Here is a 57671-nt window from a genome sequence, read left to right as displayed (position 1 = left end):
GGTGGTGGGTGGATGGCACTCCACTCAATATTAATAATATGCTCGACTTTATCGACTAAAAAGCCTTGGAGGCGTCGATTATATTCAGTCACAATCACATTATTCCCCTTCACACGTTGTGAAGGACGTGTGCCTATGGCGTTGAGCAAATCAAGAATGGGCAAAGGGCCATCCATGGTATTGGCAACACCAAGTGTGATGGGATGATGGTAAGGCATTTGGGTTAAATGTGGACAGGGCATAATCTTTTTGACCTTAAACACATTAATACCGTATAACTGGCGGTTTTCTAACCGGAAAAGCAAAAGCTCTAATCGGTTTTCACCCGCTAATTGAGTGCGTTGGTTGACGCTATTGAGCAGTTTACTCATGCGAACTCTCCAGTGATTCTATAAAGGGAGTCAGCATCCGGTAACCGCGCGTCCACTGCGGCAGCTGAATGTGTCCGGATGTGGTTAAACCTGTGACACCTAACATCAATCACAAGGCGTTAAATTGACAAATTATACCCTGTTTACCTGTTTTTGTATCCTGAATACATTAAGTGAGCAATGCAAACATAAAGCGACCATAAATGACGTAAGTAATGCGGAATGTTATTCTATGAAATTTGAAAAAAGTATGGATATAGTGTGATGTTTTTACTTGTATTTCAAGTATATAAATTAAATAAAACTAGGTTTTAGGGTAATAAAAGAGAATTTTGTATGGAATTAACTTGGATACTGGTGCTGGCGGCGACTTTGGTCATTAGTCCTATTTTTTGGTTGTTGCCATCAGGTCGCCAAAGAATGCAAATGGAACTAAGGCGACATGCCATGAGTTTAGGCGTGAAGGTCCGTTTAGAGAAATTAAATTTACAAGGACAAGAAATTCCTTTCATTGCCTATCGTTGGATGCGTACTGATGTACGCGAAGCCCGTATGATGCCTGTGTTATGGGTACGTCCACAAGCCTTCGAAGATCTATGTTGGGATGCAGATCAAGAGGGACCACAAAATCAGCAAGATTTTTATTTAATCCGTGGACGTGAACAGGATATCCCTGCAGCTTGGTTCCCACAGATACAAACTTGTTTACAACAATTGCCCGTACAAATTGATGCGGTGGAACTGGGCAGTGCGGCTTTAACACTCTGGTGGCGTGAGCGCGGGGATCTGGCTTTATTAGAAGCCCTAGACCAACAGGTGAGAAAGATAGGTATTGCTTTCGACGATCGTTAGTCAAGCGACTTAATTAAGGAAGCGTATCCATGGCTTATAAGCCTTTAGCACATATCCCCACACACCTTATTAGTGGCATCTTGGGCGTGGGTAAAAGTAGCGCACTGCTTGCTTTAATACAGCAACAACCACCTGAGGAAGTCTGGGCGGTGTTAATTAATGAGTTTGCACCTGCGGGTATGGATGCCCTTTTGTTGCAAGATCAAGTGCCCCAAGATGCCAAAGTAACCTTTGCAGAAGTGGCCGGTGGCTGTGCTTGTTGCTTGGCAAACTTACCTTTTAAAGTTGCCCTGAACCGCTTACTGCGGCAAACACGACCAGATCGTGTGTTGATTGAAGCCACAGGCTTAAGCCATACACGAGAGCTTAAACACCTGCTCACTGGGCCAGAGTATGCACAAGTCCTTGATCTTCAAAGTGTAATGACCTTGGTTGATGCGCGTCAGTTGACTCAATATGCACAGCATCCATTATGGATTGGGCAAGTACAAGCAGCCGATTGCTTAGTGGCTAATAAAACCGATGTATACCAAGCAGAAGATTACCAAAACTTACAAGCTTGGCAAATGCGTGCAGGTTTAGCCGATAAGCCATGTTATCTGGTAAGCCAAGGCCGTGTGCATCTCCAATGGCTGATGCAACCGGCAGTGCAGGAGGCAAACAAGGCACCTACACCTTTATTTTCTCCTATCATTTCAGCTTCATCATCTTCTGCGTATCAAGCAGCCTCGATAACAAGCACGGTGAGGCTGACGCTTTCAAGGGAGCAGCTGGCTGCGAGTTGGCAAACTTGGTATCAGCAACAGCAAAAAACATGGGGAACGCACATTCGTGTAAAAGCACGTTTGTCTAATATGCAGGCTTGTTATCATCTGCAGGCTGTCGGTGCAGAATATCAACTGGATGTGTTGCCGTTAGAAAAATCAAGTCCCCTATCGTCTATGCAGCGGATTGAGGTGATTGCGGTAGCGGCAAAAGAGGATATACAAAACGCCCTGACACTGTGGGCGCAGGAGTTAGGTATTTTGGATGAGGCGTGATTAGAATGAGTAAGTATTTAATTGTTGGGGCAGGGGCTTTGGGTTGTTTATATGCAGCTGAACTTGCACGTGCACAGCAGCAAGTGTACCTCTTGGTACGTGATACGCAAGCCAATATACAAACTCGTGAATTGGCCTATACCCGTATCGATGGCACCCAAGAATCGATACAGGTGCAAGCCTTAGATACGCCTGCTTGGCGGCAACAAGCCCCCACTTGGGCCGCAACATTTTGCGGGATTATCCTTGCTACTAAAGCGCAGGATGCGTTGGCAAGTGTGCAAGCATTAGCGCCACAATTACCGCCCCAAGTGCCTGTGCTTTTACTGCAAAATGGTATGGGGAGCCAGCAGGCCGTTGCCCAATATTTAGGGGGGCAACATCTTGTTTTGGCCGCAAGTGTGACTGAAGGCGCTTATCTAAAAGCACCTTTCAGCCCAGTTCATGCAGGACGTGGTGTATTGCGTTTAGGAGCTTTTGATCCAGAGCAAACTAAAGCCCAAGATGCTGCGCAAGCTTGGGTACGTACTTGGCCTACTGCCCATTTAAAATGCATTTATGCGCAAGATATTCATCCTTGGCTATGGCAAAAATTGGCCATTAATGCTGTGATTAATCCATTAACCCTCATTTATAACTGCCCCAATGGTGAACTGATGCAGCATCTGCCTCAGGTACGTCTTTTAGTTGAAGAGCTGCAAACTTTATTGCAAAGCTTAGCCATCCAGCTTCCTTGTACCGATCTGCAAACTTGTGTACAAGAGGTGATCCAAGCCACTGCGGGCAATATTTCTTCTATGTTGCAAGATCAGCGGGCGGGGCGTCCGACTGAATTAGCTTATATCAGTGCTTATGTACTCGCTTGTGCTAAACAAGTCGGCTTGACGCTACCGGCACACGTGCGCTTGTACCAGCAAGCACAGGCTTGTTTAGCGATTAAGGATTAAGCATCCCAAGTTTGTCTGTGCAAATGAGCATGTAGGTGCAACCAAGCTTGGACTTGGGCTTCTGCATATCTAAGGTCGAGTTGTTGTAGCTCAGCAAGATGTTGCAGTTCATCCAACAATTCGGCTTCTGTGTATTCTGGATATAATTGACTAGCCTCTTCTAAATGCCAAGGGCATTCGACTTGGCAACTCATATAAATCTGATGTAAACCGTGGGCTTGCATACTCAGTTCCGTACCCACCCAAAGTTGATCTGTATGCACATCGTAATCGAGTTCACGGATGACTTCGGCGCAAGGTACCCCATGAATCAGTAACTGGTCGCGACTGTAACCTAGATCTTGTGCCACGCTGGATGGCCAAGCTTGCCAAAGATCATCGGGCGCAATCAAGGTACTTTTAATCTGGCCATCGGTTAAAGACCAAGCAATACCGATAGGGTAGGTATCCTCATCTTGGGTGAGCATATCAAGCGCAATAAAATGTGGATATTCCATACAAAGCCTTACTTAAGAGATGGGAAAATAGCCAAGTGTGGGGCAAGTTCCGCTAATTGAAAGTGGTAATTTTGTTTTTGCCAAGGCAGCTTAAGGGCGATTGCCTGTAATTGTAAACCTTGTGGATGTGGGGCGGATCCATATCTAGGATCGCCGAGGACAGGATGGCCATAATGTGCAAGATGGCGGCGGATTTGGTGTTTGCGGCCGGTTTCGATCCGCACAGATAACCAAGTATTGCCTTCTGGGGTCGTTTGCAGGCCTTGTAGATGGGTGATCGCGGTTTTGCCATCTAAAGGGTGTTCTAAAGTGATAGGGGTTTGCAGCGCACAAAGACCCTGTACCTGTACATGATAAGTTTTAGCGAGTTGCCGTGTTTGTAACAAGCGATTAATCTGGGCGGCAGCTTGGGTTTGATGCGCCAGCAAAATTAAACCACTGGCTTCACGGTCAAGGCGTTGCGTGAGCCAAAGTGAATGGCCAAGTTGTAACTCTGCCTGACGTAATAAGGTACAGTGATCACCATAGAGGCTCGCTTGTGATAACAAACCCGCTGGTTTAAACCAGAGACTATACGCCTTGTGGCGATATAAACATTCTGGTTGTGGTGGCGTTAATGCAAGAATTTGTGCATCGTAAGCCAGTTTGAGTTGATCACCCGTATTTAACAAACGACTCGCACGCCGCAGTGGCTTCCATGTAGATTTGCCCGCTTTGGGCTGTAAATAGACACAAGCTCCCTTGGCAAGAGCATCTTTGAGTTTGACCTTGCTAATCTGCGTTTGCTGGTGGAGATAATCGACCGCCTTCATGCCTGCGTGTGTGGATTGGACTTGTCCTTGCCAATGCAGTTGTTGAATTTGTGGAGTGGAAGACATAGCAGATGATGCTCTCAGTTAGGCACGGAAATAAGCATCCAAACGTTCGATAAGATCGCGTGGCGGTTTGTCATAAATCAGGCCTTGATGCGGCGCATCAAGCGCACGAATAAACCAGTAATAAACACCACCAAAGTGCAGATCATAATCATAATGAGGATGGCGAGATTTTAACAGCCGATGCAAAGCAAGGGTATAAAAAAGGTATTGCAAATCATACCTGTGTTGCATTAATGCCTGAATGAGCGCCTCATGGGTGTACGCGCTGGCGTCTTGCCCCAACCAATTGGATTTGTAATCAATAATAAAATATTTACCCTGATGCTCGAAAACTAAATCAATGTACCCTTTGAACATACCTTGCAAAAAAACAGGTTGCACTCTGGGGCGTGGATGTCCTGGCCAAAGCGCTTGCGTAGCCCAAGCATCGATTTCTTGTATCCGCACTTGGTGGCAGGTTAACCAAAACTCCATCTCAGTTTGCCAATGTTGAATATGGGTTAAAGGGATATCCTGCAAATCCTGTAAACTCTGTTGGTGTTTTGGTGCAGGTAAGTAAGTTCGTGCAAATTGATAAAGATAAGCATCTAAGACAGGGACCCAAGCCTCTAGCCCCTTAGACTGGCAACGCCATTGCACTAGCTGGCGGCGCACTGGGCTTTGGCTAGCCATCTGTGCCCAGCCCTCCTTGGTTGCCGCTTCCAAAACTTCATGTAAAAAAGTGCCTTGACGTGGGCCGCGCGGAAACCAGTGTATATAGTGAATGAGCTGTGGGTTGATAGGTGTTTCTATCTCAGTATCGAGCTGAAAATCTTCGTCAGCAAATGCTAATCCATCTTGGGTCAACAACGGCAGGTTCGGATGTCGCAAGGCTTGTAAGGCTTCTTCATCTAAGGGATAGGCGGCTATTTCTGTTACCTCATCCGGTAAAGTATCTTTGTCTTTTACAGGGACCAAAGCACTATAACTAGCGATCCACCAAGGGGTACGCGCTTGATGATTGATTAACGGGGCCGGCTTAAGCTGCATATTGGGGTTTTCTGGCTGATATTTTCCTTCGAGAGGCACTTGCTCAGGTACCTGATAATGCGCAAACAAGTGGGGGTTTTGTGTGGTCAGCTGGTGCAAAGACTGGGTTAAATCAGCCTCTGTCATCGCTTTGTGAGGCGTTCCTGCAAGTAAATAACCAAAAGCGGTTTGGTGCAAAATACTAGATATTGAATTTTTTTTCTCGGCAATATTGGCCACCCCTAAAAAAAGACCATAAATAGCACGTGTCATCCCCACATAAAGTAAGCGAATTTGCTCTTGTAAATGTTCTTCAAAAGCGGCTTGTTTAGCTATTTCATTAGTTTTAGTGTTAAAATCACCAACCAGCTGGCCTTGCGTATTATGATAAAAATAAACTTCCTGATTTTTATCCTTGATTTTATGGCAAGCAAAAGGAATAAATACAAAAGGATACTCGAGACCCTTAGATTTATACAAGGTGACAATCTGCACTAAATTAGCATCGCTTTCTAAACGTAATAAATGTTCGCTATTGGCACGTGCTTGTTGTGCTTGATGAATTTGCATGTCTAAATATTGTAATAATCCCCAAGGGGTTTCAATTTCTAGAGAAGCTTCTTGTAAAAGTTCAGCAAGATGTAAAAAATTTGTTAGTGCACGTTCGCCTTGTTGTACTTTATGGAGATAACGTTCAGCGAGACGGTAATCTTGATATAAGGCCTGCAAGGTAGGCAAAATACCTTCTTTTAACCAAATTTTATGATAGCGGCGAAAAGCATATAAATGTTGTTCCCAAGCTAAATCATCAGTTTGTAATGCCTGTAGTGCATGCCAGTTAGATAATAGGCTGACTAAAGCAACTTTAATATAAGCTTCCTGATAAGGTTCGTGGATGGCTCTTAACCAGTACCTTAATTGATGCGCTTCTTGCGTATTATAAATTGATTGGCGCTCAGAAACATAGAGTGCCTTAATATGATACTGATACAGAGCTTGGCGGATTTTTTGCGCCTCTTTATAATCATGCACTAAAATAGCAATATCTTTAGCTTGAATCCTTTTTTTATCGCCATTTTGACTATTTTGTAAATAAGTTTTGCCATCCTGACTTTGGCTAAGTAACTGATAAATTTGATATGCGCAATACTCTGCAAGTACCTCTTGATAATGCTTGAGACTACAAGTAGCGCCTTGGCTGGGTAAATGCCAAAAATGGATGGGTGCTGGAGGTGCTTGGTCAAGGTATTGCCATTGGTACAAGGTATCGGCCGCTTGAACTGGATGAAAGTCTAGCCCTTGGCCTAGCTGCGAAGAGGCGATCTTAAAAGCACCTTGTGGATACTTCTGTGCTCGCGTAAAAATTTGGTTGATCCCTTCAACTAGGTTTTTAGCCGAACGAAAGTTAGTTCCCAGAGTATAAGCGTAATCAGCGACTGCATGACGTGCATTTAAATAAGTATAAATATCTGCATTGCGGAACGCATAAATTGCTTGTTTCGGGTCACCAATCAAAATACAGGTGGTGTTAGGGCGTTCGAAATAAATGGATTTAAAAATCTGATACTGTAATGCATCTGTATCTTGAAATTCATCAATTAGGGCAGCGGGATATTGCTGCGCTAGCTGATAAGCGAGCCCTTGGTTTTCCGGTTGTTGGATGAGGGAGGCCAGTTCTTGGATTAAATCTTGAAACGTTTTAACATTTAAATGCTTTTTAATTTTTACAAATTCTTGTTCAATCCCGTAAGCAGCGTGAAGTTGAAATAAGGCGTCCAACTGGGGATTTGCTTCTAAGACAGCCACGAGCCGATCCATGGCATCAAAAAAGGGATGTTGAGGTACTTTTTTATCTTTCTTTACTTGGATGCCAGAAGCGCTAAATTTTTTAAGAATTTTTAGGTGGGTGTCCTGACCTTTAAATAAATTTTTTTGCGCTAAAATACTTTGTAAATCTAAAAAGGGTTTTGGCCATTTTTGATAAAATTTTAGATTGAGATCAGGGAGTTTTTCTGTCAGTAACTGCTGAATTTCAGTATGTTGCTGTGAAAACAAGCGACATACAGAGGTCAATTCAGTTTCTAAGTTGTGCAGCCAGCAATTTTGTTGATTCACGATATCTTCAAAGTCAACTACTTGTGGCATAGCCTTGCCTTGGTAATGGATATGCACAAGATGACGCGAAATTAATGGTTTAGCTTGTTTTAATAATTTTTCTGGATCAGTAAATACTTGACTGATCCAGGCGGCTAACTCTGGGTTGAGGGGGTAATAATAACGCCGCCAATAATCACGACTGGCTTCTAGATATAAAATATCTTCTTCTTCAGTGATATTGAAGGCCTCTAATTGGCCACTGGTCAGTGCATATTCTTGTAATACCTGCTGGCACCAAGCATGAATGGTGGTGATGCGTGCTTGGTCCATCCAATCAGCGGCTAAAGATAGCGTTTGCGCGCATTGAGCATGTTGCTCGGTGGGGAAACTGGTTTTTAATGCCGATAAGAAAGCATCTGCAGGCGCTGTTGCTGTTTGAAAATAGGCAGCCGCTTCTAATAAACGCCGCCGAATACGCTCACGGACTTCTTGAGTTGCCGCACGGGTAAAAGTGACTACTAAAATTTCTGGGGGCAGCAAAGGTTGGTGACCGTCTTGTGCTTGTCCATGTGCCAAAATCAGGCGCACATATAAGGCGGCCAGCGTCCAAGTTTTACCCGTCCCTGCACTGGCTTCAATAAAACGTACCCCTTGTAGGGGAAGGCTCATAGGATCAAGCGTTTGCATGTTTTAGGCATCCTTATTGCAATGCAAAAGTTGGGTCAGAGGGAGAGACTTTTTTAAGTGTGCAAACAAAGGTTGATAAAGCTTTTGTGTCCAGTAGACAAATCCCTCATCCGCGGTTTGCAAGTCCTCAAAGTGTGGAAAAATTTCACTTAAAGCGCTTCCTGGAGCGCATTCAGGCCGTGACCAAATTTGGGTTTCAGCATGATATACCTGACGGGCTTGCGCAAGCGCCTCGTTTGTATCACCTTGCTTGTGATAGTAGGTATGCAACCAAGTCATACTGCTTCTGGGAGCCAAGGGCAAGGGGGTGTGTTGGCTATATTGCCAAGCACTGCAAATGTCATGGAGTAAGGCTTGTGCTTGTTGTGGAGGCATGGCTGGCCAACAAAGGGTTTGATCTAAAGCGAGTACAAGGTAATGGAAGCTTGGTTGGGGCTGTTGTACACAAAGTGCCAAATATTCGAGCCAAAAACTAGCAAGACTGTTGATTTTAAAGATCTTATCTTTATTAGTGGCGAGAGTATGTGGATAAAGGTGAATACGTGCCATTTTACCTTGGTGATCTTGATGTAAAGCATCCACCCAATCAAGAAGCTCAGGATAGGCTTGTGGCGCATCTTCTAAGCTAATTTCGGCTAAATCCGCTGCTTGATAGGTATGTGCGGCCATGCTGACTTGCACGGGGTGCTGATCTTGCTGGAACCAGAGGCGCCGAACCTCTTGATAGTTTTCTACTAACTGGGTGATTTGATAACCAAAAGCTTCACGTAAAGGCTGCGCAAAATGTAAACAAGGTAAGCGTCCTTGGCCTTGGAGTTGATCAAGGGCTTGTTGCAAACTGTGCTGGATCTGGTGTTGCTGGATAGGTGCATGTTCAGGTTCAGATAAGGTGTGCGGCTGATTTGTGTCAATCAGAGTGCTAAGTACCTGTTTTAATAAAAAGTCGCGTATCTGATAGTTCTGTAAAGGATCTAAGGTAAAAGGCTCTAGATCTTCATAAATTAACTCTTGGTAATAAAAAGGCGCGCCTAAGTGATGTCGACAAAAATAATCAACAGGGTGTGCAAAAAATCGGCTCAAGGTTTCTAGATCGAGTTTGGTCTCTGTGGATTCACCAGCAAGGCATCCAGCATGAGTGTGTGGAAGGGGCAGCCCTTGGGTGTGCATCTCACCTGTGTACAAAGCACGCCAGTGCGGATTATAGCTAAATAAGCTATGTTGATCACAAGTATGAGCTGCTTGTAGAAAGTATTGTGGGCTGAACGCTTGTAACGGATGTTCATAAGTGAGGTAATCGAGTAGGCTTTTGTTGTGTTTTGCTAACTCTGGCGGTAATTGCCAACCTTGTTGAATATAATCTCTTAATTGTCCCACCAAAACGGAAGGCATCCGCTCGCTGTTATCTTGAGCATCTCGCCCTAACCAGCTGATATGTAAATGACGACGCGCAGATAACAGGGCTTCTAAAAAAAGATATCTATCATCATCGCGGCGTGCTCTATCACCTGCTTGTGGATACAAGGCCATTAAATCAAAAGCTTGTACTGTGCGTTGCCTTGGATAATCCGCTTCGTTCATACCTAAAAGGCAGACCACTTGGAAAGGGATGGCACGCATGGGCATCAGGGTACAAAAGTTAATCGCACCCCCTAAAAAACGTTGTGCGACACCATCGGTTTGCAGGCTTTGTAACCAGACATGTGCCACTAGCTTAATTGGCAGAGGTTGAGAAAACTCAGCCCGTTGGCAAGTTTCTAACCAAGCATCTAGGGTTTGATGCAAATGTTCTAGTAAAAGAGCCTCGCTACTTTCTTGTGCAAGAAAGAAATCCTCTAACACCTGATGTAAAAAGCTGACCCAAGCTTGGGGTTCGCGTGCTTCTTGTACATGTTGTACATAGCTTAATAAGCGTCGAAACCAAGCATCGAGTAAACCAAGTACAGGGGCATCTAAGCCGCCAATATCTGCATAAGGGTACAAGCCTTGCCAAGGTTGGCTTTGGTCTCCTAAGGCATAACCTAGCCATAAACGTTCCAATGCAAAGGCCCAAGTATTTTGGTTGAATTCGGTTTGTAGACCTAAAGCCTTCCTGTGATGGGCATTGAGCCCCCAGCGTGCACCTGCTTGTTCTAGCCAAGTGCGAATTAAAGGAAGGTCTTTTTCTTGCAAACCGAAGCGGGCACGTATGGCAGGGACTTCTAGTAATTGGAAAAGCTGGCTAAATGTGCACTTATGCTCTTGCAAATTAAGAAGGCTTTCGAGCGCTAAAATAAGATTTTGGTGCTGGGCATGTTGGCGGTCAGCCAAAGCATAAGGTAAATATCTTGGATCTTGAGGATCAACTTGGCCGAAAACAGCCTGAATCGCGGCCACATAAGTGTCCACTTGCGGCATCATGACAATCACATCCTTGGGTTGTAAATCTGGATGTTGTTGAAATAAGGCCAAGAGTTGGTCTTGTAAAATTTCGACTTCTCTATGTTTGGTGTGGGCGCTATGAAAACGAATGGAATGGTCCGTCGCTGCTTGCCAATTTCTAGGTTGTGCTTGAATCTCTTGTAAGCTACGTAGTTCGAGAATGTCTTCTTGAATCACAGCGAGCATAGAATCAGCAGGTGGATAATCAAATAAGTCAATACGCTGGAATAAATGCGCGTAGGCTTCTTTGTGGTCGGCTTCTTCTAATAAGTGGATATAATCACGTCCTTGACGCCCCCAAGCGGCAAGCAGAGGGTGCGCGTGTTGGTGCAGGTCCGCTAAGTTGTGAAAAGAGAACTTACTCGGATGCCGAGGTGCTTTTGATAAAGGTGGTAAGCTTGGTGCTAACGCGACATGATGATGTTCTGCTTGCCGACGCGCTTGTTTATTGAGCTGCCAAACCAAATTTTGGTCACTGATTAAATCACCCCAATAAAAACGACAAGGATTATGTACACAAATAATCACTTGCAGATGTTTGGCCAAGGCTTGCAGAATTTGCACACTCTGCACTGGTAGGGAGGAGATCCCAAAGACCAAAACGCGTCTTGGTAATTTGTTAAGGGGCAGATGGCCTTTAGCTGCTGTTTGTAAAAAAGCTTGATGTAAATGAGCACGATTATTGGTACGTGCATACTTGGGCAAGCTGGCTTGGACTTCTTGCCACAAATAGGCTTGCCACTGGTGTTCTTCTGGCAAGGGGAAGGCTTGCGCCCGCATAGGGTGTTGTAAAATAAAGCGATTTTGTTGCCAATCTTGCAACCAATGGGCACGATATACCTGATATTGATCAAAAAGATCTGCTAAAGATTGCGCAAGTGCATAGCGTGCATTGGCATCTTGGTGGTTGAGCGCTTGTTGTGCTTCGAGTTCAGCAAAGCGAGGGTCTTGACTGAGTTGAGGGAGAAGCTGGAACAAGCGCCAAGTTAAAGGTGCTTTATCCATCGGTGAATGTTTAGGCACTTGACGGTCACCAAGGTAAGCACGATAAACCTGCCAAAAAAAGCGTGCGGGAAGCTGAATATCAACTGCAGCTGCAATCCCGCAAGCTTCATCTTGTGCTAATGCAAGTTTGAGCCACTGTGCAATCCCATTACTTTGAACTAGAAAAACCTCATTTTCTAAAGGTGCGAGCGGGTGTTGACTGATCCACTCAAGTACAAGGTCTCTAAGGGCTTCCATTCGATGGCTATGAAGTACCATAAAACCGGGAGTCAGTGGGGCTGTATTATGACAGGCTTGTGCATACATAAGCAGAAGTTACTCTTGTCCTTAAGGTATGATGATATTTATTACCTATTATTGAGAGAATGCAATTCATGATTTCCCGTAGGCAAAGTGCCAATCTAACGCAACAAGTACCCACTAAGCTAACATCTTTAGTGCAAGCGCCTAAGATGTATGCGCATACCGAGCACTCTTATGTTCCTGTGGTAGAAACTTATTTGCTGAGTTTAAGATCTTTAGCAAGTCGCCATACGATGGCCTCTATTTTAGCTTGGGTAGCGCGTGCTTTAGGCGTTAATCAAGGTCAAAAACCTGCATATGCTTATTTTGATTGGCGTACTCTGGATCGCGAGCATGTGCAGGCATTAGTTGCTTTAAAACGTCAGCAAGGCGCCTCACCCAGCACAATCAATACCTTGCTTGCAGGGATTCGAGGGGTGGCCAAAGAATTACATTTGCGAGGCGAGATAGATAGCCAGCATTGGAGCCGTATTCAAGCGGTGAAACGTGAAACTGGGCAACGTATCAGACCACCTGCTCCCCTAAATCATCAACAAATTCAGCATATTTTAGCAGATTGTCAGCAAGAAATTAGTAGCCGAGGGATTCGTGATGCAGCTATTTTTGCCGTGTTACTTGGGATGGGACTAAGGCGCAATGAACTTGTGCGCTTAACACGCCAAACTTGGGCACAACAGCAACATCAGCGTGCGTATGCGCTGGTTTATGGTAAGGGTGACAAAGAGCGTTGGTTGCCGATTCCTCAAGATGTGCTGTCTTGCGTACAAAGATGGATTGATCAGTGTCGTGGTGATCAGCCAGGCCCATTATTTTGTGCGATTCGTAAAGATGATCACTTATTGAGGGAACATGGGCTAACTGGAGCCGGTGTGCATTATATTTTACGTCAGCGGTTGGCGGCGCATGGGCTTGAGACCAGTGTACATCCGCATGGGCTGCGTAAGTTATATGCAACCCAATTAAGACGTCAAGGTGTTCCTTTAACGAGTATTCAAAAACTCTTGGGACATGCGTCAGTAACAACAACTCAAATGTACGTCTTTGAAGACGAGGAAAAGTTATTACAGGCAGTTGATACGGTAAACTTACCCTTATAGCTGATTCTCCTTATTATTTAGGTAATATAAATAGGTTGTGCATCGAGTTGTTCAATATCTTGTGGATCATGACTGACTAATAGCAAGGTTTTTTTGTGTGTATGGGCATAGGTAGCAACCCATTGACGTGCATTAGTACGTGTTTGTGGATCAAGTTCACTAAAAGGTTCATCAAGTAATACTAGGGGTTCGGGGCGCATTAAAGTACGCACTAAAGCAACACGTTGTTGTTGGCCACCAGATAATTGGCGTGGATAGGCGGTGAGCCAACGAGCATCACCTCCTAAATGTATCAAAGATGCAAGAATTTGTGTTGGGGGCAGCTTATGTCCAAGCTGAAGATTCTCTGCAATCGTTAAGTGCTCAAATAAATTATTCTGTTGAAACAATAAGCTTACAGGGCGTTTTTCTACTGGTAGTCTATGTAAGGCTTGTTGATGCCAGTAGATTTCTCCTTGAGATGCAGGAAGAAACCCCGCAATAAGATGCAAGAGTGTCGTTTTACCAATACCACTAATGCCTTGTAAAATAGCAATACTGCCCGTATTTATTGAAAAATGATAACTTAATAAGTTCGCCGATTTTTTATACTGAAACTTAAGTTGATTGATTCTTAGCATAGATGCTTACCTCATATTTAGCCTGTAGGTAATGCTCGAGTAAAAATACAAATAAAATACAGATAAACAAGAGAACCCAAGAAGTAATTGCTGCATCTGCTAATTTATAAGTGCTTGCATAGCGATAAATAAGCCAAGGGAGTGTTGGCGAATCACTTTGACCAAAAATTGCAAAAACAGAAACATCACCTAGTGCAAATAAGAAAGTCACTAAAGTACCAATAAACCAATAAGGTGATAGCCATTGAGTGGCGATAGTGAATTTCTTGAAAAAACTGAGTTTAAGCTGTCTTTGTAAATGATTGTAGTGTTGGTGGTATACAATATAGGGTGACCTTACTTGATTGACTAAATATGGTAGGGTTAATAAAGTGTTGATCAGTATAATCCACAGGCTCGGTGTAGTGAACCAGGAAACTTGCTTGCCTAAAAGATAAGCATAAACACCTACAGCAATTACCATTGCAGGAGTAAGGAGCCCAATGCAGGCTAAAAAATAACTAGTGTTTTGCCAAGTGCTAGTAAAAGTAGGTAGAAATAAAGAGGTCATTAAAAACGCTAGCAAGGCTGTGATTCCGGCTAATGTGATTGTATAAACCAGCGGTTCTAAAAGTGACAACCAAGCATAGTTAACTAAATCCGATAGCTCTATTTGCATCAATAAAGCTATTAGCGGAAGCAAAATGATTAAACATAAACCGATATAAAAAATATGTGAGCTAAAAAAAGTAAATCTAGAGACAGGAAAAATCGAAGGTGCCTGATGCTCGCCGGAAGATAACCAAACAAGCTTCCCTAGCTTTAAACTGATTAAAAAAGCAAGCGAAGCGATGCCAAACTGCAGCCAAGATAAGATAAGGGCCTCACCTAAGTTGAAATCATATTTAAGTGCTTGAAAAATAGCCACTTCTAAAGTGCTGCTTTTAGGTCCGCCACCTAAGGTCAACACGACAGCAAAGCTATTAAAACAAAGCAAAAAAATAAGTCCTAATAAGCCAAAAAAGCTGGCACGCATACGTGGCCATTCCAATAAACAAAATAATTGCCATCGGCTAAATTTTAATTGGCGAGCAAGTTGCCAGCTTGTATGATCAATGGCTTGAAAATTAATTGAAAAGATACGTAACGCAAAAGGAAAATTTAGCCAAAGGTGTGCAATTAAAATTCCGGATAAACCATACAATTGCCAATCGGCAGGGAGCCAAGGTTGTAAAATGCCTTGTGCACCAAATAAACTTAATATACCGCTAATAAGTATAAAGCTTGGCAAAATAAAGCTCAATAAGCAAAGGCTTAGAAAAATCTTCCTAAATTTTTTACATTGACCATAGAATAAAATTCTTGCACTTAAATAACCTAAAACAACTGAAGCTAGGCTACTTAAAATGGCTTGTTGGATGGAAAAAGATAAAATATTTATAATATAAGTATCTTGCAGCAAATGCCAGCTGATATCATGGTTAAAATGACTCAAGCCTAAAAATGCCATAAGTAAAATAATGCCTATCGGCAGATAGGCAAACCAAGAAAAATAGCGAGCTAGCATAAAAAACTGTATTCCATGGTAAAATTATTCGCTTGTCATACTACGCCATTGACGAATCCATTGACGCTTGTTATTCTCTACTGTATTTAATTCTGGAAGAAGCGCTTTGGGCATCACGAGTTGGTAAAAAGGCTCTGGTAAATCGATAGTATCCGCAATAACAGGGAACATCCAATTGCTGGTTGCTAGATGTACTTGTATTTGAGGGCGAAGAAGAAATTTTAAAAACATTTGTGCGAGAGTGAAATTCTGAGACTTATTGGTGATTGCAGCAACCTCTATTTGCATAGGATGGCCTTCATCAAAGATAGCTGCTTTATAATTAGATTTTTTTTCTTGTAAAATATGATATAAGGGAGAACTAGTGTAGCTTAATACATAATCAGCCTCACCTTTGAGGAACATAGAATAAGCTTCCCACCACCCAGGTGTAACTGTTACTGTGCGTTGCGCTAATTTTTTCCAAGCAGTACTGACATTTTGATGAAAGACTTGATTCATCCAAATCAAAAGGCCTTGGCCTGGCGTACTTGTCCGTGGATCTTGATAAATAATTTTCGAGTCACTCTCAAGTAATGCCTTCAATGAATGGGGAACTTGAGTCACTTTGGGATTATTCTCATCATAAATAAATGCAAAGTAACCATAATCATAAGGTAAAAAATAAGTATTTTGCCATTGAAGTGTAAGTTTTAACTGATTTTTAAGCTCAAGTTGGTGCTCTCGAATTAAGCCTGTAGCTAAAGCTGCTTGCATTAACCATTGGTCAAGGCCCAGAATGACATCTGCTTGTGTACTACCCGCTTCCATACGTAAGCGGTTGAGTAGAGAAACCCCATCAGAAGCTGTGGAAAACTTCACATCACAATGACAATAGGCTTCAAATTCAGCTTCAAGCTTAGGGCCAGGGCCCCATTCAGACATAAAAGAATCATAAGTATAAACATGTAGTTCTTTTTTTGCTAAAGTCTCGTTAGCACCAACCTGTTGGCTCCAACTCAATAAGGTAATTATTGCGATAAAAAAGGCGTACACAGATTAGGTTCCTCATAAATTAAAAAAGTTATGTTAGCATGTTCAATAATATAAATTTTAGTCAGCAGATTTGTACACAAGTTTACGAAAACTGTCAAAAATATATGCCGCAAATTGAGAAGATACCTGCTAATGCTTGGCAGCCGATGAGAAAAGGAAGCACTAACCAGTTATGGTGCTACCAAGACAAAGTGTTACGTATTAATGCAGATGATAAGTATTTGCTTGGTGTTAATCGCCAACTGGAAAGAGAGTATCTCAATCAATTAAAAAAATTCAAATGGGCACCAAGAATACTTGCTTATGCACCTAAAAGCACCTGTCTACCTGCAGGCGCTTATTTAATGCCTTTATATCAAAAGGCTCGGCAAAATAAAATAAAAACGAGTTTTTTTATTGCCTTGTTAAAAGCCTTGGCGTGTGTAAAGCCAATAGAACCTCAAGAAAAAAACTATTATCAATTATTCGCGGAATACAAAAAATATCTTCCAAGCTATGATTGGCATGAAGTTGATTACTTGATTAATGAATATCACAAACTACCAAAAGTCAATGCTGCAGTAACACACCATGATTTACATCAAGGTAATATTATGTATGATAGCGAGAAGAATTCGCTCATACTACTAGATTTTGAATATTTTAGCTATGCCAATCCTTGGTTTGATTGGGTTGCTGTACATTCTAAATTTAACATAAAAAAAGATGCTATTTTTTTTGCACTTAGATCGGATATCAGGCTTACGCAGAGAGAATTTAATCAAGGCTTAGCGCAAGCTACACTTGTACTAAGCCAATTAGAAAAAGTATGGTACAAAATTTATATGGAAAAAAGATGAATTTGACTAAGATGACTTGAATAAATAATCTTGCGCTGCTTTTTGCGCTGCTGCTAAAGAAGTTTGCGGGCGGCTTATATAGTAACCCTGACCTAAATTAACATGGCACTGATTTGCTTTATCACGGACCTGCGCACTTTCTATAAATTCTCCCACAGTTAAAGCACCTATGCTTTTTGCTAGAGCAACAATAGTGTTTACAAAAGCTTCATCTAAAGGATCTTGAACCATATTAGCAATAAATTCACCTTCAATTTTTACAAAATCTATAGGAAAACGCTTGAGATATTGAAAAGAAGAAAAACCAGAGCCAAAATCATCAATAGCCATTTGGAAGCCAAGTTCCTTCAAATTAGACATGAGTTTTTCCATCATATCTAAACTTTTAACTGTATCTCTTTCTGTAATCTCAAAAACAATTTGCTCAGCAGGAACTTTATATCTTTGTGTAAGCTCTTGTACATAGCGTAGAAAATCACCGCCCATAATTGCTTTTGGTGAGAGATTGATAAAAATAAGTCCTTGGAATTTTTCATTATGTGCAGCACTAAAAGCCTTATCCATAATAATGTAATCCAACATATGGATTTTTCCGATATTTTCAGCAATTTCGATAAACTCTTTTGCTGATAACAGTTGATCATCAGGGAGCTGAATTCTAGATAAAACCTCAACTGCTACGAGTGTACCTGTATTTAAATCAACAATAGGCTGATAAACAGGAACTAAAGTTCTCTGTTCAATAGCCTTGGTGACTAACATGGTTTTATCATTGATATCCTTGAATAAATCTAATAAATCCTCATCTGTCGGTATGCAGACTTGATTTTTTCCACAAGCTTTGGCTTTGTACATAAGGTTATCCACAAACATAAAAAGATCGCGTGAGCTTTGCGCATGTTCTGGATAGCTTCCTACACCAATCGAAGCATTAATCTTAATGATTTCATTGGTTTCATTAATTTTGAAATTAATTGAATGAATGACATCCTGCAAATTATGAGCAAGTGTGCTTGCATCGGCTAGTTCGGTTTCTGGCAATACAAGGACAAACTCATCTCCTCCATAGCGGGCAGCTAAATCACCTGGCCTAATATTGGATTGTACTTTACTTGAAAAGAGTTTGAGGACTTCATCTCCTACAGAGTGTCCAAAACTATCGTTAATGGTTTTAAAGTTATCAAGATCAATGAGAATTAAACTTGTTGGATATTGATGACGTTGTGCACGATCTAGATCGTAGTTAAGTAGCTCCCAAAAAATCCTTTGGTTATAAAGGTCAGTTAAAGGATCACGTGTAGCATAATACTCTAAATCTTTAGTATATTTATAGATGGCTTTTATCGAGCCAACAACGTTAAGTAAGGTTGATAAAGTACTTTCTAACACGAGTACTTTAGTTTGATCCTTAACGATATCTGCATGTACTCCAATACCAACAATACCGCCTATCTTTGGTGTATCCATCAGTAAAGATTTGCATTGCAATTCTAACTGGTCTCTTTCTAAAATAACTTTGAGAGGTTGGCGATCAGCAATGTTATGATGGATCTCTATGTTTATAACTTGAAATAAGGAGTCTTCTTTAAGTTTAGCTTTGATTACTTCTTCCATGGCAAGACGTGTTTTCTTGTCAGGGATATTAAGCCAGAAAACATCTAAAGAAAATTGTTCGTCATCAATTTTAAATAATGTAAACATGGTATACACATTAATTACTTGATTGATATCTCGCATCAAGGTATTAACATACTCTCGCCAGTCCCTAACAACGTCTGAAGTTATGACAAATTTTTCTAGCAGTTTAATCTCAAATTCTAATAGATTCTTATCAACAGCAATGGAGTTAAGTTTTTTCCCCAGTGACTGAACTTGGGTAAATATTTGAGTTAACTCGCTAAAGCCTAAAGATTTTTTTGTATGATTTTGATATAGATCTTGAATGTCATCCAGCTTTTCAATACTTTGAATTCCTTTTGTAAGTACGTTAATAGATGCATTGACTTTTTTCAGGATTTGCCGGATTGCAAATAAAGCAAGGATAATAGGTAAAGGAGAAATGATAATTAACCACTCAACTAAGTAACCATAAGCAGACTTTAGTTGATTTTGATTGTTCATTTTAACCTCAACTAACCCTAAAATGTCATTTAGGGTGGCATTGGTATGACACTGCAAGCAAGCTTCAGAAGCAATTAAAGGATAAGTATAACGACTAACGAAATCCTCATTAGTAAACTGTGGTATCTTTTGATTGAATGTATTCAGATGTTGTGCATCAAATGCAGGTTGGTTTAATGTACCAAAAAGCTCAGAAACAAGGTGGCCACGAAAAATATTAATATTTAGGGTTTCACCTGAAGAATCTTTTTCGATACCATGAATGAAGTCCTCAAGTTGTTGGCGTGTCCAGCCTTGACTCATGACTTGATACATAGCATTAAAAGTACTTTTAGCAATAATATCTGAGTTGATTTTTGCAGAATGTAGCACTGACGTTTGATAAGCGCGTTCTGCTGCCCACAGGATAGCAATGAAGCCTAAAAATGAGAAAAATAATGTTCTACTTAGTAGGAAAGATTTTAAGCTCTGGTTCAGCATGGCTTGTACCAAAATAAGATTTTAAGATATAATTATATAAAATATCATCATATCTTTTTAGATTGATTTCAGCAAGAAAAAGTTGTTTATTTTTGAATAAAATTTGCGATAAGTCAGGAGATAAAGAATGCGAACCATGTTCAAAATACTGATTACTTTAGTGTTAACATTTCACTTAAGCTCATGCGCGCTAGTGAGCTTAACTGCTACAGTAGCAGAAGCTGCAGTAGATATTGTGACATTACCTATAGATGCTGCAAAATGGGCGCTGAGTGATGATGAAGACGAAGAAGAAAAGGATTAATTAAAAATAAAAGGATAAAAAATTATCGCAAGGCTATTTATCAGAAAAAGTAAAATAATAAAAGGTAAATTTTTTCGTGGTAATGCAAGGATAGGAATCTGATATCTGGCTTGGAATACTAAATGAGCTCCTGAAAAGGGAGAGCTTAGTATTCCTAATACCCAACCCATTAAAAATGTATTTGCTAATAAATTCGCATCAAGAGGCAGCTCCAGTAGAAGAGAGCCAAAAATGGCGATACTTGTAACTGGGTGGATGCCTACAGCACCAAATATGAGAATGGCAGCCAAGATTAAAATGTAAGTAACTTCTTGTGGTCCTGAAAATAAAATAAAGCTAAACTCTAGAGATTTCAAATAAACTGAAACTCCCGCTGCGAAGGCGCCTGAACATAAAAATAAAGCAATTTCGCCTCTGCTATTGGTTAAATTTTGGCTCAAATGTTCACGATAACTCTTTTGAGCTGCAGCACTACTTTTTAATAAAGCTAAAAAAATGAAGGGTAAAACTAGTGAGGATAAAGAAATAATAGTTAAAATAGAGAGGTCTGGCAGAATGTAGGACAGAGTGAGTACTAAAACAGCAAGCGTCGTCGGAATGTACAATAAAGTAATCTGTAATGGATACCCTTCTGTATTTTGGTTAAGAGGATCTCTGACAATAAAAAAACTAGTAATTAAAAGCCCTAGGAAAGCAATTGGCAAGCCGAATATTATTACCGATAGCATATCTGCATGTGGTGCATATGTAAGTGCTACACCCATTGATGCAAATAAAGGTGACCAGTATGCAGCTAAGGTAAAACCTCGTGTTAAGGTAGCAGCTTGCAAAATATTTATTTTTCCATCTCGGTTTTTTAGATAGTCTCCCATGATAATTAAGGATGAAAAGTTAATCATGGCACCAATAAAGTGTATACCAAATAATGTGGAAATGAGCTTACTTTTAGGTCTTTTTGTTTGGTTTGCTTGGAAAATATTGGAGCTAAGCTTTAAGAAGCTGACACATATTAGCATACAAATGATCGCTTGGTTTTTTGTGATCTGTATAAGATCGATACTTTTTTCAGTGTAAAAGAAAAGCAAAATACCAATTGCAAGCATTGCAAGTGATTGATTTTTTTGAAGTGAAGTGAGTCGAGGTATGGAAAATAGAAAGCTAATCCAAAGAGCTAAATTACTAACAATATCTAAAAAATAGTAATAGTTAGCCCCTTGATGTTTCGTAAGCAATGTTGCCTTCACTAGAAAAGTCATTAGGAAAACTAAGATTCCAAATCTAGTGATTTTTTCAAAATAAATTAAGTAAACGTCTTTTGATAACATAAAATAATGAGATTAAGGTGTGATGATTAATAAATTTGATTTTCCCAATGCCACAATAGATCACTGGCCTGATACTTGGGAAGAAAACTGGCATATTCTACAGTATTCTCTAATGAAAACCCAAAAAAAAATGGGTAAGTCAGACTTGTTCTTTCAACGTGCTAACTTAATTAAAATAATCTTACAAAAGGGGGAGTTTTCACGTTTGCAGCCTTTGTTAAGAGATAGATTAACAGTGAGGGTTATGACCGAGCTCTGGTTGCATGATGATGCCTTTCGTAAGCTTACACTAAAAGTAAGAATATTGAAGCTTGTTTTTATGCGCCACGCCAAATTAACAAGAATTAGTTTGCTCAATTTAAGTGAGTTTTATTTTAAATTTTATAAAGATCAAAAATATTTAGCAGAAGCTAAAGAAATTAACTTTATGGTGCAAGAATTCTTGGTTGAGCAGTATCAAAAAATAAACCTAAATACACAAGATAAAGCAATAAAGTTCATTTGCGAACATCAAGAGTTATTTTTTTCAAAAGATGCAGTGGAAAATTTTGCTAATTTTTTAGTCAAGCATAAGATTAGTTTATCAGAAATTTGTCAAGTGCATGATTTGGAATGGGTAATACAAGGAAATTTTGGTGCTTTAATTCTAGCTAGATATTATCTGGAAAAATTTTTAGAAGTACCTGCGCATCAAGCACATCCAATACTAAATGAGTTATCCAAAAAGGAATGCTACCAGCTAGTATTAGATGAGAAAACGCATACCTTAGTGGGGCATGAAATTATAAAAAACATTTTGGATAGAGCAGATCCAACAATTTGGGGAGATGACCCTTGGTTAAGCACCTTACTTACTATTGCGGGTGATCCTAGAGCGAATGAAGAAGATAAGCATAGACGCACTTGGTGGAACCCTCTAGGAAATTATTACCTTAATAAAGCATATGCTTGGTTATGCTATGAAGACTTACAGATTTTTATTAAAGTTTTGGCTACTTATAGTGAACAACAGGGAGCAGATTTAGCACGCTTGTTTCCCGCAAGGAGCCAGTTTTTAATTGGGATTTTTGCAAGTGGCAAAGTAAGAAATACACGATTATTTTTAGGGAGGAAGCTTCAGGTTCAGTTAGAAAAAATGCTAGGTCACAAGCTAGAAATTGCTTTCACACCTTTAACTGAAGAGATGCAAGATCAAGCCGTCATTTATTTGAAATGTAATGAGTTTTGTTTAATTGAAGGTTCACATTCATTTAGAGTTTGGTTGTACTTGGATGAGCCTTATCCAGAATTGCTTGAGCGTCCATTAGAACAAGAGGTGAGTTATCAAGAATTAACACAAAGTATGCCCCATAATTATGAAGAAATATATAAGCGTCAACTACCTTATAAAGCTTTAACGCATCATCCTCATTTAGTTTGGCAAGCTAAAATTATCAGCTTTTTAGCAGAAAATGGTATTGAATTGCAGCCAGAGCTTTTATTTTGTGAACAAGATTATCAAGCATATTTGCAAAAATTCGTGGTGCCTAAAGTAGCAACTAAGAAACCAAGTTACCGTGCAAAGCGGCAAGTGAGTCCTGTACGTACCTTGCGTCCACGACGTTGAAAATCTTAACAGAAGAAGGATTTTAGGTGTATTCTTGACGAAATTAAGCATTTCATACGAAAGATTTTGTGATAAATTTTGTCGAGATAAGTCACAACATGTGACCTAAGCTGAGTTCAAGGGAGATAAGACCACTATGATGCAGCGTGATACCTTGGTAGCAATAGGTGGCAAGTATTGGAGAGACAACCAAGAGAGCTTGTATTTCGAAGGATTACATCAGCTTGAAAAACTAAATTTTCAAGTCGTGTATGACAGTGCAGGCAGTGTAAATGAGGCGATTTTAAATGGTGAGGTAATTCCAAAGCAGGAAGCACGGCGTTTGCTCAGCGAGCTCAGTCGCGCTTATATTTGGTATCATTTCGAAAATGATGAGTTTACTTATGAGGGACTGGATGAGGCAATTGCTCAGCAGATTATTAAGCGTCTAAGACAACAAGCAGCAGCAATGGAAGATGTGCTGAAAAAATTCAATTTTTGGCTGGAAAAAAGATTACAAATATTAACAGAAGGATCTAAAAAGAAAGGCGCTTCGCCAAAAGAGCTGGCAGATATTGAACGAATGCAAAACCGAATGCTGGCATTAGCGAAAGAAAAAAATGTGAAATGGTTAATGGAGTTTAGTAAAGAAAATCCTAAAGTAAGGCGTGAAAAAATGATGCAAGCCTTATATCAAGAAGCAAAACGCACACTCTGATGATGTAATGGAAAATTTTTTACCTCTGCATCCTCATTATTTTGGGGATGCCCGCCTGTGTAAGATTATACAAAAATTAAAACTATTTATTGATAAAAAAAAAGAAAAAAATACTAGAATACATCGATAATCTATCCGCATTTCTGTAGCTTTTCCGGTAGTATGGCCTCTTTGTTTTAAAGTGATTTGCAAAGAGGAGACACTTGTTTTATGTCTGAGATAAAGCAACATCCACAGTGGTCGTCGCGTTTTGCCTTTATTTTAGCTGCAACTGGTTCTGCCGTTGGTTTGGGTAATATATGGAAGTTTCCGTATATTACGGGTGAGAATGGTGGTGGCGCCTTTGTACTGGTTTATCTTGCATGTATCGCTTTGATAGGTTTACCAGTAATGATTGCAGAAGTCATGCTAGGTCGGCGTGGGCGCCAAAATCCCATGAGTAGTATGCAAACTTTGGCCCAACAAGAAGGCCGTTCTTCTGCTTGGTCTCTTATTGGGTCCGTTGGAATTGTAACTGCTTTTATTATTTTATCTTTTTATTCTGTAATAGGTGGATGGGCACTAAGTTATATTGTAGAAGGGGCTAGTAGCCAATTCGTTAATGCAGACACAGAGACAGTCGGTAACTTATTTTCAAACTTATTATCAAGCCCACTACAATTAATTCTATGGCATAGTGTCTTTATGTTGATTGTTGTAAGCATTGTGGGAAAAGGAATTAAATCGGGTATGGAAAAATCTATTAATTTACTTATGCCGTTACTTTTTATTTTGTTATTAATTCTAGTTGGTTATGCTTGGGCCCAAGGTGAGTTTTCTCAAGGAGTTAGCTTTTTATTTGCACCAGATTTTAGTAAGCTTACTACAGAAGGAGTTTTAGCAGCGATGGGACATGCCTTTTTCACGTTAAGTATTGGCATGGGGGTTATGATGGCATATGGATCTTATTTGCCTGATTCAGTCTCTATCGCTAAAACAGCAATGACCATTAGCATTTTAGATACCTTGGTTGCCTTATTAGCAGGTCTGGCTATTTTTCCACTGGTTTTTGCTAATGGACTAGAACCCAGTGCTGGGCCCGGATTAATTTTCCAGACACTACCTTTAGCCTTTGGACAAATGAGTGGTGGTGTATTGTTTGCAACCTTATTTTTTGCTTTGCTTTCTATTGCAGCAATTACTTCAGGTATTTCTGTACTTGAACCCGTTGTAGAACTTATGGAAGAGAAATTATCGATTCAAAGACAACTTGGGGCTTGGATTTCTGGAGGATTAATTTGGTTTTTAGGGCTAGCAACTGTATTTTCTTTTAATGCTTGGTCATCTTGGTATCCTTTAGATTTTATTCCTTGGTTCCAAGAAAAAACGCCTTTTGATATTTTTGATTTTCTGGTAACAAACTTGTTGATGCCTTTAGGTGGATTAGCGATTGTAATTTTTGCGGGTTGGAAAATGAATCAAGCTAAATTACAACAGGAGTTAGAGCTAGGTACACTGTGGCCTGCTTTTTATTCTGGGTTGCGTTATATTACACCTGTAGGGATCCTTATTGTATTTATTTACAATCTTTTGTAGCAATTGATCAGGGAGAGGTGATTGCCTCTCCCTTGAAATCATTTGGTTACAGGAAGTTTTAAAATGCACTGGGTACCTTGATGAATTGAACTGTAGACGTCAATAAATCCATCATGGCCTTTAATAAAATTTAAAACCGCCATCATACCTAATCCAGTACCTTTATCTGCTGGTTTAGTGGAAAAGAAAGGATCAAATAAACGTTGGCGAACCTCTTCTGGCATGCCGCATCCATTATCTTGGATAAGAATTTCCACATACTGTTCTAATTTTGTGTGTCCTCGTACTAGCTTGGTCTTAATCTTGCATTGAGGTTGCTCTGTATCGGCGAGAGCATCACGTGCATTCTTAAGTAAGTTGACTAGAGCTTGTAAGAAATATCCAGTATCGACTTGTACCCACAGAGGTGTAGAGGTTAATTCAATTTCAAGCTGAATATTACGACCCAAAATGCTATGAAAGATAGGAATTTCTTGCTTAATAAAAGCATTGATCTCTTTAGAAGTTTTTTGTAAGTCTAAAGTGCTTTGTCCTTTACGTAAATGATGCAATAAGGTTTCTGCACGTTGTGCCGCAACAAGTGTTTGTTCCAAGTTAGCATAAATAGGAGAATCTTCTGCAGTTAAAGCAAGGTTAACTTCTGTCAATCCGGTAACAGATCCTAATAAATTATTAAACTCATGGTTTAATCCGGCTATCAGTGTATAAGCTGCTTCTAAGCGTCCAACACGCTGAGCTTGCTCTTCTAAAGCAACTTGATCACTTAAATCCATGCCTAAGGAGACATAACCGCTAATATCTCCTTGGCGATTACGGAGTGCTTGCACTGTACGTAGTTCAGTCCACACACCTCCTTTTTTGCGTTGATTAATTAACTGTCCAATCCAGACATAGCCATGTTGTAAATGGAAATTTAATTCATCAAAAGTACCAGATAAGTTATGGTCAGAGCGCCATATACTAGGACGTAACCCTTGGACTTCATCAAGTGTATAGCCGGATACTTCTTCTAAAGCATGATTCAAATATAAGATATTGTGTTCCTTATCAGTAACTAAGACAAGGGCTTTAGAATGCTCAAAAGAAGACATATCAAAACCCATAACTTGGTCTAAATTTTGCTCTAAAACACTTTGTAATGTGTTTCGGATAAGGTTACGTTCTTGCTCAATGCTTAAGTCAACTAAGGTAATTAAAATATGTGTGTCTAAATGGTATTCAGTAGGTAATAAGCAGGTATTTGCTTGCACACGCACTTCTGTGTTATTGACTAGAGCCTGTAATTGTTGGCTGAGGACACTTTGTTGCTCATCTAGATGGTGTAAGCTTTCAGAAAGCCAAGGTTGGCTATCTGTGGCAAAAAGTCGATAGATAGAATATTGTACTAAATTTTTCGGATAACTAAGATTAAAAAAATGACAGGCTTGAGTGTTAGCCTGTTTGATTAAACCTTCTTGATTAACGACAAGTGCAGGTATAGGTAAATTTTCAAAAAGTGCTAAATATTTCCGGTGTTCAGTTTCTAAAGCGATTTGGGTTTTTCTTAACTCATGGTTTTGGATTTCAAGTTCAGCTTGATAAATTTGTAGCTCTTGAATTAATGACTCCATTTTCTCTTTGTCAGCTTGCTGAAAATCAGCAAGTTCAAGTTCCCCTTTAATCAAGGCTTCTTGTGCACGGCTGCGTAGTTCATCTAAACGTTTTTTAGGTAAGTCGTTCATATTATATCACTGAGAATTAATTAAAATCTTGATAACTGACTAAAAAACCATATTCGTGTTGACCTTCGATAGGAATAAGACGAATAATTGACTGAGAGATTTGTGATTGCTTATGGAAACTTGCTATTTTCCTACACATGATATCTTGAATGCCTTGATAAATTGCTTGGCTCTCTTCATTTAGATCTTGTTTATAGATCTCAAGAAAGTTGTAATCAAGAGGTGCATAAGGCATTTTTGTGTTCACTTGGGATGGTATGTTTTCTTGCCAAGCCTGATTCATTAAGCTAATACGACCATCATGCTCCAGTACTGCGATGCGTTCAGGTAGTGCATTAATAACAGATTGTAATTTTCTAGTATTTTGAAATGCTGTTATATCTACAAAAGTTGCAACAGCACCTTTAGTGTTACAAGCAGCAACCTTATAAGGGAGTAGTCTTAAAAGAAATAAATGACCATCTTCTGAAGAAACTTCTTTCTCAACCATGCGTTCTGTGCTTAAAGTAAATTTAAAATCATCAATAAGATTTTGGGTATTTAATCGGTGAGAAATATCATCAAGGGGTCGCCCAATATCCATTTCGCGTAACTTAAAGATATTTTTTGCATCTGGTGTAAATCGAGTGAGATACAAGCTTTCATCAACAAACAAAGTTGCAATACCACTTGCTCTTGCCATACTCTCAAGCTCTGCATTTAGCTGATTAAGTAATAAAACTTTTTCCTGGTATTCGGCATTGACTGTATTAAGTTCTTCATTAACAGACTGCAGTTCTTCATTGGCAGATTGTAATTCTTCATTAGAAGATAGAAGTTCTTCATTAGTTGCTTGCAGCTCTTCATTCGATGTCTCGAGATCTTCTATACTTGATTGCAGGTTTTTGCGTGTAATTGAAAGTTCTTGCTCTAACAATTCTATGTGTGTTTGTGCCTCTTGTTGAATACTGCTTAATGGAAAGTTAAATTTCTGCTCACTCGTATCTTCCTTTAAGTAAGGTGCTATTTCAAAGCAAACCAGTGTATAAGCCTGTGAATCCTCTATTAAAGGATAAACACTAATTCTCAGTATTTGTTGTTGCTGGTTTTTTAAGCTTACGGATAAAGTGTCAGAAGAAAAATTAATTTTTTCTTTCTGACTTTTATAAATTAAAACACGAATGACAGAAATTAGATTCTCCGGAAGAATTTTATTTAGCTCCATACTCGGAGCACCAGAACGTAAACTAAGAAAAGGGCTAATATTACCAAAAAGATGAATCGCTTCTAATTTTTTGTTAAAAAGAAGAGCTGGTGGTGTGTAATGGTCAAGTAAGATATTACCTGCTTTCTCAGTTGCCCAGATATCTAAATCTTGTTGGTTTGTCGTATGTGCTGTATGGGTTGAAGTATTTGTATGATAGCTGCCTAGGTTTCTTTGGTACTTTGAGCGTCTAATAGAATCTTCGTTAATATTTTTATTAGTTTCGTAAGGATGTCGCTGGAAAATTTTACACTTATCACTCACTGCTGTTAAGCTAAGTCCAGCATCATTGATGGACTCACTAGAGCCTAGAAATAAGAACCCTTTAGGCTTAATTGCGTACTCTAATCTATGTAAAGCACGTTTTTGTGCATTAGGTTTAAAATAAATAAGTGTATTTCGGCATGTCACTAAATCCATGCGAGTGAATGGAGGGTCAGTTAATAAATTGTGTCGAGCAAAGACAATAGTCTGCCTTAACTCTGGTTTCACAAGATAACCCTTATCTGTTCTATTAAAGAATGTTTGTAGTCTTTCGCTGGACAGTTCATTCGTGATGGCTTCTGGATATTCGCCATTCGAAGCACTTTCAATATTTTTCTGATTAACGTCAGTAGCAAATATTTTGATATTCCGCCAACTTTCTAGTGCTTCGAAAGCTTCAAGAAACAAAATAGCTATTGAATAGGCTTCTTCACCGCGTGAAATACCAGCACACCAAATACGTATTTCTTGATTTTGTGGTGTTTGACTGACAATAGGCCAAATGACTTTATGTTTCAATTCATCAAAAGCATCGGGATCACGAAAAAAGCTAGTGACTGAAATCAAAAGCTCACGTCTGAGTTGTGCTAATTCAGATCGATTAACTTGTAAATAACTTAGATATTCATCTAAAGTAGAGGACTGTACTAGTTGCATGCGTCTTTCTAAGCGCCGTAATACAGTGGCAGGTTTATAATCATGAAAATCTATACCACCTGCTTGTAATAGAAGTTGGAAAATAAACTCTAGGCTTTCTTCATCTGTTTGTTGATTGATTTTTTGCAAAATAATTCCAGAGGATTTATGGTCATGTGTACGATTTAGATAATGATTTAAACGTTCGGCAAGTTGTTTAACTGGTGCGACTTCATCCACTAAAGACGTGGCAATTAGACTTGTAGGCATACCATTAAATTTTGCTTCATCTGGATGCTGAGCAAGCAGAAAGCCACCATGGGCATTAATTGCTACAGCACCTCGAGTACCATCAGATCCTGTGCCAGATAGAATAATACCTAAAGCACGTGCGCCATAAATCTCAGCAATAGAGTTAAAGAAAATATCGATAGGTAATACTAGGGTATGAAGTGCTTTTTCTTTTACAATAAATCCAAGTTGGTTTATTGTAAGTATTTTGCCAGCTGGAATTAGATAAATATGATTGGCTTTAATTGGCATCCCATGAGAGGCTGTTTTGATTGGCATGTTGGTGTGTCTTGCTAATAAGTCTGCCATCATACTTTTGTGATCAGGTGATAAGTGTTGAATGACGACAAAAGCGGCACCTGAGTGGGCTGGGCAATACTGAAAAAATTTCTCTAATGCTTCTAATCCACCTGCAGATGCGCCTATTGCGACGAGGTAGCCTGAAAAAACTGCAGATGAATCCATGTGAAAAGCCTCAAAATGAAAGTTAAAATCTAAACCATGTTTTGCAAAATGACAAAAATTGACGTTGGGCTTTTTATTTTACAAAAAGGTACGAAAAAAAGTGGTTTTAAGATGACAAGGCTATCAAGCTTGATAGCTGCAGATACTCAAGAGCAGGCAAAAAGGAGAAAGCCAATGCACGCTAAAAAAATAATAGCTACTCACCTTTGCATTATATTGGGTTTATCATTTGTAAAGCAAGGATATGCACAAAACTGTGATGATTTGCAGGCAGCGCGTGTAGCTAATGAAAAAGCACTCAGTTTTTTTCAAGATGCAGAGGTAATTCGTAGAGCTAAAATTCTTAAATATCATCATCTTTCTAATAAAAGAGAAGTTGCCTCTTACGTCAAGACAAAAGATAATAAAAAGTATACAGTGTTTACTCTTGTCAATATGCAATGTAATACTAGATTTATTAAGGCAACTCGCTAATAATCATAGCTAAACCTTTAAAGCTCCCTTCACTCTGATATGGGATGAAATGAATATCAAATTTTTGTTGATGAAGTAGTAAGTTAGTCGTTGAGTGATGGCCATTAAGTGCAAGTTTAATCTCATCTTGGCAAGCGTATAGATCTTTGCATACTTGATAAAGATGAGTGCCTTCTGTAAGCGTATGCGCAAATAATTTTTTAGCTGATGTATTATAGTTTTGGCAGTAGAGATTGGTATCGACATAAATAATACTAGCTGGTAATTTGCTAATGACTTCGTCAAACAACGCCTTTTGTTCTTGAAGAAAAATTAGATCTTTCTTATGTTGAGTTATGTCAGATATCTGCACAATAAAGTAACGAATTCCTGTATTCTGATTTGCGATATTGACAAAAGACGTTAGGCCCCAAACAAGGTGGCCTGCTTTATGATAATAACGCTTCTCTGTGGTATACTGATTAATTCTTTGATTTAAAAAAGCTCGTTTAGAGCGCAAATCTTGATCTTGTAATAAGTCTTCAGCATAAGTTAAGGATTCCAAAGTTTGTTTAAGTAAATTTTCCTCATTGAATCCGAAAAAATCACACAAGGCTTGATTTACACGCAGAAATCTACCTTCTAGATTAACAATTCCCATACCAACAGCAGCACAGTCAAAAGTAGCTTGCAAAGTTGCTTCGGCTTCTTCTTTTTTTAGCTGAGATTCTTTAATTAAACTAATATCTTCGTTAATGCCTACTAGACTGAGAAGATTACCATTAGTTGAAAATAGGCAGTTAGCTGCAACGCGGATATGGTGAGTTTCCTTATTTTTATTGATGATTCTGAATTGGGATTGAAACCCACGTTTTTTTATTAAAGCTTCTTCTATTAAATTTTCTATCCGAGATACATCATCAGGGTGAACATATCGACGCCAAGTATCATAATGACCAGTAAATTCCTGTTCGCTGCTGCCATAAATTTGGTGCATTTTTTCATCCCAGCTAAGTGTACCTTCTTTTAAATTTAATTCCCAAGCTCCCAAGTTAGCTGCAGATGTCGCCGTTTTTAGTCTTGTGTTTTGATGTATTAGGTTTTGGTAGAATTGCTTAATTAGCAGATCTTGTTTCTTTCTATTTTTTTGAAAATAGAATAAAATTGCTGCTGAGAAAATTAAGGTAGTAATGAATACACTAATAAGCTGTAAGCTGGTTTTATACCAAGAAGATAGGATTTTACTTTTAGGCTGTAGGAGCTGAATACTATAGTTATTCTCTAGCCATTGCAGTTTGATGTCAAAAGTACTAGATATAAGATCATTATGCGAAAGCACTTTAAAGTCTTGAGTATCTCGGTTCTCATTTTGAGAAGAAATAAGATGATTAGGATAAGTTGAGAAAATTTCTGCACCAGAGGAATGCTTGAATTGAAATAAAATATCTTTGGTTTTTAAGAATTCAATTGTATTTTTATAAAAATATAAAGGGTCTAATGTGGCGACGATCACATAAGAAAAATGATTGTCTTTACCTAAAGCAATAGAAATCGTTGATGTGTAAATATCTAATATTGTTTTAAAAGGAGTCGATAAATAAAATTCTTGTCTATTTTCTTCGAATAAAGTTTTGGCATATTTAAAGTAATCTCTATAGTCAAATTTTTTCCCTAGAAGGAATAATCGACTGCTAGCGACCACTTCGCCTTGTGCATTCATTAGCGACAGAGTGCGAATACTTGGGACACTTGAGTTAATAAGTTCAAAATTTTTCTGTAACTCTTGTGGGTTGAAATATTTGATATCTTTTCTGATATTTAGAATAATTTTTCTAATCGCTTCAAACTCTTGGCTAACTTGCAGACCTAAATACTCGATATCAGTATCTAATGAATTTTGAGCCTGTTGTATACTGACTTGGTAATTTTTATGTAGGTATGAGAAAGTAAGAATACCGATGAGGAGCCAAAACAAGGAAAGTGCTCTAAATTGAGCGTAGTAGACCTTGGGCGAGGTAATGTGGTAAGAGGGTATTGTTTGATTAATCATTTAAATTTTTTTATTTCGAATGTTTGCCTCGAGTATAAGCGAATAAATGAAAATTAAGCAAGCGTTTCAGATGATAAAACGCCTCTCAAAGAGAGGCGCTCATATTAGATTAGGTAAAGTCTTCAGCTTTAAGCCCTAGCTCTTTAACGATACGTTCCAGTACACGTTGTTCGTTAGGATCAATCGTATTATCAGCAGAGGCAATGGCTGCCGCCATACGCACAACCATCCGTGCTTGTGCTTCATTACCTTTCACTTTGCCTAGAGACTCAAGAATTTTATTTTCACCAATATCCATATCTAGGCTGAGAGTATCAACATACTCTTTCCAGACGGTTAATACTTCACTAGTAGAAAATAGTTTTAGTGCCTCATGATTCTCTAGAAAACGAATCATTTTGGTTTTTTCTTCTGCGCTAATACTACCATCAGCTAAAGAAATCCAAGCGCTTGCTGCTAGAGTTGCATGAAGGAATTCTTTGCTACGATATTTGGTAAAATCTTGGCTCAGCTCAGTGAAAGTTTCTTTGGTTTTATTCACTAAATTATCAAAAAAGCTCATTATTAACTCCTAAACACTGATTTTAAGATTGACGCCTATAGGTATAAATGCCTAGACCTAGCGCAATAATACCCGTTACTAAATACTGCCAAGCTTCGCCTTCTTGCTGAAGACGCGCTTGTGTTGCAAGTTCTGGATCTAGAACAAGTTCTATGCCCCAATACATAAGGGGTAAAGCAATAATAATCAAGGCTAAGGCAAGAATTTTTTGCATACTGAGTGCTCAAATCTCTTTGGATGTGTACCATTGGTACAATAGACAGTCTAATGGGTTAAAAGTTGCGCTAAAGGCATTTGTAGTTTGGCTTGGTTGTCTGTTTGGATTTCTTGTGCAAGGTGCAGAAAGTGTATTTCTGGGTAGTTTTGTTGATAAAATTGCAAATTTTTAGGTAAGGCCCAAGGCATTTTCTGTACAAATTGCCATGCGGGTATTTGATGCAAATCTTGTGCAGGAAACCAGCGTTCTTTTTCATCGTGTAAAATCCAATTTTGATGTTGCATCCAAGTCAAAATGTCACGCCATTGAGTTCGAGTTGCACAAGGAATGTTTCGTGTTAAAGTCTGACTATCAATCAATTGACCTTTTTGATAGGCGTCAAATACTTGATGGAGCACTTTGAATGCTAAAATACTTGATGCAATTTCTTTTTCTGTATCTAGATATTCTTGACTGTCTAATAAAGCAACACAAACGGCACCAGCAAGGACAAGAATCCAAGAAATATAAATCCATAATAAGAAAATAGGGACAGTAGCAAAAGCGCCATAAATTAGTTGGTATGAAGGGAAAGCTTTAATATAAAGACTAAAAGCAAATTTAGCTGTTTCAAAGAAAAAAGCTGTCAGAAAACCACCAATCAAAGCATTGGATTTACTAACATGGCAATTTGGAATAAATAAATATAAAATAAAAAATGCAAAAGTGCTTAAAGTGAGGACAAGAATTTTTAGGCTAACAAAGGTAAATCCTGGAATATCAGCTGCTTTAGAAATAAAAGGTAAAGAGGTAATATAGGAGCTTAAACCAAAGCCTATCGCAAGTAATATGGGGCCTATAGAAAGAAGTGCCCAATAAATAATCAGAGAAGTCAGCCCTTTGCGTGCACGCGGTGCTTTCCATATTTCGTTGAAGGAAGCTTCAATATTACGGATCATCAAAACTGCGGTGATAAAAAGAAAAGTGACCCCAATCGCTGTTAATTGGCGTGCTTGCTCAGAAAAACTGGCTAAATAATTCTGTACTGCTTGACTACTAGTAGGAACAAAATGTGTAAATAAAAAGCTTTGAATTGATGCGCTGACTTCTTGAAAACTAGGAATAGCTGCTAAAATGGCGTAAGTAACTGTCATTAAGGGGACAACAGCGAACAAAGTGGTATAAGTGAGTGCAGCTGCACTGCGCAAACAGTCATCATCTATAAAGTGTTTCACAAGATAACGCAGCAGGCGTATCCCTTTGTATTCTTGTAGTTGGCGCATTAACATAATGGGTTTCCAGCGAAAAAATAAAGGCTTATAGAGTCACCCTAACCGATTTACTGATCACTTCCAAGCTGAAGGCGTGCTGATTACTATGAATATTCCTGATTTACCTTACGTTTTGATTTTATATTATTCGCGCCATGGCGCAACGGCTGCTATGGCTAAATACCTTGCTCAAGGCGTTGCGAAGGTGGCAGGTATAGAAGCAAGATTACGTACAGTGCCAGAAATCGGTGTGCCTTTATCAGATTATCCTGCAGAGGGGCCACCTTATGCGAGCGTGCACGATCTGCAACATTGTGCGGGTCTGATTTTGGGTTCGCCAACGCGTTTTGGTGCTATGGCAGCGCCTTTAAAGGCTTTTTTAGAAACGACAAGTCAACTTTGGATGCAGGGTGCGCTTATTGGTAAGCCTGCAAGTGTTTTTACCTCTACTGCGAGTTTGCATGGAGGACAAGAAAGTACTTTGTTATCTATGATGTTGCCTTTATTGCACCAAGGTATGGTGATACAAGGTATCCCCTATAGTCAAACTCAGTTACTGAAAACGCAAAGTGGTGGGACGCCTTATGGTGCAAGTCATCTTGCAGGTGAAGACGGATACTTGCCTGTGACTGCAGCAGAAGAAGCTATTTGTCTCACACAAGGCGAAAGAATGGCTCAGTTGGCTTTGCGCCTATGTCGCTAATTTTTTACATCAATCAAAAGGTCTTCGTTTGAAAAAAGCACTGAATCAGTTAGAAGCGCGTCACGGGCTAGACTACCTTGCCGATTTAAGTCGCCGCCTGGTTGTGACTAGTTATGCCGCTTTAGTTCTGTTACTGACATTAAGTATCTTATGGTGGTACCCCCCAGCAGAAGGGGCGCGCTGGTGGGTTATTTTGGCAATTCAAATTTTGCCTTTAGTTGCTTTTGCACCTGCTTTGATTAAGCAAAACCCCAGAATGCATGCTTGGTTATGTTTTGTGGTGCTGTTTTATTTTATGCAAGGTACGACTACTGCTTTTTATCCGCATAAATTCTGGCTTGGTTTAATCGAGGCTATACTGGCAGGTACTTTATTTGTGAGTGCGATGTTGTATACGCGTTGGCGAGCACGTCAATTGAAGCAACAAGCAGGAGAACAATAACTTGGGCAAGCCTTTCCCAAAAGGGGAAAGGCTTTTTACGAAAAGACACTTAAAATAGTGAATAGATACAAAAAACAAAACGTTTTTGCTACTTCCTCAGTATAATCAAGCACGCACTTGCGTCATTAAAAGACGCATCCTTGAGGGGTTGGCATTAAGTAGACATTAAAATGCATTTTCTGCAATCTGCTTGTCATCTTCTTTCTCCATCATCCTCACCAACTGCCTCAGCATATGCCTTGCACTCTCAAGTGCAAGTTGGGGTGATCCCCTGTTTAGTCTGGATGACTAATCAGCCACGAACTGGTTAAGCTCTCTAGAAAATATTGATTTTTATACGGATTTAGGCCATGAAAGTCTCAACCGTAACACGCTCTATTAGTGCAGCGCTTGTTTTGGTCGCTATCTCACTGACGTTTACCTTGACTTGGGGGCTATCACGTCTAGGTGAGTCCTTTAATACAACTTTAGAATATGTTGAATTACGTCAAGAAGTAGCTATTCATTTAAGGCGGACGATCCAAAGTTATCTTGCTTCTGGCGACGCTTTACAGCTTGCAGCAGCAGAAGAAGCCTTGCAACACTTGCTAGATCAACAATTACAAGGTTTGCCTTTGGCGCTAGTTGAGCAAATACGTCCGGATGTGCAAGCGCTTTTAGTGGGTTTAACAGGTAAGTTTCGTGGTGCAGGAAAATTAGCAGGGGATACGCAAGGTTTATTAATTCAGGCAGAGCGTGAAATTCAGGCACTAGCAGATTCGATTGCGGATTATAGCCAAACTGGTTATAGCACAAATCCGCAAGCAGCTTATGCGTATCTTAAGCAGGTGCAAAAGCTAGGTGTTTACCTGTCTGAACTTAAAACCATGCGCGAGCATTATGTGAATACTGGAGATTTGGTACACCGTGAAAATATGGAGCATTTGCTTGCTTCCATGCGTGTTTTAGTCGAGGAACTGGCTGATTTACCCCCTTTAAATGTGTTTGAACAGCGTGAACAAGATGATATGCAGGCGCTTTTAGGGTGGGAGCAAACGCAAGTGGCGATCCCCGAAGAAAAGTCACAAAATCTTATTAGTGCTTTGAGTTCACAAATTCGTCGCTATCCTGCCGAGCTGACGCGAACGGCCGAGTTGGTGGATATGGGTTATGAAAGCCGCCAAGCAGTCAATCAATTAATTGATCAGTTAGAACGTAGCATTAGTGCCGGTCAAGTGGCGGTGTACTCACAACGTGAACGTATAGAAAGCCAAGTGAAACAATGGTTTATTGCCTATGTGGCGGCCTTATTAGTTTTGGCAATCGGGATTCATATTTTTCAACGTGTTGTGGTGATTAAAGCCTTGCGTGAGTTAGAGCAGGCCTTACAGCACTTGATTGAAGAAGGGAGCTTTACCATGTTGAAGGTCCGCAATTCGAAATCCGAACTAGGCATGATCGCCATGCGTTTTAATCAGTTGCTCAGTGCGATGCGTGATGAACAAATTCATAAAGATACCCAATTGCGCCAAGTTTCTGAATCTTTAGAAATTGTGATGCGAGATATTCACAAAATTAGCCGAACTGCGAGTGAGACTCGAGGGTATATTCTTAAATCACGAGAATTTACAGAAAATTTGCATCAATTAGCGCAAGAAGTGAATAAAGCGTCAGACGACGTAGAAAATTTTGCACAAGAAACCCGTAATCTAATGAGTACCAGTGAACGCAGTGCAAGTGATGTGGCTGTGGCTGGTCAGCAGGCATGCCGTGTTGTGCAAGAAGGACAAGCCTCCTTACGCACCTTGGTTGCAGCTGTCGATAGTGTGATGGGTATTTTGGAAGAAATTAATGGGATTTCTGAGCAAACTAATTTGTTAGCTTTAAATGCAGCGATTGAATCAGCACGTGCCGGTGAGCATGGGCGAGGATTTGCTGTCGTTGCCGATGAGGTGCGTAAGCTGTCACAAGCGACACAAACATCAGTCGCACAAATCGGTAAAATTCTTGCTCAATTGCACCAAGCGACGGATGGATTGCAAATCCATATGGATGAAATTGCTTCGGCAGCCGCTCAGCAACAAAATGTGGCGCAAGAATTGCAGAAAACCTCAGTGACTGTGCGTAAGCACTCAAGTGAAGCGGCAGTCACTGCACGCCAAGGCAGTAGCTTAACGCGAGATCAATTGCAGCATGTACGTAATTTCCAAGCGGCAATGCATGAAATGGAGGAACAAGCACACCGTGCCGAAGAAGTAATTTTATTGATTCAAAATGAGGTGCAACAAAAAGTAAAAAATATTACTCAGGCACTGGGGTTGCAGGGACGAGAAGGCAGCCTGCTTTAAATGTTTATTAAATTAAGGGCTTGAATTTTATGTATTGGCCCCCTTATCTTAACTGGAAAGTCAAGACGATCACGCAAGGGGAATACAAAGGATGATAAATACAACAGAAATTCGTGTACGTGGCTATCATTTAGATTTGTACGGCCATGTGAATAATGCGCGCTATTTAGAATTTCTTGAGGAAGGACGTTGGAACTTTCTTGAAGAAGTTGGCGAGTTAGAACGTATTAGTCAAAGCCAAGTGGGTATGGTTGTAGTCAATATCAATATTAATTACCGCTATGCCGCACGTATGAATGAACGCCTATTGGTGCACACTTGGATGAGTGAGCTTAAAGAACGCAGCGCTGTGATGAAGCAACGCATTGTTCTTCAGGATGCACCCGAAACCTTAGTTGTAGATGCAGATATTACTTTTGTGATTGTCGATAAACACAGTGGCAAAAGCCAGCGTTTGGAAGGCCCCTTACGCGACCAGTTGCAAGGTTGGTTATTAGAGCATCATCCACATACTTTACTGCCTTGTTAAACCAAGTTGCCCCCTGTTAATAACAGGGGGTTGGTATAAAAAATAAAAACTGACTAAGCTTTAAAAAGCGGCCTATGTGGCAGTGAACGCCTTGGTTTTTACCGCCTTTCATTTGAACTATTTCTAAGCTGCCTATGTGGCAGTGAACTTCGATGTAAAGGCGCATCTTTTTTTTGCGCTTTTCTAAGCTGCCTATGTGGCAGTGAACGATACTCAGGTAGCTTTTGCATCATGGCCAGTTTTCTAAGCTGCCTATATGGCAGTGAACTTAGCGCGTGCAAAAAGGCTTTTTTCAGGTCTTTTCTAAGCTGCCTATATGGCAGTGAACTCTTCAGCTTTAATAAGCTCACCATCTACAATTTTCTAAGCTGCCTATATGGCAGTGAACGCGACTGACCTCTATGACACCCTGGCACTTTTTTTCTAAGCTGCCTATATGGCAGTGAACGCGATATTATCGCAGGGGAGCCGGTCAGCTTATTTCTAAGCTGCCTATATGGCAGTGAACCTGTTGCATTGGTCGGAGATGATACCCCCGTTTTTCTAAGCTGCCTATATGGCAGTGAACCAGGTACAGACTCTTAGCCAAGCTGATAGTGTTTTCTAAGCTGCCTATATGGCAGTGAACTTCTGACACGCACAACCAACGCGCTAATTCGCTTTCTAAGCTGCCTATATGGCAGTGAACCCCGCCGTGCTTTTTTTAAAAAAGCTATTAAATTTCTAAGCTGCCTATATGGCAGTGAACGCCGTTTGCTGGCAGCGCAAAGGTGTACGTTTTTTCTAAGCTGCCTATATGGCAGTGAACAAGAAGTCAGGCAAAGAAATGGCGGCTGGGGCTTTCTAAGCTGCCTATATGGCAGTGAACGGTATAGTTGAGTACGTTTCTAAGCTGCCTATATGGCAGTGAACATATTGGGTGTCTGACGTCCAAAAAATACAAGTTTCTAAGCTGCCTATGTGGCAGTGAACATCTGCGCGACCTGAGGCAGAATATTAAGCATTTTCTAAGCTGCCTATGTGGCAGTGAACCTGAAGAAAAGCTCAGCTCCATTAAAGCCATCTTTCTAAGCTGCCTATGTGGCAGTGAAATATTTTTTTCAGACCCACGGCCCAGGGTCTTATTTCTAAGCTGCCTATGTGGCAGTGAACGCGTTCCACGTCGCGCTCTGCGGACTGGGTTTTTTCTAAGCTGCCTATGTGGCAGTGAACTGGGATATGCTGGGGTCTCTCCAAAACACAAATTTCTAAGCTGCCTATGTGGCAGTGAACAGTTTCTACAGTCAAAGAGCGTAGCGCTTAACTTTCTAAGCTGCCTATGTGGCAGTGAACTCAACACGTAAGACGCCTTCAACGTGAAGGCTTTTCTAAGCTGCCTATGTGGCAGTGAACGGTTTTACTGGCAAAGAAGCAGCCAAGTGGAATTTCTAAGCTGCCTATGTGGCAGTGAACTCATCCCGTGTCGCGGGGATTATCGCTCGCGTTTTCTAAGCTGCCTATGTGGCAGTGAACTCATTGATCCGCACGTCAAAGTGTTCCGTGACTTTCTAAGCTGCCTATGTGGCAGTGAACGACACGGGATGACATAGGCTCATCAAGATACTTTTCTAAGCTGCCTATGTGGCAGTGAACGCAAAATAAACCAACACAACCCGCCTAGTGCGTTTCTAAGCTGCCTATGTGGCAGTGAACAATCATGCAAACCTCTTAAGCTTCATCGTGAATTTCTAAGCTGCCTATGTGGCAGTGAACCCTTTTGCACGTTGTCAAAGGGGTCTACGTAATTTCTAAGCTGCCTATGTGGCAGTGAACGACTGAAATGTCAGCCCTTGGCTTGCTGCATGTTTCTAAGCTGCCTATGTGGCAGTGAACCCATTCTGTCTAAGGTGTCTCGGAAATTGTCCTTTCTAAGCTGCCTATGTGGCAGTGAACGGCTCCCCTGGATGCTGCTGCATGATGTGATATTTCTAAGCTGCCTATGTGGCAGTGAACGAGCTGGAAGGCGTGGCCGAGCGGATGCGAGCTTTCTAAGCTGCCTATGTGGCAGTGAACGTTTTTTACGAAATTTTAGCGTTTTTTAGGGTTTTCTAAGCTGCCTATGTGGCAGTGAACACCCGCTGCTGGATGGACTGGCTAATGGTCCCTTTCTAAGCTGCCTATGTGGCAGTGAACTATGCTTTTTTTTGTCAATACTGCCCGAATTTTTTCTAAGCTGCCTATGTGGCAGTGAACGTTGGCGATTGGATTGATCTTCCAAGCTCTAATTTCTAAGCTGCCTATGTGGCAGTGAACCTGCTCGTTGTATTCAACGCCCTTTTTAGCAATTTCTAAGCTGCCTATGTGGCAGTGAACAGAAATCTATCACAAAAAAGATACATAACAACAAGACATTAGTTCTAAAATCCCTTTTTACCCTTGTTAAAAGGAAATCTATTTAACTTACTGATTAATAACAAATTTTTTATAAATCAAAAAAAGAGGGGTATTTTGGTAGTAAAACTATTCTTTTATGGCAAATCATCAGCACTATGGCGCTCCCTTAACCGCTCAAAACTTTCTCCCCAAGTGCGATTGACAATACGGCCTCTTTGTACGGCAGGCCGTACATCTAATGCTTGTGCCCAACGTAATACATGCGGATATTCTTGTACTTGTAAAAATTCTGCCGCTTCATACAAACGGCCTAAAACTAGCGCACCATACCAAGGCCAAATGGCCATATCAGCAATAGAATATTCCTCTCCAGCCATATAAGCGTGTTGTTCTAAATGCTGGTTTAAAACATCTAACTGACGCTTGACTTCCATAGTGAAACGATCAATAGGATAAGCAATTTTCTCGGGTGCATAAGCATAAAAATGTCCAAAACCACCCCCTAGTAGAGGGGCAGAACCCATTTGCCAAAATAACCAATTCATACATTCAGTTTTTGCATGAAATTCTTGTGGAATAAAAGCAGAATACTTCTCTGCTAGATAGAATAAAATAGAGGCGGATTCAAAAATACGTTGTGGTGGTTGTACGCTATAATCGACCATGGCGGGAATTTTAGAATTGGGATTAATAGCAACAAATCCAGAACTAAATTGCTCACCTTCTAAAATATTAATAAACCAAGCATCATACTCCGCATCTTGAATACCGAGAGCTAATAACTCCTCTAATAATATAGTCACTTTTACCCCGTTGGGGGTTGCCATTGAATATAGTTGTAAGGGGTGCTGTCCTTGGGGTAAGTTTCTGGTATGTGTTGCGCCAGCAGTAGGGCGATTAATTTGTGCAAATTTACCGCCATTACCTGGTTGCCATTGCCAAATTTTGGGAGGAATATAAGACTGATTCATAAAAAATCCCCTTTAATAGAAATACAGGCTCAATCTAAGCCGATCAAGCCTTGATTTAATTAAATCGCTTTAAGTCAAAAAAGGATAATCGTTATAGCCTTTCGCATCTTGTGTATAAAAAGTTTTTGGATCCGCTTGATTAAGTGGTGCGCCTTCACGAATACGGCGTGGTAAATCTGGGTTTGCTAAGAAAGGGACACCAAAAGCGACCGCATCAGCAAGACCTTCTTGTATCACCTGCTGGGCTTCTTCTGGGGTATAGCCCATATTAACAACTAGGTTGCCTTGATAATGTTGACGTGCCGGAGTAACTACATCCATTTGTTGCTCACCTAAAAAATCAGCACGCATTAAATGCAAATAGGCGAGTGCATAATTATTGAGTTTTTGTGCTAGCCAAGTGATCAATTGTACAGGGTCAGAATCGAGCATACTGTTGAAGCTATTTAACGGTGATAAACGTACCCCAACGCGGTCAGCGCCCCAAACTTGGCTGACTGCCTCTATCACTTCTAATAAGAGGCGCGCGCGATTTTCAAGGGTACCACCGTAAGGGCCGCTGCGTTGGTTGGCACCATCACGTAAAAAGGTATCTAATAAGTAACCATTAGCACCGTGAATCTCAACACCATCAAAACCGGCCGCTTGTGCATTGTTAGCTGCTTGGACAAAACCGGCAATAATAGCTGGAATTTCTTCATCTGCTAAGACGCGCGGTACAACATAATTTTGTTTGCCTTCTGGGGTATGAATTTCTGCGTTAGTAATCGCCAAGGCGCTGGGCCCGACAGGCTGTTGACCCGCATTCAAAGTAGGATGACAAGCCCGTCCACCATGCCACAGTTGTAAGAAAATCTGTCCCCCTTGAGCATGGACCGCTTGGGTGACTTTTTGCCATGCGGCGATTTGTGCAGGGGAGTAAATCCCAGGCTCACGCCAAAAGGCGCTATTACCTTCCATGACCATGGTCGCTTCAGCAATCAGCAAGCCTGCAGAAGCCCGTTGTGCATAATGCTCCACCATAAGATCCGTTGGCACATGCTCAGCATCTGCACGGCATCGTGTTAAAGGTGCCATAAAAATGCGATTGCTGGTTACTAGCGCGCCTAATGTTAGGGGAGAAAAAAGATCAGTCATCAGCGTTCCTTAGTATCAAACAGTATTGATTACAATCTAAGATGCTGCTTATCAGTACAAGATGCAAGATCTAAGGAGAAATTCTTATTGGCTTAGTGACGAGTGAAGCATCCTTAAGTTTTTCGCCAGCATTTGCGTGGGATAGCTGGGTCCAGCATATCTAACCATGCCCCATGTCATAACTTACATGCCGTCAATAGCAAATATGCTTCCCTCAGACGGCACAATCTTACCTTAGGCATACTGGGTACTGGATTTCCCAATACGTAAAAATAAAGCATTATTACCATAACCAAGGCTTTTAGGTGTGGGTGTTATCTATATACACCGTAAATGAATGTTTCATTAAAGTGCGGTGTTTTATAAAATTTGCTAATGGTTTTTTTAGTAACCTATCCCAATGAGATCTAGATTTTAGAATGGTCAGTTACTTAAATTTACTTAGCTCTTAATGCATACAAAAATGGCATTACCAGAGACTTGATCCCAAGGAACAATCTTGTCGTAATCATGTTCAAAAAGATGGACCTCGAAATGTGGTTGCAAAAAATCATTCAGTTCCTGAATGCCCATAGCGACCATGGGATGTTCATCTTGCCAGAGATAGGTATGATCAGGATGGGCTTTTTCAATGCTTAATCGTAAGGCTTGCATCTCACCTTGTCCTGAATAATACCAGCGAGAGCAAAAGGTGAATAAAGCATTTTCGTATGTTAGATGATGTTTAACAAAATGCTTATTATTTATTTTGTATTTATCAACCCAGTTAAAACAAAAAATACCCCCTGGATTTAATGCATTGTAAATGCTATCAAAACAGGTGCGAAGCTTTTCAATGCCTTGATTGTAATGTAGCGAATAAAGAAAGCAAGTGATTAAATCAAAGTGCGTACCTATATTAAAATCACTCATATCTTGCAAAATAAAATCAGCTTCAGGGCAACGCACTTGCGCTTGTGCTAGCATCGCTGGATGTAAATCCAATCCAGTGCTTATATAAGCTTGATTCAAAAAATAACGGATATGCGCACCTGTACCACAAGCCAAATCAAGATGTTGCTTTTTTTGATTTCCAAAAATTTGATGCAAGCGCTGAATACAATGACTTTGAGCCGAATAATCAATATCTGTACACATCAAATCATAATAAATAGAAAGATCTGCATAAAGGGCATTTGTGGACATGGAAAAAGCTCACGCAAAAGAAAAGATGGCGCATCATAAAGGAAAGCAGCAGATTTGCGCAGTAAAATTTACAAAAAAGAAGTAATGTGAGCCTGTATCCTGCTTACTTGTGCATAAGTCATCCAGGCATCTAGCTAACTTTTAGATAAAGCCAGCCAAATGTCTGATAAAGGCATTACACTCGAAAACTTTGCATATGTTGTGTCAATGTCAAAACACATTGTGCCAGCGTTTGATGACTATTGAGTGTATTTTGGGCAAATTGATTGAGCTGGTGTGCTTGTTGATTAATGCTGTCAATATCCCGATACATATTTTGCACTGCAGAAGCTTGTTGTTCTGTACCTGTAGCAACCTGAGCAAGCATCTGATTAATCGCATCAATATTATTGACCAAGTATGTGAGGTTGTGCATGCTTTTTTGGGAATTAGTCAAAGTATCTTTTACTTGATGATTTGCTTGATGCATAGCTTGTACGGATTGGTCAACACCCTGTTGTAAATTATCAATCATAGTTTGAATATTTTGTGTAGATTTTTGCGTTTGTGATGCTAATGAACGTACTTCATCTGCGACCACAGCAAAACCTCGTCCCGCTTCCCCTGCACGTGCTGCCTCAATTGCTGCGTTAAGTGCTAGCAGATTCGTTTGTTCTGCAATACCTCCAATAACATCTAATACAGATACAATATTTTGACTTTCTTGCTCTAAATGTTGAATAAGCCCAACAACAGATCGCATTTGTTCAGATAAATTCTGTATACAATGAGATGCAAGCTGCATATGATGATGTGAAGTTTTTGCTTCCTCCTGTATTTGTTGGGCATCGGCGGCAGCTTCCTGTGTGTGTTGGGAAATATTATCAGTTGCTCCTTGCAATTCTTGGATACTTGTGTGCACGGTTTGCATTTCGATTAACTGCTTTTCTACCCCTTGAGAGGTGCTTTTTGTATTCTCTTCAACAAGATTTAATAAAGCTTCCATTTGATAAGTATCTTGTTGGATTTTACTAATTAAATCTTGTAAAAACTGGATAAAAGAATTCATTTGTAACGCAAGTTGTGCGATTTCATTATTACCTGTGACAGGTAATCTTTGCGTTAAATCACCCCCACCCTTTGCAAGGCCAGTGAGCATTTCTTCAAGTATAATAATGGGATGAACAATAATTTTAGGGGCATAAAAAGCAGCTAGTAGGCTGATTAAAGCTGCAAAAATTAGTATCAATAAAATATTACGGCTTTTATCTGCTTGTGTGTTTTGTATTTTGTCACTGATTTGTTGAGAGCGCGAATCAATATTTTCACCTAGTACATCATACTGGGTACGTAATTGATTAAAAGCATCTCCCTCATTGGTTAAAATTAGTGCCCAAGCCGCTTGATACTGTCCTTGGTCACTTAATGTAAAAATTTCTGCAGCTAACTTCTGCCACTGAATAAGAGCTCGGCGAAATGTTGTTTCTGCTGGCATAGGTACTTGTGCATATTGTGCGAGCTGGCGTGCACTGAGCATACGCTGGGTAGCTTGACTGACATTTTCATTGAAGCTGGCTTGTAAGCCTTGTCGGTCAGCACCTGTTTGTTGTGCATCAATATAGTCACGCATTGCCGTAGCGGCTTGATATAAATCACGATCTGCATTCAAAATAGCACTGGTTGCAGGGGTGAGATAATCAGCCATTAGACTAGACTCTCGTGCAACGGCTTGGAACCCTTGCTGACTAATCCAACCAGTAATAAAAATGAGCGTGGCCAACGTGAATATGGGGAGAAAAATTTGCCAACGTAGTCCTAGCTTTGTATAGAAATTCATATCAATACCCTAGCTTGTGCAATGTGTTATTTTTATTATCTCCTTGTGAAAGGATGTTATCGGATATTTTTGAAATTTTATCAAGTCTACCAAGGTATTGGGTTGCATTTATTAAAATATATTGGTGTAAATATAAGCCTGTTTGCAGAAAATTAAGTGACAAAATAATTGCTTTAAGTACTTGAAGGTTCAAACCAAAATAAAGCTGAGGCAGCAAGTAAAAACATACATGAGAAACTACGATTTAATAAAGTTTGATGGCTTGGCTTTTTTAATAAGTTAAGTACTCTGTAAGCAAAAGTTGCATAAGCACCCATAACAAGTAAATCTACACTAATCATAGTCAATATCATGACTAAATACTGAGTTAATAAAGGGTCTTGCAATTGAATAAATTGGGGTAAAACAGCCAGCATAAAAATAATGGCTTTAGGGTTGCTTAAATTAATTAACATGGCTTTGATAAAAAGCTTATGTGCATTGTATGCTTGGGTTGGTTGTTGTTGGTTTTCTAAAGATCGCGGTGTTATAAACCAGTTTTGGGCAGCTAGAAATACTAAATATAAGATGCCTAGATACTTGATGATTTCAAAAATAATCATCGAAGTATTTAAAATAATACCTAAGCCTAATGCGACAAGACAAACCTGTAAGATAAGTGCACACTGTAAACCAGCTAAAGTCCACAAAGCTGCTGGAAAACCAAAGTTTAAACCTGTGCTCATCGCAGCCACGGCACCAGCACCTGGTGAAAGACTAACTACACAGATAGCAAGTAAAAAAGTCACCCAAATTTCAAAGACCATATTTTAAATATCCTTAGATGGTAAAAATAGTTCAAAAGCAGTCGTAGCCGCTTTGATAATTTGAGCTTCTTGCTCTTGGTTAAAAGTGGCCTGATTGATGGTATTAATAAGTTGTTTCCACACTTGCTTGTCGCTGGAATCAAAAAATAATGTACTTAAATTGTTTGCGTGCTGGTTAATATGGTTTGCTATGATGTGACCCCCTAGCTGGGAACCAACTAAAACATAGAAATGTCCATATTTTTGTATCTCACAACTTAATTGAAGATGAGATAAATTTTTTATCTTTGGTGGATGGGTACCTAAGTTTTTTAAATCTAATGCTAATAAAGGGTGGCGTGCTTGATAATTAAATTCAGGCATAAATTTATCTAAAGATGACTCTAGCTGAAAAATAGGTGGGTATAAGTAATTTAATGCTTGAATATAACTATCTTTATGAAGGGGTGTTTGCATTATCTTTGTTAAAGGTGTGGTTTTTTCTATTGTGTCGTGTAAGCTTTTTGTAGCTTTTCGCAATTGTATAAGTAATTTAGTCATCAATCTCTTACTCTAATTAAAGGAAGCTTGTTTTTTTAAAAACTCACGTAGTTTAAGTAGCTTAAGCTGAGTATTTTCAGGCCAAGGCTTGCAATACCCTAAACGTTTTTCAATCCACAGAGAAAAGGATCGGCGAGGTGCAATACCCAAAGTACCATCATGATATTCTACAGGTTTATTTGGATTGCCTCCCCAATAAACATCAGAAAGATGCTCATAACGTAATAAGTAAATACGGTATAAATCTGAGCTATCTAAAAAATGCCATTTACACGCACAAAAACCAGCAAAATCCGTAAGTATTTCCATGCCTAGAGTATTTTGTAAATGCTCGCTAGTTGTGATAAGTTCATCGCATTGATCAGTGAACCAAGTATCTAAAGCTTGTAGAAATTCTGGATGAATTGGACAAGAACTTAAAGGGTGAGACAAAGAACCGCCTACCAGAATAAAAGCATCACTATCAAAAATAGTTTGCAACCTTTGACCTAAATGCTCCCACGCTTGATCAGTTGCTGTTATTTTCTGTATTTCTATGAAAATTCTATGGTAAATATGCTGCATTTCATCAAGTGTCTTCACGCGCTGACGTGTGTAAAAATCTCTGAGCTGTATATTAAATTGGCGTACCGCGTGAAATATTTTAACCTTATCTGCTAAAGGTAATGTCTTTGCACTTGTATGATGACAGGAAATCATCGCATCTAGGCTATCTTGTAATTTAATTGGCAAGCTAAAAGAAGCCACATCTCCCATATTTTGCATATAAGTTGCATGTACGGGAGATACACTGCGCAAGTCAGAATAGCTTAAATCTAGCAGGCTATGGCCTTCAATTGGGCAAGGCGCTTGAGTTGCATTATAGATGCTGCGCCAAGGATGAAGTAAATAGAGCTGACGCGCAATTAAAGGAATATCACTAGCTGGAAAACGCAGACCTAAATAAGTCCCTTGATAATTTGAGTAAGTATGTTCTGCAATAACCTCACCATCTCCATCATGTAAAAATTGGTAATACATTACACGATCAAAACCAGTGGTTTGTGCAATCCACTCTATTAATACTTGTCGTGCTTGACTGACTTGTTGCCAATTAGAAAAGCTTTGATAAATTTGTGAGGGTGCTTGAATCGATAGTAAACTTTTGCTTTGGTTAGGGAAAAATTCAAATAAAATGCCATAAGTTTGTGTACGAACCAAAGCCAAGCTCAAACTATAATGCTGCCCTTCTAAGGCTTCATCGAAAAACTCTCGACTATTAGGTTCATCTGCAAGGTTTTTTGTAAATTCTATTAAAAAATCGGGGACACGTGTGCCGATCTCAAATTGAGGTAAGGCAAGAATTTCTTGGAAATTCCTTGATATATGAGTGATTTCTTGACGACTATTCATATGAAGTAAAGCGCCATAAGCTTGAATCGCACCTGAATAACTGAGAGGTTCTTGTTCGCACTCGGCGAAAAATTTCTTTATAGATGTTGTAGCATTTGACATAAGTTAAACCTCAAAATCAGCAGAGTGCTTACGTAAAAAATGGATAAAATCTTCCTTTTCTAAAGGGCGTGCTAACCAATACCCCTGTAAATAGTGACACTCCTTGGATTTTAACCAAAGTGCTTGTGCTTGTGTCTCCACACCTTCAGCAACAGTTTTAATATCTAACGCTTGCGCCATGGATAAAATGGCTTGGATAATTTTCTCATCACTCAGATTACTGCCTAATCCATCTATAAAGCTTTTGTCTATTTTTAATTCTGAGATAGGCAAATTTTTGAGATAAGAAAGAGAAGAATAACCCGTACCAAAATCATCTAGAGAAAACTTAATTCCTAAATGATCAAGTTGAGTTAAGTTATAAATTTCTGTTTCACCTTGTGATACCAAAGCAGCCTCAGTTAACTCAATTTGTAATAAGTGAATGTCAAATTGATACTCTTGAATCAAGCTGTAAATTTTATGATAAAAGTTTTTGTCACGTAGACTATAAGCACTAATATTCATTGCAATCGTAGGTACTTTAATATTTGCCTTAGACCATTGGTGTAAACTAGTGATAACTCGTTTAGCAACATAAAGTTCTAGCTCTAAAATAAGTCCAGACTTTTCTGCAACAGGAATAAACTCTGCTGGACTGACATGGCCCAGGGTAGCATCCTGCCAACGCAGTAAAGCTTCCGCACCTATCATTTTATGTGGATTTTGTGCACAGAATTTAGGTTGATATACCATACGTAAATTTTGTTCTTTTAGTGCTTGATGTAAGGCAGTTTCGATAGCAGCTTGTTTAAAAAGATGTACTCTTAGTTCTGGGCGGAAGAGTTGGATACGGTTACGCCCTTCTTCTTTAGCACGATACATAGCAGTATCTGCAGATTTAATTAAGTTAGCAGTATCTGTCGCATCATCAGGATAAAAAGCGATACCAATACTGGCAGAAACAAAAGCCTTTTGACCAAATAATAGGAAATGGGTAGAAAGTTCGGACAAGATACGCTCAGCAATATATTCTGCTTGTTCAAGAGAGGTATCAATTAAAATGATAGTAAATTCGTCACCGCCCAAACGTGCAACTGTGTCTATATCTCTGACCAAATTACGCAAACGTGTTGCAACTTGTTTCAGTAAATCATCGCCTGTATGATGACCCAAAGTATCATTAATACATTTAAAATTGTCTAAGTCGATAAAAAACAATGCAACTTTATGCTGATTATTTTTTGCCTGCGCTAATGCAAAGTTGATTCGATCATTAAATAAATTTCGGTTGGGTAATTGAGTCAAGGGATCATGGGTTGCTAAAAATTCTGCTTTACGCTGAGATTCTTTTAAGCTACTGATATCTGAGAATACAGCAATAAAAAACTCTGACCGTTCGTTTCTATCATCAATTCGATTAATAGTGAGCCACTCGGGGAAAATTTTACCATCTTTGCGTTGATTCCATATTTCTCCTTGCCAATATCCTTTAGTATCTAGTGCAGACCACATTTGTTGATAAAAAGCATGACTATGACGACCTGAGCCCAAAAGTTTTCCAATAGCTTGGCCAATTGCTTCTTGTGTATTAAAACCTGTTACTTCTTGAAAAGCACTATTTACAGATAAAATAATACCTTTTTTATCAGTTACCGCAATGGCTTCACCTGCATGTTCAAAGACCCGAGCGGCAATTTTTAATTGATATTCGGCTTCTTTGGGTTGAGTGATGTCCTCAGACTCATTCATTAAAACTTTAGGATGTCCCTGCAAATCACGCATGACTTGATGTACGGTGCGATAGATGCGTTTTGTACCCTCTACTTGTAAATGGTGTTCTGCCACAATGGGAATCTGTGCGCGAATTGCTTCAAGATCTTTGCTCCATAAACTCGCAGCAAATTGTTCTGGGAAAATTTCAAAGTCAGAGCATTTTTTATAGTCTTGGCCAGTGAGAGAAAATGCACGTAAAAAGCTTTGATTAGCATGTAAATAACTGCCAGAAATATCTTTGATTGCTAATAAGATACTTGTATTTTCTATTAGGCTATATAACTGTCCTTGGGATTCCTTTAAATCTTCTTGTGTTTTTAAAATATCAGTAATATCCATTAGAGCGACGACTAAGGATTGAATTTCTCCGTACTGATCCTGACCTGGGCTGATACTTAGTTGTAAATGACGACCATCGCCTTTAACTAGGATTTCTTCTCTATCACCATGTGCAAGGACTCTGTGTAATAGTTTTGGTAAATGCTTAATATATTCAGGAAGGCGTAAACGTTCAACATGTTGCATAATAGCAGTAGAACGCAAATTGAAGCGCCGGCTTGCTGGGGCATTAAATCGCTTTAAATGGCCTGAAGATTCAAATACCATGATGGGAAATTCTAAGGCATCATATAAGTGTGAGTACTCATCATTAAGTCTACTCAACTCATGTGTTTTAACATTCATTTCTTCATTTAAGCTAACTAATTCCTCATTTGTGGCTTGTAATTCTTCATTGGCAGCTTCTAGCTCTTCATTCGTAGCTTGCAACTCTTCATTAGATGCTTGGGCTTCTTCATTTAATGATTGCATTTCTTCATTTGCAGTTGCTAGCTCTTCAATTAAAGACTGTAAATGTTCTTTAGTTGCTTGTAACTCATCTTGTAAAGGATCAGCATAATGCGTTGGTAAGGATAAGGTTTCTGGTAATTGCAGTGGCCCAGCATGAAAAGGAGGAGCAATAATGATTAAAGAAAACAAGTTGTCTGCTTGTGTCACTGCTTGGATACGCAACTGCCAACGCCCAGAGGCTAAGTTTTTGATTCTTCCTATTTGTGGCTGAGATGTTTTATTAAACTTGTGCATTAGCGTTATGCATTCATTTTTAAATACCTGATTGATAATGTCACAAATATTAATTTGCATAGCCCCTGAGGGGAAACTAAAAAACTTTTGCACATTACCTGCAGTATGTAAAACCGTCCCTTTCTGATTGCATAGCGCCAGTGTAATATTTAAGGATTCAGTCACGCCCTCTAATAAGGCTTGCGAAGTACTTTCTTTTGCTTTGGTCTTGTGGTTAGCATGTTTTGCCCGTGAAATAACAGGGGAAGTGAAGTGTATACTCTCGCCTATTTTCTTAAAAATACGTTCTTTACGATTTTCTGCATTAAATAACTGTTCTGCTTGAGCAACGCTTTCAGAGCGTCCCAGAAATAAAATTCCTTGGTTTGCAAGTGCAAAATGAAACCTTTGCAAAACTCGGGTTTGTAATGCATTGTCAAAGTAAATTAATACATTGCGACAAGAAATAAGATCGAGACGTAAAAAAGGCGGATCATCAACAAGGTTATGACGTGCAAACACAATCATATCGCGCAGGGTTTTATTGACTTCATAATGATTGCCATTGATAGTAAAGTATTTGCTGAGATGCTCTGTATCTAGATTGGCTAAAGCCGCTGCAGGATAGAGACCACGTCGCGCAACATTTAATGCCTCTTCATCAATATCAGTCGCAAAAATTTGAATCGCTTGCTTGCCAACATTATCTTGTAGCGCTTCCGAAATCAGGATTGCAAAAGAATAAACTTCTTCTCCTGTGGCACAACCAGCAATCCAAATGCGAATTTCTTGGTGTGTTGCTTTTGCTTTGCATAGAGTCAATAAATGTTCATTAAGCATGTTAAATGCTTCTGGATCACGAAAGAAGGCAGTGACTGAAATTAAAATGTCTCTGGCTAATAAATCGAGCTCTTGTAAATTTTGTTTGATCCAACTGATATAGGCATCTAGCTCAGTATGCCCTGTAGCGATAATACGACGGCGAATACGTCGTGACAAGGTTCCTAACTTGTATCCAGAAAAATCGACTTGGCACTTTTCTTTTAATAAGCTTAATAAAGTATTTAAACTTTGTTCTGCAAAATGATCTATTTGATTAGGATACTTAGGAATTAAAGAGTGTAAGCGTTGTGCAATTTCTTTAGGGGATAAAATGAAGTCAGCAACTTTAGCATCAATTGCTGACAAAGGCATACCTGAATATTTGGCGGTTTCTGGTTTTTGTACCAGACTAATACCGCCAGCAGCTTGTATTGCACGTAATCCTGCGGTACCGTCTGAACCTGTACCTGATAAAACAATTCCTACAGAAGCTTCCCCCGCATCTGCAGCTAAGGCAATAAAAAACTCATTAATAGAAGGTTTAGGGGCGACTTGAGGTTGTGCTGGTATTAGTAATAAGCGTCCTTCTTTAATACTCGCATTATAATTAGCAGGGACAATATAAATAACCCCTGCTTGTGGTTTGGTGTTATCACAAAGTGCTTGAACTTGTAAACGGGTCTCGCGTGATAAAATTTCTACCATCATGCTCTTGTGAGTTGGCGATAAATGTTGTAGGACAACAAAGCTTAAATGAGTCTGCGGGTCTAAAGTGGCGATCAATTGGCCAATGGCTTCCAAGCCACCAGCGGAAGCGCCGATACCTATTAGGGTGGGAGCAGTGTGCATGATGGGCTAAACCTCTTCACAAAATTTTACCCAGAAAGAATATAGGAATTTATACAAAGATGCATCGCCTGCTATACAAGGGATTTTGGTTTTTATGAAGGTTCGCTGCAAGGATGAATCAATTCTTGCTTTTAAATCATTTGGTTAGCTTGTTTTCTTGCCCAGTTCATCTTGGTTTAGCGTAAAAAATTTTTGCTCACAGATTGAGGTAAGTCCATGTCTGAAAAACAAAAAATAGCCACTTCAGCAAGCACTGAATGGCACACTCTGATGGAAAGGCGCACTTTTTTAAGCTTATTGTTGGTCATTAGCTTGGTTTTCTTATTTTTACTTAAGCCTTTTTTTAGTGCCATTTTCTGGGCATGTGTCTTAGGTATTTTATTTTATCCGTTACAGTTGAAGCTGTTAAATGCTTGGCAAAAACCTAATCTGGCGAGTTTAGCAACCTTAGGGGTTGCGTTATTAGTGGGCATTTTGCCTGTGTTATTTATATTTATTTCTTTTGTGCAAGAAGGTAGTCTTTTATATCAAGATATTCAAAGTGGGCGCTTTAATTTGGCAGAATATGTTGAGCGCATCCGTCAAGCATTTCCTTTAGTACAAGAGGTCTTAAAAAATTTAAATATTGATTTTGCTTTGATTAAAGAGCAGCTTTCTAATCTTGCTGTGAACACAAGTCGATATTTGGCACAAAATGCGGTGAGTCTTGGACAAAATACATTAGAATTTTTTATGACGCTAGTGCTCACTTTGTACTTGGCTTTTTTTATGTTAAGAGATGGCCCTGACTTAATTAATCTAATGATTCGTGCGCTTCCTTTAGGAGATGAGCGCGAACGTATGTTATTTAATAAATTTGCTGAAGTGACACGTGCTACGGTTAAAGGCAATTTAATGGTAGCCTGTGTGCAAGGCGCTTTGGGAGGGATGATTTTTTGGTTTCTAGCGATTCCGGCACCCTTGTTATGGGGCGTTGTGATGACCTTTATGTCATTAATTCCGGTTGCAGGTGCAGGGCTGATTTGGGGGCCAGTAGCTTTGTATTTATTGGCAATAGGGGATTGGAGCGCAGCAGTGACTTTATTTGCCTTTGGTGCTGGGGTGATCGGCTTAGTTGATAATGTATTACGGCCTATTTTAGTTGGTAGAGATATGCGACTGCCTGATTTTATGGTGCTCTTATCTACTTTAGGGGGTTTTGTATTATTTGGCATGCAAGGTTTTGTGATTGGCCCATTAATTGCTGCCTTATTTGTGGCTTTTTGGCAAATTTTTATTTTGGAATTTAATTAATTAGATGATATATAATTTGGTGGTCATTTATCAATGACCTCCCTATCTGGTTGGCTCATATAAGGTTTTATCCTTGGTCTGATCTGGGATACAAGTCAAACCTTTACGACTGTACTCAGGGCGACCTTCTGTAGTCAAATGCAGTATGCTCATATCACACCCTCTAGTGGTTGGTGTCTGATACAAGCAATGTACCCCAAAAACCAGAGAATCAATGGCAAGTTAAGCTGAAGGATGGCGCTTGCTGGTCACGATGTTTTGACACAGGTAGCTTATGACACAAATTAAAAAATCTCAGCGTTTTGATGCTGAAGATGCTATGCAAAAAAAACAACCTCCCCCAGCACAAGCTCAGTATTTCCAAGCACAAGACTATGTCCATGCAGCAGAGACTAAAGCGCAAGCTAAGTTAGCACCTCAGCAACAAGCGCAAGGCGTGCCGGCCGAGGTATTAACACAGACGCAGGCCCCTTGGATGCTGACTTTAGTGGCATTTTTGGCGGCTTTAGTGGGTATGGAGTTTGCTTATTGGGGCTATACCAGTTGGCAAGCGGCCTTAGGTTGGCGCGTGGTCTTAGCTAGTTTTGCCAGTGGTGCCGCTTTTATATTGGCTTATACATGTGCCAAACAAAGACTGGCGTGGCGGCGTTGGCATACGCATTTACACCAGTATGCGAATTTGCAAACGCGCGCGCTGAATCAGGTACAAACACCGGCTGAGCTAGAAGCCTGGGCACGACAATTAGCTGACCAGTTAGCTATTGCTGAAGATCATCCCGCATGGGTGCAATGGCGTGCGCAAGTGCAGCCACATCATAATCAAGCGCAAACTTTGTTGTTATTTGATCATCATGTCTTAACGCCTATAGATGAAAAAATCCGCCAAGCGATTGTAAAACGTAGCACAGAAGCCGGTTTATGGGTGGCCCTGAGTCCAATGGCGGCCTTGGATATGTTGGTGGTGGCTTATAAAGGGATGCAGCTCACTCAAGATATTAGCCGGTGTTATGCATGGCCGATGCCCTATGGCGCACGTTTGCGTTTAGCGAAAGCTTGGATTGGTGCGATTGCGGCGGCTGGAATCAGTGAGTGGGCTGCAGAAGCTACCAGCGAGGTGTTAGCGCTGGAAATGAGTGCAAAAGTCTCTTTACGTGCAGCGCAAGGTCTAGCTGCAGGTTGGATGATGGCACGTTTGGGGTTATACATTTGGCGTACCAGCCGGCCTTTACCTTTCGCAACGCAAGCCCCTAGTGTGAAGGATTTAACGCGTCCCTTAGGGGAGCATTTGGGCCAAACATCATAAACTAAGGAAGATTAAATGCGTATTGCCAAACATGCCCCTTGCCCCTGTGGTTCAGGGGCAATTTATTTAAAATGTTGTCGCCCCTTACATCAACAAAAACACTTGGCCAAAACGCCAGAAGCGTTAATGCGCTCGCGTTATAGCGCTTTTGTGGTTGCCGATAGCCAATATCTGTTGCGAACTTGGTCACCAGAAACACGCCCTAAGGATTTAGACTTGCGTGATCAGCCGGTATGGCATCATTTAGAGGTGCTGGCCAGTCAACAGCAAGGTGATCAAGGACAAGTGCATTTTAAGGCGTATTATCAAGGCGCGACTGGGTTGGACGCTTTGGAAGAAATCTCGGAATTCAAACGTATCCAAGGATGTTGGTATTATGTGCAAGGTCAAGTCGAGGCAGACGTTAGCTGATGAAGCAATTTATCTAATTGATTGGCAAAGTTTCTGCGATCACTTTGGCTTAAGCTGCTGGGGCCACCACCGTGAATACCACTGGCACGTAAAGTTTCCATAAAATCACGCATATTTAAGCGTGGCCCCAAATTATCCTGCGTAAACAGCTCCCCGCGTGGGCTCAGTGCATAAGCTTGTAGGGCTAAAATGTCTGCAGCGAGTGGCAAATCTTGGGTAATCACTAAATCGCCCGCTTGCAAATGGTCGACAATATAAGTATCTGCAACATCTGCGCCTTGGCTCACTTGGCGTTGGCTGAGATAGGCTTGTTGCGGTAGGCGTATGGGTTGATTGGCAACAAAAATAGTATGGATTTTTAGCCGTTGTGCCGCCTTGTATAAAATGTCACGAATCACACTCGGACAAGCATCCGCATCTACCCAAATTTTCATCAATTTTGCGCGGGAAACCCCGTCCTTTTAGGGCAGGGAGGGATAGCGCGGCGGCGTCAGCCGCCCCTGTTCCCGCTCCTCCGTTTTAAGTGGGTTGCTATCTTAACAAAAGTCACGCTAAAATGTGACGCATGACAAAACGCGCCTATCAATATCGATTTTACCCGACGCCCGAACAAACTGAGCTTCTGGCTCAGACCTTCGGCTGTGTGCGTTTTGTCTATAACGCGATACTGCGCTGGCGTACGGATGCCTTTTATCAGCGCCAAGAAAAGATTGGCTATGTCGCTGCCAACGCCCGACTGACCGAAATCAAAAAAGATCCCAAGTTGGCGTTCCTGTCTGAGGTGTCGTGTGTCCCCTTGCAGCAATGCCTTCGCCACCAGCAGACCGCCTTCAAAAACTTCTTTGAGGGCCGTGCCAAGTACCCAACCTTCAAGAGTAAGCGGCACTGCCAGTCGGCGGAGTTCACCCGCTCGGCCTTTAAATACCGGGACGGCAAGCTGTATCTGGCCAAGAGCAAAACCCCGCTGGACATTCGCTGGAGCCGTGAACTGCCCGGCGAACCCAGCACAGTGACCGTTTCCAAAGACTCGGCAGGCCGTTACTTCGTCAGCTGTCTGTGTGAGTTCAAACCCAGCAAATTGCCGGTCACACCGAACATAACCGGCATTGATCTGGGCCTGAAAGACCTGTTTATCACTGATCAGGGTCGACGGGTCGGCAATCCCCGCCATACCGCGAAATACGCCGCCCGACTGGCCAGGGCACAGCGCCGGCTGAGCAAGAAAAAGCTCGGCTCGGCCAACCGCGCCAAGGCCCGACAGAAGGTGGCGAAACTTCACGCCAAAATCTCCGATTGCCGGCAGGACAACTTGCACAAGCTGTCCCGCAGATTGATTAACGAGAACCAAGTGAT

General features: G+C 40.2%; 43 protein-coding genes and 2 CRISPR repeat arrays (1 of these 45 running past the window's edge). Of the genes, 18 read left to right on the top strand and 25 right to left on the bottom strand.

The features are described from left to right. A protein-coding gene (locus tag BMX05_RS00210; RefSeq protein ID WP_093307663.1) for a chemotaxis protein CheV crosses the window boundary here: on the bottom strand, window positions 1-371 show its start. Its footprint begins 577 nt before the window's first position; 371 of the gene's 948 nt are visible here — the first part of the coding sequence; its start codon is at window positions 369-371; the stop codon falls past the left edge of the window. A 336-nt stretch (window positions 372-707) separates the two neighbouring features. Here BMX05_RS00210 and BMX05_RS00205 point away from each other — a divergent pair, with 336 nt between their 5' ends. Genes BMX05_RS00205 through BMX05_RS00195 form a run of 3 tightly spaced genes read left to right on the top strand, consistent with a single transcriptional unit; the run spans window position 708 to window position 3210 of the window. Further along, window positions 708-1223 (top strand): hypothetical protein, encoded by a 516-nt coding sequence (locus tag BMX05_RS00205; protein ID WP_093307661.1) that lies wholly within the window; start codon window positions 708-710, stop codon window positions 1221-1223. Between the two features lie 29 nt (window positions 1224-1252). Next, on the top strand, window positions 1253-2263 hold the full coding sequence (locus BMX05_RS00200) for a CobW family GTP-binding protein (protein ID WP_093307658.1): 1011 nt from the start codon (window positions 1253-1255) through the stop codon (window positions 2261-2263). 5 nt (window positions 2264-2268) lie between these two features. Continuing rightward, on the top strand, window positions 2269-3210 hold the full coding sequence (locus tag BMX05_RS00195; protein ID WP_093307656.1) for a ketopantoate reductase family protein: 942 nt from the start codon (window positions 2269-2271) through the stop codon (window positions 3208-3210). On the opposite strand, the gene BMX05_RS00190 is transcribed toward BMX05_RS00195, so the two are convergent. Genes BMX05_RS00190 through recC form a run of 4 tightly spaced genes read right to left on the bottom strand, consistent with a single transcriptional unit; the run spans window position 3207 to window position 12106 of the window. Further along, the gene (locus BMX05_RS00190) at window positions 3207-3707 is read right to left on the bottom strand and encodes a hypothetical protein (protein ID WP_093307653.1); all 501 of its coding nucleotides are present in this window, start codon (window positions 3705-3707) and stop codon (window positions 3207-3209) included. The genes BMX05_RS00195 and BMX05_RS00190 overlap by 4 nt on opposite strands. Window positions 3708-3715: 8 nt before the next feature. Next, on the bottom strand, window positions 3716-4585 hold the full coding sequence (locus BMX05_RS00185; protein WP_093307651.1) for a pseudouridine synthase: 870 nt from the start codon (window positions 4583-4585) through the stop codon (window positions 3716-3718). Window positions 4586-4603: 18 nt separating this feature from the next. Further along, window positions 4604-8377 (bottom strand): exodeoxyribonuclease V subunit beta, encoded by a 3774-nt coding sequence (recB, locus tag BMX05_RS00180; RefSeq protein WP_093307648.1) that lies wholly within the window; start codon window positions 8375-8377, stop codon window positions 4604-4606. A 3-nt stretch (window positions 8378-8380) separates the two neighbouring features. After that, the gene (gene recC, locus BMX05_RS00175; RefSeq protein WP_093307645.1) at window positions 8381-12106 is read right to left on the bottom strand and encodes an exodeoxyribonuclease V subunit gamma; all 3726 of its coding nucleotides are present in this window, start codon (window positions 12104-12106) and stop codon (window positions 8381-8383) included. Between the two features lie 68 nt (window positions 12107-12174). Between recC and BMX05_RS00170 the strand changes: the two genes are divergently transcribed. Further along, a complete protein-coding gene (locus BMX05_RS00170) occupies window positions 12175-13200 on the top strand; it encodes a tyrosine-type recombinase/integrase (RefSeq protein ID WP_177166720.1) in 1026 nt (341 codons plus the stop codon). Between the two features lie 17 nt (window positions 13201-13217). Here the strand turns inward: BMX05_RS00170 and BMX05_RS00165 are convergent, their stop codons facing one another. The 3 genes from BMX05_RS00165 to thiB all read right to left on the bottom strand — a co-directional run bounded on the left by BMX05_RS00165 (window position 13218) and on the right by thiB (window position 16401). Further along, window positions 13218-13820 (bottom strand): ATP-binding cassette domain-containing protein, encoded by a 603-nt coding sequence (locus tag BMX05_RS00165; protein ID WP_093307640.1) that lies wholly within the window; start codon window positions 13818-13820, stop codon window positions 13218-13220. Next, window positions 13798-15261, bottom strand: coding sequence for an ABC transporter permease subunit (locus BMX05_RS00160; protein ID WP_177166719.1), 1464 nt, complete (start codon window positions 15259-15261; stop codon window positions 13798-13800). Before BMX05_RS00160 ends, BMX05_RS00165 begins: the two co-directional genes overlap by 23 nt. Window positions 15262-15390: 129 nt before the next feature. Then, window positions 15391-16401, bottom strand: a complete 1011-nt coding sequence (gene thiB / locus BMX05_RS00155) for a thiamine ABC transporter substrate binding subunit (protein WP_218138952.1) — start codon at window positions 16399-16401, stop codon at window positions 15391-15393. Window positions 16402-16439: 38 nt separating this feature from the next. Here thiB and BMX05_RS00150 point away from each other — a divergent pair, with 38 nt between their 5' ends. Continuing rightward, window positions 16440-17240 (top strand): phosphotransferase, encoded by an 801-nt coding sequence (locus BMX05_RS00150; RefSeq protein WP_093307636.1) that lies wholly within the window; start codon window positions 16440-16442, stop codon window positions 17238-17240. Window positions 17241-17246: 6 nt separating this feature from the next. Here BMX05_RS00150 and BMX05_RS00145 read toward each other — a convergent pair whose 3' ends face one another. After that, entirely contained in the window at window positions 17247-19841 is a 2595-nt protein-coding gene (locus BMX05_RS00145; protein ID WP_093307633.1) for an EAL domain-containing protein, read from the bottom strand. 136 nt (window positions 19842-19977) lie between these two features. Here BMX05_RS00145 and BMX05_RS12425 point away from each other — a divergent pair, with 136 nt between their 5' ends. Then, on the top strand, window positions 19978-20145 hold the full coding sequence (locus BMX05_RS12425) for a hypothetical protein (protein WP_177166718.1): 168 nt from the start codon (window positions 19978-19980) through the stop codon (window positions 20143-20145). Here BMX05_RS12425 and BMX05_RS00140 read toward each other — a convergent pair. Further along, window positions 20142-21389, bottom strand: a complete 1248-nt coding sequence (locus tag BMX05_RS00140; RefSeq protein WP_143051916.1) for a hypothetical protein — start codon at window positions 21387-21389, stop codon at window positions 20142-20144. The two genes, BMX05_RS12425 and BMX05_RS00140, sit on opposite strands and share 4 nt — an antisense overlap. Before the next feature lie 103 nt (window positions 21390-21492). On the opposite strand from BMX05_RS00140, the gene BMX05_RS00135 reads away from it, so the two are divergent. The 3 genes from BMX05_RS00135 (at window position 21493) to BMX05_RS00125 (ending at window position 25348) form a co-directional block, all read left to right on the top strand. Next, complete coding sequence (locus BMX05_RS00135; protein ID WP_093307628.1) at window positions 21493-23076, top strand: EH signature domain-containing protein; 1584 nt, start codon at window positions 21493-21495, stop codon at window positions 23074-23076. Between the two features lie 136 nt (window positions 23077-23212). Then, window positions 23213-23773, top strand: coding sequence for a hypothetical protein (locus BMX05_RS00130; protein ID WP_093307625.1), 561 nt, complete (start codon window positions 23213-23215; stop codon window positions 23771-23773). Window positions 23774-23983: 210 nt separating this feature from the next. Continuing rightward, a complete protein-coding gene (locus BMX05_RS00125; RefSeq protein ID WP_093307622.1) occupies window positions 23984-25348 on the top strand; it encodes a sodium-dependent transporter in 1365 nt (454 codons plus the stop codon). A gap of 38 nt (window positions 25349-25386) precedes the next feature. Here the strand turns inward: BMX05_RS00125 and BMX05_RS00120 are convergent, their stop codons facing one another. Then, window positions 25387-27069: a PAS domain-containing sensor histidine kinase gene (locus BMX05_RS00120; RefSeq protein WP_093307620.1), complete on the bottom strand. Its 1683-nt coding sequence runs from the start codon at window positions 27067-27069 to the stop codon at window positions 25387-25389. Window positions 27070-27085: 16 nt separating this feature from the next. Further along, the gene (locus BMX05_RS00115) at window positions 27086-29968 is read right to left on the bottom strand and encodes a chemotaxis protein CheB (RefSeq protein ID WP_093307618.1); all 2883 of its coding nucleotides are present in this window, start codon (window positions 29966-29968) and stop codon (window positions 27086-27088) included. Between the two features lie 48 nt (window positions 29969-30016). Here BMX05_RS00115 and BMX05_RS00110 point away from each other — a divergent pair, with 48 nt between their 5' ends. Beyond that, complete coding sequence (locus BMX05_RS00110; RefSeq protein WP_143051914.1) at window positions 30017-30442, top strand: hypothetical protein; 426 nt, start codon at window positions 30017-30019, stop codon at window positions 30440-30442. Here the strand turns inward: BMX05_RS00110 and BMX05_RS00105 are convergent. From BMX05_RS00105 to BMX05_RS00090, 4 genes are all read right to left on the bottom strand, one after another. Further along, complete coding sequence (locus BMX05_RS00105) at window positions 30426-32471, bottom strand: PDC sensor domain-containing protein (protein ID WP_093307614.1); 2046 nt, start codon at window positions 32469-32471, stop codon at window positions 30426-30428. The two genes, BMX05_RS00110 and BMX05_RS00105, sit on opposite strands and share 17 nt — an antisense overlap. 109 nt (window positions 32472-32580) lie before the next feature. Continuing rightward, window positions 32581-33033, bottom strand: a complete 453-nt coding sequence (locus BMX05_RS00100; RefSeq protein WP_093307611.1) for a tellurite resistance TerB family protein — start codon at window positions 33031-33033, stop codon at window positions 32581-32583. A 22-nt stretch (window positions 33034-33055) separates the two neighbouring features. Then, the gene (locus tag BMX05_RS00095; RefSeq protein WP_093307608.1) at window positions 33056-33247 is read right to left on the bottom strand and encodes a hypothetical protein; all 192 of its coding nucleotides are present in this window, start codon (window positions 33245-33247) and stop codon (window positions 33056-33058) included. Window positions 33248-33297: 50 nt separating this feature from the next. Next, entirely contained in the window at window positions 33298-34518 is a 1221-nt protein-coding gene (locus tag BMX05_RS00090) for a YihY family inner membrane protein (RefSeq protein ID WP_093307606.1), read from the bottom strand. Between the two features lie 88 nt (window positions 34519-34606). Between BMX05_RS00090 and wrbA the strand changes: the two genes are divergently transcribed. The 4 genes from wrbA to BMX05_RS00070 all read left to right on the top strand — a co-directional run bounded on the left by wrbA (window position 34607) and on the right by BMX05_RS00070 (window position 38501). Next, window positions 34607-35203 (top strand): NAD(P)H:quinone oxidoreductase, encoded by a 597-nt coding sequence (gene wrbA / locus BMX05_RS00085; RefSeq protein ID WP_093307603.1) that lies wholly within the window; start codon window positions 34607-34609, stop codon window positions 35201-35203. A gap of 28 nt (window positions 35204-35231) precedes the next feature. Continuing rightward, window positions 35232-35645, top strand: coding sequence for a DUF2069 domain-containing protein (locus tag BMX05_RS00080; protein ID WP_245710346.1), 414 nt, complete (start codon window positions 35232-35234; stop codon window positions 35643-35645). A 350-nt stretch (window positions 35646-35995) separates the two neighbouring features. Beyond that, complete coding sequence (locus BMX05_RS00075; protein WP_093307600.1) at window positions 35996-37972, top strand: methyl-accepting chemotaxis protein; 1977 nt, start codon at window positions 35996-35998, stop codon at window positions 37970-37972. Between the two features lie 91 nt (window positions 37973-38063). Beyond that, the gene (locus BMX05_RS00070) at window positions 38064-38501 is read left to right on the top strand and encodes an acyl-CoA thioesterase (RefSeq protein ID WP_093307598.1); all 438 of its coding nucleotides are present in this window, start codon (window positions 38064-38066) and stop codon (window positions 38499-38501) included. Between the two features lie 60 nt (window positions 38502-38561). Continuing rightward, window positions 38562-39309: direct repeats of the CRISPR family, unit length 28 nt; unit sequence TTTCTAAGCTGCCTATGTGGCAGTGAAC. Between the two features lie 75 nt (window positions 39310-39384). Beyond that, a CRISPR array of direct repeats spans window positions 39385-40853; the repeat unit is 28 nt; unit sequence TTTCTAAGCTGCCTATGTGGCAGTGAAC. Between the two features lie 155 nt (window positions 40854-41008). Here the strand turns inward: BMX05_RS00070 and yghU are convergent. The 8 genes from yghU to BMX05_RS00030 all read right to left on the bottom strand — a co-directional run bounded on the left by yghU (window position 41009) and on the right by BMX05_RS00030 (window position 53311). Continuing rightward, a complete protein-coding gene (gene yghU / locus BMX05_RS00065; RefSeq protein WP_093307595.1) occupies window positions 41009-41845 on the bottom strand; it encodes a glutathione-dependent disulfide-bond oxidoreductase in 837 nt (278 codons plus the stop codon). 69 nt (window positions 41846-41914) lie between these two features. Next, window positions 41915-42982, bottom strand: coding sequence for an alkene reductase (locus BMX05_RS00060; protein WP_093307593.1), 1068 nt, complete (start codon window positions 42980-42982; stop codon window positions 41915-41917). Between the two features lie 441 nt (window positions 42983-43423). Continuing rightward, window positions 43424-44167 (bottom strand): class I SAM-dependent DNA methyltransferase, encoded by a 744-nt coding sequence (locus BMX05_RS00055; protein ID WP_093307591.1) that lies wholly within the window; start codon window positions 44165-44167, stop codon window positions 43424-43426. A gap of 175 nt (window positions 44168-44342) precedes the next feature. After that, window positions 44343-45983 (bottom strand): methyl-accepting chemotaxis protein, encoded by a 1641-nt coding sequence (locus tag BMX05_RS00050; RefSeq protein ID WP_093307589.1) that lies wholly within the window; start codon window positions 45981-45983, stop codon window positions 44343-44345. A 173-nt stretch (window positions 45984-46156) separates the two neighbouring features. Further along, window positions 46157-46789 (bottom strand): LysE family transporter, encoded by a 633-nt coding sequence (locus BMX05_RS00045; protein ID WP_093307586.1) that lies wholly within the window; start codon window positions 46787-46789, stop codon window positions 46157-46159. Between the two features lie 3 nt (window positions 46790-46792). Further along, window positions 46793-47329 carry a biliverdin-producing heme oxygenase gene (locus tag BMX05_RS00040; protein ID WP_093307583.1) on the bottom strand — a complete coding sequence of 179 codons (537 nt, stop codon included), beginning with the start codon at window positions 47327-47329 and terminating at the stop codon, window positions 46793-46795. A 12-nt stretch (window positions 47330-47341) separates the two neighbouring features. Further along, on the bottom strand, window positions 47342-48823 hold the full coding sequence (locus tag BMX05_RS00035) for a GAF domain-containing protein (RefSeq protein ID WP_093307580.1): 1482 nt from the start codon (window positions 48821-48823) through the stop codon (window positions 47342-47344). A gap of 3 nt (window positions 48824-48826) precedes the next feature. Continuing rightward, window positions 48827-53311, bottom strand: a complete 4485-nt coding sequence (locus BMX05_RS00030) for an EAL domain-containing protein (RefSeq protein ID WP_093307577.1) — start codon at window positions 53309-53311, stop codon at window positions 48827-48829. A gap of 216 nt (window positions 53312-53527) precedes the next feature. Between BMX05_RS00030 and BMX05_RS00025 the strand changes: the two genes are divergently transcribed. The 3 genes from BMX05_RS00025 (at window position 53528) to BMX05_RS00015 (ending at window position 56318) form a co-directional block, all read left to right on the top strand. Next, entirely contained in the window at window positions 53528-54604 is a 1077-nt protein-coding gene (locus BMX05_RS00025) for an AI-2E family transporter (protein WP_245710343.1), read from the top strand. Window positions 54605-54878: 274 nt separating this feature from the next. Next, on the top strand, window positions 54879-55907 hold the full coding sequence (locus BMX05_RS00020) for a TIGR01620 family protein (protein WP_093307574.1): 1029 nt from the start codon (window positions 54879-54881) through the stop codon (window positions 55905-55907). Between the two features lie 15 nt (window positions 55908-55922). Further along, the gene (locus BMX05_RS00015; protein WP_093307572.1) at window positions 55923-56318 is read left to right on the top strand and encodes a YchJ family protein; all 396 of its coding nucleotides are present in this window, start codon (window positions 55923-55925) and stop codon (window positions 56316-56318) included. On the opposite strand, the gene BMX05_RS00010 is transcribed toward BMX05_RS00015, so the two are convergent. After that, window positions 56294-56752: a YaiI/YqxD family protein gene (locus BMX05_RS00010; RefSeq protein WP_093307570.1), complete on the bottom strand. Its 459-nt coding sequence runs from the start codon at window positions 56750-56752 to the stop codon at window positions 56294-56296. The genes BMX05_RS00015 and BMX05_RS00010 overlap by 25 nt on opposite strands. Window positions 56753-56883: 131 nt before the next feature. Here BMX05_RS00010 and BMX05_RS00005 point away from each other — a divergent pair. Further along, a partial coding sequence (locus BMX05_RS00005; RefSeq protein WP_093308328.1) for an RNA-guided endonuclease InsQ/TnpB family protein occupies window positions 56884-57671 on the top strand: 788 nt, incomplete at its 3' end.

Origin of the sequence: Allopseudospirillum japonicum (assembly GCF_900108915.1) — a bacterium.
In the GTDB taxonomy this organism is placed as follows: Bacteria; Pseudomonadota; Gammaproteobacteria; order Pseudomonadales; family Halomonadaceae; genus Pseudospirillum; species Pseudospirillum japonicum.
This window is presented reverse-complemented; position numbering and strand designations above follow the sequence as displayed.

Excerpts from the sequence above, each read along its gene's own strand:
- BMX05_RS00055 (WP_093307591.1), bottom strand. The coding sequence starts at position 44,167 with ATGTCCACAAATGCCCTTTATGCAGATCTTTCTATTTATTATGATTTG.
- BMX05_RS00205 (WP_093307661.1), top strand. The coding sequence starts at position 708 with ATGGAATTAACTTGGATACTGGTGCTGGCGGCGACTTTGGTCATTAGT.
- BMX05_RS00165 (WP_093307640.1), bottom strand. The coding sequence starts at position 13,820 with ATGCTAAGAATCAATCAACTTAAGTTTCAGTATAAAAAATCGGCGAAC.
- BMX05_RS00010 (WP_093307570.1), bottom strand. The coding sequence starts at position 56,752 with ATGAAAATTTGGGTAGATGCGGATGCTTGTCCGAGTGTGATTCGTGAC.
- BMX05_RS00145 (WP_093307633.1), bottom strand. The coding sequence starts at position 19,841 with ATGCTGAACCAGAGCTTAAAATCTTTCCTACTAAGTAGAACATTATTT.
- BMX05_RS00190 (WP_093307653.1), bottom strand. The coding sequence starts at position 3,707 with ATGGAATATCCACATTTTATTGCGCTTGATATGCTCACCCAAGATGAG.
- BMX05_RS00170 (WP_177166720.1), top strand. The coding sequence starts at position 12,175 with ATGATTTCCCGTAGGCAAAGTGCCAATCTAACGCAACAAGTACCCACT.
- recC (WP_093307645.1), bottom strand. The coding sequence starts at position 12,106 with ATGTATGCACAAGCCTGTCATAATACAGCCCCACTGACTCCCGGTTTT.
- BMX05_RS00090 (WP_093307606.1), bottom strand. The coding sequence starts at position 34,518 with ATGTTAATGCGCCAACTACAAGAATACAAAGGGATACGCCTGCTGCGT.
- BMX05_RS00075 (WP_093307600.1), top strand. The coding sequence starts at position 35,996 with ATGAAAGTCTCAACCGTAACACGCTCTATTAGTGCAGCGCTTGTTTTG.
- yghU (WP_093307595.1), bottom strand. The coding sequence starts at position 41,845 with ATGAATCAGTCTTATATTCCTCCCAAAATTTGGCAATGGCAACCAGGT.
- BMX05_RS00015 (WP_093307572.1), top strand. The coding sequence starts at position 55,923 with ATGCGTATTGCCAAACATGCCCCTTGCCCCTGTGGTTCAGGGGCAATT.
- BMX05_RS00125 (WP_093307622.1), top strand. The coding sequence starts at position 23,984 with ATGTCTGAGATAAAGCAACATCCACAGTGGTCGTCGCGTTTTGCCTTT.
- BMX05_RS00050 (WP_093307589.1), bottom strand. The coding sequence starts at position 45,983 with ATGAATTTCTATACAAAGCTAGGACTACGTTGGCAAATTTTTCTCCCC.
- BMX05_RS00120 (WP_093307620.1), bottom strand. The coding sequence starts at position 27,069 with ATGAACGACTTACCTAAAAAACGTTTAGATGAACTACGCAGCCGTGCA.
- BMX05_RS00045 (WP_093307586.1), bottom strand. The coding sequence starts at position 46,789 with ATGGTCTTTGAAATTTGGGTGACTTTTTTACTTGCTATCTGTGTAGTT.
- BMX05_RS00025 (WP_245710343.1), top strand. The coding sequence starts at position 53,528 with ATGTCTGAAAAACAAAAAATAGCCACTTCAGCAAGCACTGAATGGCAC.
- BMX05_RS00040 (WP_093307583.1), bottom strand. The coding sequence starts at position 47,329 with ATGACTAAATTACTTATACAATTGCGAAAAGCTACAAAAAGCTTACAC.
- BMX05_RS00200 (WP_093307658.1), top strand. The coding sequence starts at position 1,253 with ATGGCTTATAAGCCTTTAGCACATATCCCCACACACCTTATTAGTGGC.
- wrbA (WP_093307603.1), top strand. The coding sequence starts at position 34,607 with ATGAATATTCCTGATTTACCTTACGTTTTGATTTTATATTATTCGCGC.
- BMX05_RS00035 (WP_093307580.1), bottom strand. The coding sequence starts at position 48,823 with ATGTCAAATGCTACAACATCTATAAAGAAATTTTTCGCCGAGTGCGAA.
- BMX05_RS00070 (WP_093307598.1), top strand. The coding sequence starts at position 38,064 with ATGATAAATACAACAGAAATTCGTGTACGTGGCTATCATTTAGATTTG.
- BMX05_RS12425 (WP_177166718.1), top strand. The coding sequence starts at position 19,978 with ATGTTCAAAATACTGATTACTTTAGTGTTAACATTTCACTTAAGCTCA.
- BMX05_RS00020 (WP_093307574.1), top strand. The coding sequence starts at position 54,879 with ATGACACAAATTAAAAAATCTCAGCGTTTTGATGCTGAAGATGCTATG.
- BMX05_RS00095 (WP_093307608.1), bottom strand. The coding sequence starts at position 33,247 with ATGCAAAAAATTCTTGCCTTAGCCTTGATTATTATTGCTTTACCCCTT.
- BMX05_RS00115 (WP_093307618.1), bottom strand. The coding sequence starts at position 29,968 with ATGGATTCATCTGCAGTTTTTTCAGGCTACCTCGTCGCAATAGGCGCA.
- BMX05_RS00100 (WP_093307611.1), bottom strand. The coding sequence starts at position 33,033 with ATGAGCTTTTTTGATAATTTAGTGAATAAAACCAAAGAAACTTTCACT.
- BMX05_RS00130 (WP_093307625.1), top strand. The coding sequence starts at position 23,213 with ATGATGCAGCGTGATACCTTGGTAGCAATAGGTGGCAAGTATTGGAGA.
- BMX05_RS00185 (WP_093307651.1), bottom strand. The coding sequence starts at position 4,585 with ATGTCTTCCACTCCACAAATTCAACAACTGCATTGGCAAGGACAAGTC.
- BMX05_RS00105 (WP_093307614.1), bottom strand. The coding sequence starts at position 32,471 with ATGATTAATCAAACAATACCCTCTTACCACATTACCTCGCCCAAGGTC.
- BMX05_RS00030 (WP_093307577.1), bottom strand. The coding sequence starts at position 53,311 with ATGCACACTGCTCCCACCCTAATAGGTATCGGCGCTTCCGCTGGTGGC.
- recB (WP_093307648.1), bottom strand. The coding sequence starts at position 8,377 with ATGCAAACGCTTGATCCTATGAGCCTTCCCCTACAAGGGGTACGTTTT.
- BMX05_RS00150 (WP_093307636.1), top strand. The coding sequence starts at position 16,440 with ATGTTCAATAATATAAATTTTAGTCAGCAGATTTGTACACAAGTTTAC.
- BMX05_RS00060 (WP_093307593.1), bottom strand. The coding sequence starts at position 42,982 with ATGACTGATCTTTTTTCTCCCCTAACATTAGGCGCGCTAGTAACCAGC.
- BMX05_RS00195 (WP_093307656.1), top strand. The coding sequence starts at position 2,269 with ATGAGTAAGTATTTAATTGTTGGGGCAGGGGCTTTGGGTTGTTTATAT.
- BMX05_RS00135 (WP_093307628.1), top strand. The coding sequence starts at position 21,493 with ATGATTAATAAATTTGATTTTCCCAATGCCACAATAGATCACTGGCCT.
- BMX05_RS00110 (WP_143051914.1), top strand. The coding sequence starts at position 30,017 with ATGACAAAAATTGACGTTGGGCTTTTTATTTTACAAAAAGGTACGAAA.